A 55727-nucleotide genomic window follows, 5' to 3' on the forward strand; every position below is an offset into this window, starting at 1 on the left:
CCCCAATACCGACAATACGGAGACACCCATCCCATGAATTCGCGCGAAACCCGAGGCATGCTGCTCGGCCTCATCGGCGTCATGATCTTCAGCCTGACGCTGCCGATGACGCGGATCGTCGTCTCCGAACTCCATCCGCTGCTCAACGGGCTCGGCCGCGCGCTCGCCGCCGCGGTACCGGCCGGCCTGCTGCTGTGGTGGCGCCGCGAGCCGCTGCCGACCCGCGCGCAACTGAAAAGCCTCGCGATCACGTCGGCGGGCGTGATCATCGCGTATCCGGTGTTCTCCGCATGGGCGATGAAATCGGTACCGGCGTCGCACGGCGCGGTGGTCAACGGCCTCCAGCCGCTGTTCGTCGCGCTGTACGCGGCATGGCTGTCGCACGAGCGGCCGTCGAAGGCGTTCTGGGCCAGCGCAGTGGCCGGCAGCGCACTCGTGATCGCGTTCGCGCTGCGCGACGGCGGCGGCACAGTGCAGGCCGGCGACGCGCTGATGCTCGTCGCGGTCGGCATCGGCGCGCTCGGCTATGCGGAAGGCGCGCGCCTCGCGCGCCAGATCGGCGGCTGGCAGGTGATCTGCTGGGCGCTCGTCGTGTCCGCGCCGTTCCTCGTGCTGCCGGTCGGCTGGCTCGCATGGATGCAGCATGCCGCGCATCCGGGCCCGCTCGCCCTGCGCACGTGGCTCGCCTTCGGCTACGTGACCCTCTTTTCGCAATTCATCGGCTTTTTCGCGTGGTACGCGGGGCTCGCGATGGGCGGCATCGCGCGCGTGGGCCAGGTGCAACTGCTGCAGATTTTCTTCACGATCGCCTTTTCCGCGCTGCTGTTCGGCGAAACGGTCACGTCGTCCACGTGGCTGTTCGCGGCCGCGGTGATCGCCACCGTGGTGCTCGGGCGCCGCTCGGCAGTCGCCACGGCCGCGCAACCGGCTCGCGCCGGCTGAACAGGTGCGCCATAATGGACGTTTTGCCTGATCGGTTTTGCCCACCCGGCCGCGAAGGCTCGATCGCGCTCGCGCATACCCACCCGGCAGCGTCGAAGCGATTTGCCCGAACGACCTTTCTTGACTGACCACGATATCCGAACGAGGAGACTATGAATCCGAGCGACCTGCATCCGCCGCACTGGCAGCTTTCCGAACGCGCCCGCAAGCTGACGAGCTCTGCGATCCGCGAAATCCTGAAGGTCACGGAACGCCCCGAGGTCATCTCGTTCGCCGGCGGCCTGCCCGCCCCCGCGACGTTCCCGGCCGAACGCATGCGCGCCGCCGCCGATCGCGTGCTGCGCGACGCGCCGGCCGCCGCGCTCCAGTACAGCGCGACCGAAGGCTACCTGCCGCTGCGCGAATGGATCGCCGAGCGCTACAGCGTGCGCGTGTCGCAGGTGCTGATCACGACCGGCTCGCAGCAGGCGCTCGACCTGCTCGGCAAGGCGCTCGTCGATCCGGGCAGCCCGATCCTCGTCGAAACCCCGACCTACCTCGGCGCACTGCAGTCGTTCTCGCTGTACGAGCCGCGCTACGTGCAGGTGCCGACCGACGAGCAGGGCCTGCTGCCGGAAGGCCTCACGCCGGAGCTCACGCAAGGCGCGCGCCTGCTGTACGCGCAGCCGAACTTCCAGAACCCGACCGGCCGCCGCCTGCCCGTCGAGCGCCGCCGCGCGCTCGCCGCGTTCGCGCAGTCGAGCCCGTTCCCGGTGCTGGAAGACGATCCGTACGGCGCGCTGAACTACCGCGGCGAGCCGCTGCCGACGATGCTGTCGATGGCGCCCGATCATATCGTGCACCTCGGCACGTTCTCGAAGGTGCTCGCGCCGGGCCTGCGGATCGGCTACATCATTGCGCCCGAGGAACTCCACTTCAAGCTCGTGCAGGCCAAGCAGGCCACCGACCTGCACACGCCGACGCTCACGCAGCGCATCGCGCACGAAGTGATCAAGGACGGTTTCCTCGACGAGCACATCCCGACGATCCGCGAACTGTACAGCGCGCAGTGCGACGCGATGCTCGGCTCGCTCGAGCGCCACATGCCGGAAGGCGTCACGTGGAACCGGCCGGAAGGCGGGATGTTCATCTGGGTGAACCTGCCCGCGCAGATCGACAGCATGAAGCTGCTCGCCGCGGCCGTCGACAACCACGTCGCCTTCGTGCCGGGCGCGCCGTTCTTCGCGGACAACGCGCAGCAGAACACGCTGCGCCTGTCGTTCGTGACGGTGCCGCCCGAGAAGATCGAGGAAGGCGTCGCTCGCCTCGGCAAGCTGCTGCGCGAGCGCCTCTGATCCCCTTTTTCCTGTCACGACTCTCTACGAGGAATCGAATCCATGGCTAACGTCTACGACAAGCTGAAGTCGCTCGGCATCGAGCTCCCGACCGCCGGCGCACCGGCCGCCGCCTACGTGATGAGCGCGCAAAGCGGCAATACGGTCTACCTGTCGGGCCACATCGCGAAGAAGGACGGCAAGGTCTGGGCCGGCAAGCTCGGCGCGGATCTTCAGACGGAAGACGGCAAGGCGGCCGCGCGCTCGATCGCGATCGACCTGCTCGCGACGCTGCACGCGCACACCGGCGACCTGAACAAGGTCACGCGCATCGTCAAGCTGATGAGCCTCGTCAACTCGACGCTCGACTTCACCGAACAGCACGTCGTGACGAACGGCGCGTCGGAACTGATCGCCGAAGTGTTCGGCGACGCGGGCAAGCACGCACGCTCGGCTTTCGGCGTCGCGCAGATCCCGCTCGGCGCGTGCGTCGAGATCGAGCTGATCGCCGAAGTTGCGTAACGGGCGCAACACAGTGCCCGGCCGTCTCGTCCGCTTCAAGCAGGTCGACGTGTTCACGTCGGTGCCGTTCAAGGGCAACGCGCTCGCCGTGGTGTTCGACGCCGATTCGCTCGGCGACGACGCCATGCTCGAGATCGCCCGCTGGACGAACCTGTCGGAAACCACGTTCGTCTGCACGCCGACCGATCCGGAAGCCGACTACCGCGTCCGGATCTTCACGACGGCCGGTGAACTGCCATTCGCCGGCCACCCGACGCTCGGCACCGCGCATGCGTTCCTCGAAAGCGGCGCGCGGCCGCGTACGCCGGGCCGGCTGATCCAGCAGTGCGGGGTCGGCCTGGTTGCGCTGCGCGAGCAGGCCGACGGCTGGGCGTTCGCCGCGCCGCCGGCCCGCGTCACGCCGCTCGACCGTTCGGACTACGCGGCGCTGGCGGCCGCGCTGCGCAGCGACGCGATCGACCTGGAAGCCGAGCCGTGCGCGGTCGACAACGGCGCTCCGTGGCTGGTCGTGCGGCTGAAGTCGGCCGACGCGTGCATCGGCCTGTCGCCCGATCCGGCCGCGCTGGAGGCGCTCACGCACCGTTACGGCATGGACGGCCTCGCCGTCTACGCCCCGCACGCCGAAGGCGGCCCCGCGACGTTCGAAATCCGCTGCCTGATGACGGGCGGCAACTTCGGCTTCGGCGAGGACCCCGTCACCGGCAGCGCAAACGCCGCGCTGGCCGGGCTGCTGACACGGCAGGAGCGCCGCCCCGGCCCGTCGTATACGGCCCGCCAGGGTACGGCGATCGGCCGCGACGGCCGCATCTTCGTCAGCTATGCCGAAGACGGCACCACCTGGATCGGCGGCCATGTCGTCACGGTCGTCGACGGCACCTTCCTGTCACCCGTGTGACATTTCGCGATGTGCGATGGCGCCGGCCCGCCCGGCGCCCCCTACGCTTCGCCCAACTATCGCAAAAACGTTCCAGCCAGTAATATCGGGCCTAATCCGTTGTTTCGGAGGTCTGTCCATGGTTGCGTGTCCCGCGAACGAACAGACGTCGGGACAACCCGAACCATAGCCAGCCATCCTGACGGATGGCGCACGCGCGCAGGACGCCACCCTCTTCGATGAGTTCCGCCCGGCCCAACCACACGCCGCCGACCCGGCCGCTTCGCGCGCCGCGCAAATCGCGCCGGCGGGCGCTGTTTGCGATCCCGCTGCTCGGGATGCTGGCGCTTGCGCTGCTGTGGGCCGTGATCATCGCGCGTCTCTCGGTGGAAAAGGACAGCGCATACAAGGAGGCGGCGGCTTCCGCGGCGATCCTGTCCTCCGCGCTCGAGCAGCATACGGTCAAGGCGATCCACCAGGTCGACCAGATCACCCGCTTCGTCAAGTTCGAATTCGAGAAGTCCCCCGCGCGCTTCAACCTCGCGAGCGCCGTCGAGAAAGGCGTCGTGCCGAGCGACACGCTGATCCAGGTATCGCTCGTCAACGCGAAGGGCATCCTGTTCGCGAACACGGCCGAGCTGCATCCGCAGCCGATCAACCTGTCCGACCGCGAGCACTTCAAGGTCCACCTCGCGCACAACGACGACCGCCTCTTCATCAGCAAGCCCGTGCTCGGCCGCGTATCGAGCCACTGGACGCTGCAGATGACACGCCGCCTGAACAACCCGGACGGCAGCTTCGCGGGCATCGTCGTCGTGTCGGAAGACCCGAGCTACTTCACGAACGACTTCTACAACAACGCGGCGATCGGCAAGGAAGGCGTGATCGCGGTCGTGTCCGATACGGGCGGCGTGCTCGCGCGGCGCACGGGCTCGGTCAGCAACGCGCCGGGCGCGTTTTCGGCGTCGGGCGTCTACCCGATCGCCGAGCGCGTGACGGGCACGATCATCGACCCGATCGATGGCGTGACGCGCATCGTGTCGTACCGCCACCTCGACGGCTACCCGCTCGCGGTGATGGTCGGGCTGTCGCAGACCGAGGAGTACGCGGACTACTACCACACGCGCAACGTCTACCTGCTGATGACGAGCTTCATCACGCTCGCGATGCTCGCGTTCTTCGGCGTCGCGACGGGGCTGATCGGCAAGCTGCTCGGCCGCGAGCGGGAAATGACGCAGCTCGCCGAATACGACCTGCTCACCGGCCTCGCGAACCGCTATGCGACGCTGCGCGGGCTGCGCAACGACGTGTCGATGCCGACGAGCCTGTCGCGGCTCGGGCTGCTGTTCATCGACCTCGACAACTTCAAGACCGTCAACGACACGCTCGGCCACAACGCCGGCGACATCGTGCTGCAGATGACCGCGTCGCGCCTGGCCGATGCGGTCGGCGACGAAGGCTCGCTCGCGCGGATCGGCGGCGACGAGTTCGTCGTCGTGATGAAGGGCGACGACGTCGAGCGGCGCGCGGTGCGGCTCGCGGAAGCGATCATCCGGATGTTCAGCGAACCGTTCGACGTGCGCGGCAGCTCGTTCGTGCTGCACGCGAGCATCGGCATCGCGCTGCACACGGTCGCGAACGAAAGCGAGATCGACCTGCTGAAGAAGGCCGATCTCGCGATGTACAGCGCGAAGGACGCCGGCAAGAACTGCTACCAGTTCTACGCGCCGCACCTGTCGCACCGCGCCGACCACCTGATGCGCTGGGAACAGCAACTCCGCGTCGCGCTCGCCGAGGGGCAGCTGTTCCTCGCGTACCAGCCGAAGATCGACCTCACGCACCGCCACATCACCGGCTTCGAGGCGCTCGCGCGCTGGGATCACCCCGAGCACGGGATCATCTCCGCGAACGAATTCATTTCGATTGCCGAATCGACCGGCCTGATCGTGCCGATCGGCGACTTCGTGATCCGCACCGCGTGCGAGCAGATCGCGCGCTGGCGCGACGAGGGCCACGATACGCTGACGCTCGCGGTCAACATCTCGCCGGTGCAGTTCTGGCGCGGCGACCTGATCGAGACGATCTCGAGCACGCTGCAGGAAACCGGCATCGACGCGAACCGGCTCGAAATCGAGATCACCGAAACCGCGATGATGGAATATCCGGAGCTCGTGTCCGAGAAGATCGTCGCACTGAAGAAACTCGGCATCCGGATCGCACTCGACGATTTCGGCACCGGCTATTCGTCGCTGTCGTACCTGCACCGCTTCTCCGTCGACACGCTGAAGGTCGACCGCTCGTTCGTGCAGGCGATCCCGAACGATCGCAGCGTGTGCGTGATGGTGTCGTCGATCGTGCATCTCGCGCGCTCGCTCGGGCTGACCGTCGTCGTCGAGGGCACGGAAACCGAGGAGCAGATCACGTGGCTGTCCGCACTCGGCGAAATCGAGGCGCAGGGCTTCCTGTTCTCGCGGCCGGTGCCGGCCGACGCGATTCCCGCGCTGATCGCACGCTTCGGCGTGCGCAGCGATTCACCGAACGTGATCGCACACCGCGCGACGGGCAGCACGGGCGCGTAAGCGCACCGTAGCCGTGGCGGGCGTTGCGTGCACCGTCATCGTTTCGTTTTCCGATCCAATTGTTTAGTTCATGAACTAGCGTTTTCGCTCATGGCCGTGTCACGATACGCGGCGGACAATCGGGAGGGGCAACGTGTCGGCGGGCCGCCGGCATGGCCATACGCGAGAGATCGGGCCCCGAGCCCACACCACCAAGATGACAACCGTCGAAATCGAAGCGACCGCTGATGTCGAACAGGCACAGGCTTCCCTGTGGGACCTGTTCAAGGTCGTTGCCAGCATTTCGGCGGTCTCGTGGGGCGGGCTTTCCATGATGGCGCAGCTCGAACGCCACTACGTGGAGCGGCTGCGGCGCATCGAGCCTCACGTATTCGGCGATCTCGTCGCGCTGGCCTGGCTCGTGCCGGGCCCCGTCGGCTGCAACGTGGCGATACAGGTCGGCCAGATACTGCATGGCCGCGTCGGCGCATGGGTTGCCGGCATCGCGAGCGTGCTGCCCTTCTCCATCCTGATGACGCTGTTCGCGATCTTCTATCGCACGCCGTTCGTGCGCTCGCTGGCGGCGCCGATGCTGATCAATCACTTCGGGATGGTGCTCGCCGCGCTGATCGGCGTCACCTGGGTCAAGCAGCTGCGCTCGCTCGCGCGCACACGGCGCGAACAGCTGATCGCCGCGCTGTCGACGATTCTGCTTGCTTTCGCGCATAATCCGGCCGCTTTCGTCGGGATTCTTTTCGCCGCGTTCGCGGCGGGCTGGCTGACCGGGCCGCCGCAGCGCGACGCGGTCGATTTCACGCTGTCGGCCCGCGACCGCAACCTGCTCGTGCTGCTTGGCGTGCTCGTCACGCTGTTCGCGGTGCCGCTGCCCGGCGATTACCAGGCGACGCTGCTGTGGCCGCGCCTCGCCGGCGCCGGCATGACGCTGTTCGGCGGCGGCTTTTCCGCGCTGCCCGTGCTCAAGACGCTGTTCGTCACGCCGGCAACGGGCATCTCCGATCACGACTTCACGCTTGCGTTCGCGCTGTCGCCCGTCGCGCCCGGGCCGCTGCTGAACGTCGTACCGTTTCTCGGCTACCTGACCGACGGCTGGGTGGGCGCGCTGCTCGCGACGGCCGCGCTGTTCATTCCGTCGGGCTGCCTCGTCGTGTTTGCGCAGAACCATCTGTCCCGGCTCAAGCGCCATTCGCGTTTCGAGCACGGGATGCGCCTGCTGCGCGCGGCGACCACGGGTTTTCTCGTCGTCGCCGTCGTGAGGATCCTGCACCGCGAACCGGCCGACCCCGTTTACTGGCTGACGGGCGCCTTCGCGACGCTTTGCTTCGCGCGCTTCAAGGTGCCCGTCTATGCCGTGTACGGCACGGTCGCGGTTGCGTGCGGCGTGTGGCTGTGGGCCGCCGCGCGCTGACGGGCGGCAGCCGCCGCTCCGTCGGCCTCGACCGGCATTCGCCCGCCCTCACCCTGCCTGCACCGCGACCCGGCGTGCCATCCAGCGGGCGCGCAGCGCGTCGTACGCAAGGTTGAAGCCGAACGTGTAAGGCAGGAAGAACAGCACGATACCGAGGTCGAGCAGCAGCGCCTCGACGAGGCTCACGTTCAGCCACCACGCGGCGACCGGCACCACCAGTACGACGAGGCCGAGCTCGAACAAGGCCGCATGCGCGATCCGCATGCCGAGCGTGCGCGACAGCCCCGCGCGTCGCTCGATGCGGTCGAACAGCGTATTGAACGCCATGTTCCACGCCATCGCGATCAGCGACACCATCACCGTCAGCACACCGACGTGCGACACCGGCATGTCGAGCAGCCACGCGCCGAGCGGCGCGCACAGCGCGATCGCGACCAGTTCGAACGTCAGTGCATGCAGCAACCGTTCCGTCACCGTTTTGTTGACCTGTTTCATGATTCCCTCCGATTCGTCCGCTTCGTTGATGGCCGCCATTTTGATCGGCACAACCGTATGAATCCAGTTTGATATCATCGGTTTTACCGATATAACGCCATCAGGAGCGCCGCATGCGCCACGCCCCCGAAGCCCTGCTCGCATTCGCCGAAGCCGCGCTGCTCGGCTCGTTCACCGCCGCCGCGCGCAAGCTCGGCAAGCGCCAGTCGACCGTGTCGGAGGCGATCGCGAACCTCGAGATCGATCTCGGCGTGCAGTTGTTCGACCGCTCGACGCGCGCGCCGACGCTGACCGACGCCGGGCGGGCACTGCTACCGCAGGTGCAGCGCGCACTCGAGGCCGGCGCGGCAATCGACCGCACGGCCGCGCGGCTCGCGCGCGGCGAGGAAGCGCGGCTGACGCTCGTCGTGTCCGATACGTACCAGTCGAAGCGCTACGAGGAAACGTTGACGGCGCTCGAGCGGCGCTTTCCCGCGCTCGAGTTCGAATGCCAGATCGCCGAGCACGACGACGTGCTCGACCTGATCCAGCAAGGACGCGCGCAGCTCGGGCTGATGGCCGCGCGCGCGGCCTACCCGGCCGACATCGGCGCGGCGACGATCGCGGAGGAATCGGAGATCGGGCTGTTCGTCGGCCGCATGCACGCGCTCGCCGAATACGGCGACGCCGACGTGCCGCACGCCGCGCTGCGCGACGTGCGCGAACTGCGCCTCAATACCTATGTGAAAACGGAAGGCCGCGGCACCGGCGACCGGATCGTCGTCGGCACGCACCACTGGCTGGCACCGAGCTACCTGATGCTGCTGGAGATGGCCGTGCAGGGGTTCGGCTGGGCCGAGCTGCCGCGCTGGATGGTCGACCACTTCGCGCGCGATCGCCTGTGCGAACTGCGTGCGCGCGGCTGGCCGCGCCGCGTGCGAGTCGATGCGGTCTGGTCGCGCAACCGGCCGCTCGGCCCGGTCGGCTCATGGCTGCTCGATGCGATGCTGGCCGCGTAGCGACGCAGGCCGATGCGCCGGCGGCCGCATGCCGGCCGGCACCGGCAGGTCAGAAGCCGCGCGACAACACCGCCGCGCCGATCGTCACGACGCCGAGCACGAGGTTCACGAGGACGAGCAGGCGCACCGTATTCACCGCGCGCGCGCCGTCCGGCCACTTCTGTGCCTGCACCGCACGACGGATGCGCGGGAACAGCGCGAACCGGATATGCCCGAAGATCAGCATCATCACGACGCCGAGCCCGGCCATTGCATGCAGCGACCACGTTGCGTGCGCGCCGCCGAATTCCACGAGCAGGAAGCCGCCGGACAGCAGGATCACGATCACGGCACCCGACACCCAGTTGAAGAAGCGGCCGAACACGCCTTCGATCAGCGGCAACCGAAGCTGCGGCGACAGGTCGGACAGCGCCGGACGCAGGCAGAAGTTGGCGAAGACCATCCCGCCCACCCACACGGCGACGGCCAGCAGATGAAGAAACAGCGCGACGGAGACAGCATGGGACATGACGGCAATCCTGTGAGGAGTGGGGTACGGCGAACGGCCGCGTCGCACGCGGCATCGAGCGACGTTCGACCGGATTGTCGCCGCCCGGTTCAGACCCCAGGCGCGATTTCACACTATTTTGCAAGTTCCGCGTGACAGCGCCACGCTTGCTTACCCGAATCCCCGCTCAAAAAGAACAGGCCGCACGCCCGCCGAAGCGGAGGTGCGGCCTTCGATCACGGCCGAACCGGCCGATCGATCGCGCGTCGCGTCAGCCGAGCAGCGGACGCAACTCGTTGACGACCTTGAGCTTCGTCTCCGGTGCGCGGCCCTTGCGTGCGCGCTTGCCGACGTGCGGCGCCAGCCCCGCATACGACAGCGTCTCGTCCTGCGCCTTGCCGCCGCGGCCGGTACCGATCAGCACGACGCCGGCCGGATCGATCGCGAGCGCCTGAACGAGCGTTTCCTTGTCGTCGAGCGCCATCAGGATCACGCCGCGACCGCCGCCCGACAGCGTCTTCATCTCGTCCATCCCGAACACCAGCAGGCGGCCGCCGCTCGACAGGCACGCGACCTGCGTCGCGTTCGGCAGCACCGGCATCGGCGCGAGCGGCACCGCGCCCGCATCGATGGTCATGAACGACTTGCCGGCCTTCACGCGGCTCACCATGTCGCCGACCTTCGCGAGGAAGCCGAATCCGTTGCTCGACGCGAGCAGCAGTTGCTGGTCGGCCGGCGCCGCGTAGTAGTGCATCAGGTGCGAGCCCGATTCGAGCTCGATCAGCGACGTGACCGGCACGCCGTCACCACGCCCGCCCGGCAGCACCGACACGTCGACCGAGTACACGCGGCCGCTGCTGCCCCACGCGATCAGGCGGTCCGGCGTGCGGCACTGGAACGCCGCGTACAGATGGTCGCCGGCCTTGAACGTGAAACCGGCCGGGTCGAGCCCGTGGCCCTTCAGCGCGCGCACCCAGCCCTTCTGCGACACGACCACCGTCACCGGTTCGTCGACCACCTTCGCCTCGAACGTCGCGCGCTTTTCCTGCTGGATCAGCGTGCGGCGATCGTCGCCGTACTGCTTCGCGTCGGCCTCGATCTCCTTGATCATCAGCCGCTTCATCGCGTTTTCGTTCGCGAGCAGCTCCTCGAGCTTCGCCTTCTCGTCGCGCAGCGCTTCGAGTTCCTTCTCGATCTTGATCTTCTCGAGCCGCGCGAGCTGGCGCAGCCGGATTTCGAGAATGTCTTCCGCCTGCCGTTCGCTGAGGCCGAACGCGCTCATCAGCGCGGCCTTCGGCTCGTCCGACTCGCGGATGATGCGGATCACCTCGTCGATGTTCAGGAAGACGATCATCCGCCCTTCGAGGATGTGGATGCGGTCGTCGACCTTCGCGAGACGATGGCGGCAACGGCGCGTCATCGTCAGCTGGCGGAACTTCACCCATTCGTCGAGGATCGTCAGCAGGCCCTTCTGGCCCGGCCGGCCATCGGCGCCGATCATCACCAGGTTCAGCGTCGCGTTCGACTCGAGGCTCGTGTATGCGAGCAGCGTGTTCACGAATTCCGTCTGGTCGATCGTGCGCGACTTCGGCTCGAACACGAGCCGCACCGCCGCTTCCTTGCCCGACTCGTCACGCACCGCGTCGAGCAGGTCGAGCATCGCTTTCTTCGTGTTGAGCTGCTCGGGCGTGAGCGTCTTCTTGCCGAGCTTGAGCTTCGGGTTCGTCAGCTCCTCGATTTCCTCGAGCACCTTCTGGCCCGACGTGTTCGGCGGCAGCTCGGTGACGACCAGTTGCCACTGGCCGCGCGCGAGATCCTCGATCTTCCAGCGCGCGCGCACCTTCAGGCTGCCACGGCCGGTTTCATAGGCCGCCGCGATTTCCGTGTCGCTCGAGATGATCTGGCCGCCGCCCGGGAAATCCGGGCCGGGGATCAGGTTCATCAGCTCCGCGTGCGAGAGCTTCGGATTGCGGATCAACGCGACCGCCGCCGCCGCGACCTCGCGCAGGTTGTGCGACGGGATTTCGGTGGCGAGGCCGACCGCGATACCCGACGCGCCGTTCAGCAGCACGAACGGCATGCGGCTCGGCAGCGTCTTCGGCTCCTCGAACGAGCCGTCGTAGTTCGGCATGAAGTCGACCGTGCCCTGGTCGATCTCGTCGAGCAGCAGCTTCGAGATCGGCGTGAGCCGCGCTTCGGTGTATCGCATCGCCGCCGCGCCGTCGCCGTCGCGCGAGCCGAAGTTGCCCTGCCCGTCGATCAGCGGGTAGCGCAGCGAGAAATCCTGCGCGAGACGCACGAGCGCGTCGTACGCCGACTGGTCGCCGTGCGGGTGGTATTTACCGAGCACGTCGCCCACGACGCGCGCCGACTTCACCGGCTTCGCGTCCGGGCCGAGGCCCATTTCGTTCATCGCGAACAGGATCCGGCGCTGCACCGGCTTCTGGCCGTCGCACACGTCGGGCAGCGCGCGGCTCTTCACGACGCTGACCGCATAGCTGAGATACGCCTGCTCCGCGTAGTTGCCGAGCGTCAGCGCATCGCTCTCCGGCGCGCCGGAGTCGGCAAAGAGATCGGAGGTGTTGTCGTCCATCTGAATTCCGTATTCGTAAGTGGCGTGAGGCCGGGCCGGGCGTCATGCCCGGCCGCGCGGATTCCCGGCTTAAATGTCCGCTTCGACGTCGTTGCCCTTTTCCTCGAGCCAGCCGCGCCGCGCGGCTGCCTCGCCCTTGCCCATCAGCATCGTCATGCGCGCGACGGTCGCCTCGTAGTCGAGTTCGCCGAGCTTCACCGGCATCAGGCGGCGCGTGTCGGGGTTCATCGTGGTATCCCACAGCTGCTCGGCGCTCATTTCGCCGAGCCCCTTGAAGCGGCTGATGCTCCATTGCGTCTCGCGCACGCCGTCCTTGCGGAGCTTGTCGAGAATCGCTTCCAGTTCCCCCTCGTCGAGCGCATAGAGCTTCTGCGCCGCCTTCTTGCCGCGCGCCGGCGCATCGACGCGGAACAGCGGCGGCCGCGCGACGCACACGTGGCCGCGCTCGATCAGTTGCGGAAAATGCTTGAAGAACAGCGTGAGCAGCAGCACCTGGATGTGCGAGCCGTCGACGTCCGCGTCCGACAGGATGCAGATCTTGCCGTAGCGCAGGTTCGACAGGTCGACGCTTTCATCGGGGCTGTGCGGATCGACGCCGATCGCCACCGAGATGTCGTGCACCTCGTTGTTCGCGAACAGGCGGTCGCGCTCGGTTTCCCAGGTATTCAGCACCTTGCCGCGCAGCGGCAGGATCGCCTGGTATTCCTTGTCGCGGCCCATCTTCGCGGAACCGCCCGCCGAGTCGCCCTCGACGAGGAACAGCTCGTTGCGCGTAATGTCCTCGGTCTCGCAGTCGGTCAGCTTGCCGGGCAGCACCGCGACGCCCGAGCTCTTGCGCTTCTCGACCTTCTGGCCCGCGCGCGTGCGCGCCTGGGCCTGCTTGATCACGAGTTCGGCGAGCTTCTTGCCGTGCTCGACGTGCTGGTTCAGCCACAGCTCCAGCGCCGGACGCGAGAACGACGACACGAGCTTCACCGCGTCGCGGCTGTTCAGGCGTTCCTTGATCTGCCCCTGGAACTGCGGATCGAGCACCTTCGCCGACAGCACGAACGACACGCGCGCGAAGACGTCTTCCGCGAGCAGCTTCACGCCCTTCGGCTGCAGGTTGTGCAGTTCGACGAAGCTTTTCACCGCCTGGTAGAGACCGTCGCGCAGGCCGGATTCATGCGTGCCGCCGGCCGGCGTCGGGATCAGGTTCACGTACGACTCGCGCACGAGCGAACCTTCCTCGCTCCAGGCGACGACCCACGATGCGCCCTCGCCTTCGGCGAAGGTATCGTCGCCCGAACGCGAATCGGCGAAACGCTCGCCTTCGAACAACGGGATCAGCAACTCGCTGCCGTTCATTTCGTCGAGCAGGTAGCCGCGCAGGCCGTCTTCATATTTCCACGTCTGGCGCTCGCCGCTCTTTTCGTTGACGAGCACGACCTCGACGCCCGGCAGCAGCACGGCCTTCGAGCGCAGCAGGCGCTGCAGCTCGCCGAGCGGCAGGTTCGGCGAATCGAAGTACTTCGGATTCGGCCACACCTGCACGCGCGTGCCGGACTTCTTTTCGCCGCGGCCCGCGCCCTGCGTCGTGAGCGGCTTCACCACATCGCCTTCGGCGAAGCCGAGTTCCGCGATCTTGCCGTCGCGCCAGACGGTGACGTCGAGGCGCGTCGCGAGCGCGTTCGTCACCGACACGCCGACACCGTGCAGGCCGCCCGAGAACGTATAGGCGCCGCCTGCGGCCTTGTCGAACTTGCCGCCTGCGTGCAGGCGCGTGAATACGATCTCGACGACCGGCACCCCCTCTTCCGGGTGCATGCCGAACGGGATGCCGCGGCCGTCGTCCTCGACCGAGACCGACTGGTCGGCGTGCAGCGTGACCGTGATCTGCTTGCCGTAGCCGCCGAGCGCCTCGTCGGACGCGTTGTCGATGACTTCCTGGATGATGTGCAGCGGATTCTCGGTACGGGTGTACATGCCGGGGCGCTGCTTGACCGGCTCGAGACCCTTGAGCACCTTGATCGATGCTTCGCTATAGGCCGCGCTGGGTTTCTTCGTTGACATAGGCGCTGAATTTCGTCATTCATCGGGACGTTGTCCACACCTCGTGTGGATAACGTCGTGGACAAAACGTTGAGTTCCGTAAAAAAGCGAATCGAAACAACGGTGTGCTTGGACTGCTCCGAAAGCGGGCGCGCGGCGTTGGCTGCGCTGCCCGGGACGCGCGGTATTTTACTGGTTCCGCGTGGCACGCCAATCGCGCAATCGCGCGCGGCGGCCGCCGGCCGCGCGACGCGTCATGCGGATTACGCCGGCTTGCGCTTCGCCTCGAGCGTTTCCCACCGTTCGAGCGCCGCGAGCAATTCGTCGTCGATCGCCGCGAACCGCTCGGTCAGGCGCGTGCCTTCCTGCGGATCCTTCGCGAAGATCGAACCGTCTTCGAGCCGGGCATTGATCGTCCTCTGCTCCTCCTCGAGCGCGGCGATCTTCTCCGGCAGCGAATCGAGCTCGCGCTGCTCGTTGAACGACAGCTTCACCGTGCGCTGCGCATTGCGGCCCGCGGCGCTTTTTGCCGGCTCGTCCTTGACGGGCGCCGCTTCCTTCACCGCACGCTTCGCGGCTTCCTGCTGCGCGAGCTGATCCGCGCGCGCGCTCTGGATCTGCCAGTCGGTGAAGCCGCCGACATATTCACGCCACTTGCCGTCGCCCTCGGACGCGATCACCGACGTCACGACGTTGTCGAGGAACGCGCGATCGTGGCTGACGAGCAGCACCGTGCCGTCGTAGTCGGCCAGCAGCTCCTCGAGCAGTTCGAGCGTCGGGATGTCGAGGTCGTTGGTCGGTTCGTCGAGCACCAGCACGTTGGCCGGACGCGCGAACAGGCGTGCAAGCAGCAGCCGGTTGCGCTCACCGCCCGACAGCGACTTCACCGGCGAACGCGCGCGCTCCGGCGCGAACAGGAAATCACCGAGATAGCTCATCACGTGCTTGCGCACGCCGCCGATCTCGACCCATTCGCTGCCGGGGCTGATGGTATCCGCGAGGCTCTTTTCCTGGTCGAGCTGCGCGCGCATCTGGTCGAAATACGCGACCTGCAGGTTCGTGCCGGTGCGCACCGTGCCTTCGTCGGGCTTCAGTTCGCCGAGAATCAGCTTGAGCAGCGTCGTCTTGCCGGCGCCGTTCGGGCCGATGAAGCCGATCTTGTCGCCGCGCATCACCGTCGTCGAGAAGCGATCGACGACCGTGCGGCCGCCGTAGCGCTTCGTCACGTCGGTCAGCTCCGCGACGATCTTGCCGGACTTCTCGCCCTGCGCGACGTCGAGCTTCACGTTGCCCTGCGAATTGCGGCGCTCCGCGCGCTCGTTGCGCATCTGCACGAGCCGCGCGATGCGGCCGACGCTGCGCGTGCGGCGCGCTTCGACCCCCTTGCGGATCCACACTTCCTCCTGCGCGAGCAGCTTGTCGAACTTCTCGTTTTCCACGCGCTCGACTTCGAGCTGCTGCGCCTTGCGCGTCTGGTACGCCGAGAAATTGCCCGGGTACGACAACAGCCGGCCGCGGTCGAGATCGACGATGCGCGTCGCGACGCGGTCGAGGAACGCGCGATCGTGCGTGATGAACAGCAGGCCCGCGCGCTGCGCGACGAGCAGCTCCTCCAGCCAGCGGATGCCGTCGAAGTCGAGGTGGTTGGTCGGTTCGTCGAGCAGCAGCACGTCAGGCTGCAGCACCAGCGCGCGCGCCAGCGCGACCCGCTTCTGCATCCCGCCCGACAGCGCGTCGACGCGCGCGTCGACGTCCGCCAGGCCGATCTGCGCGAGCGTCATCGACACGCGCGTGCGCCAGTTCCACGCGTCGTGCGCGTCGAGCGACGACTGCAGCGCGTTCATTCGCGCGAGCAACGCATCGTGTTCGGCGCCTTCGGGCGTATCCGCGAGGCGGTGCGCGATCGAATCGTATTCTTCGAGCACTTCACGCGTGTGCGCGAGCCCCGACGCGACCGCATCGAACACCGTCGCACCCGGCTCGAACTCGGGCTCCTGCGGCACATAGACGGTCACGAGCTCCTGCTGGCGCGTGACCAGCCCGTCGTCGGGCTTCGCGAGCCCGGCGACGATCTTCAGCAGCGACGACTTGCCCGCGCCGTTGCGGCCGATCAGGCCGACGCGCTCGCCGGCTTCCAGCGAGAAATCCGCGTGATCGAGCAACGCGACGTGACCGAACGCGAGCTGCGCGCCGGTAATGGAATAGAGCGACATGGGGAGACGGCGAAGAGAGAAATCGGAAGCGCCCATTGTACCGGTCGCGGGCGCCGGCACCGGTATGGCCGGACGGATAAGGTGCAGGACCGCTCGCGCGGGCCGGTTGCCGGAGGTCGAGTGCCTCGCGTGCGGCGGGCACCCGCGCCCGCAGGCGCGGGCTCACTCCGTCACGAGGACGGCCCGGCCGCCCTCGCGGATATGCGTGCTTACTTGACGTTCACGGAGATCGTCGAGCTCATTTCGGGGCCGTACGAGCGGTGCGCGCCGTCGCCAAACTGCAGCGTCAGCGTGTGCTGGCCGGGCGGCAGCCTGAGCTCGGTTTCGGTCTGCGCCTTGCCGAAGTGCAGCGAACGCTCGCCTGCGGGAATCACGTCGCCCTTCGGAATCGGCCGGCCGTCGATCAGCAGGTGATGATGGCCGGTATCCGGCGTCATGTCGCCGGCGGGCCGAAGCGCCATCCCTTCGAGCCCGAACTTCACGAGCACCGGATTCGACACCGTCGCGCCGTCTCTCGGCGCTTCGAAAAACACGCGCGCCTCGGCCCGCGCGACCGTCGACACGGCCATCGCCGCCACGCATACCGCACTCGCGATCCACTTTTTGTTCAGCATCGCATTCTCCTTATGGTTGGACAGCCCGGGAAGCATACACCGCACGTACGGCATGCGTGTTCCGGTTGCGTTGTTCGCGATGCGTACGTTTAAAACGACGTTGCGGAGCCGTTCGGCGAAATTCCGGTACCATTGCGCCTTTCGTCCGCCGGCCAGGCCGCGGACGGCATCACCGGATTTCCATTTTTACCGAGCGCCACATGAGCGAAGTAACCGAATACCAGAGCTGGGTCTGCCTGATTTGCGGGTGGGTCTACAACGAAGCGGAAGGGCTGCCCGACGAAGGCATCGCACCCGGCACCCGTTTCGCCGACATTCCCGCCGACTGGCGCTGCCCGCTGTGCGACGTGGGCAAGGAAGATTTTGTTGTCGTCGATTTCTGATTCGACGATGTTCTGATCGCGGCTGATTGCGCGATCGCGCGCGTCGGCGTGCATTCCGCCCCGCCGACGCGCCGCGCGTTTGCTATACTCTGCGCGCTGTCCACACTGCCGTCCGGTTCGCGTTTTTTGTGCGAGCACCCGGACATGGCGCTCCCCGTAGTTCAATGGATAGAACAAGCGCCTCCTAAGCGCTAGATACAGGTTCGATTCCTGTCGGGGGGACCAGTCATGCCCCAAACCTCCCCCAAGATTCACAAGAAATCGCCCGCTCAAGCCCGTCTGGCGGCCTTCTCGCGCCCATCGTTACCCAACGTTGCTCAGTGACAGCCGGAGAAAGTGTTGGTATTTTTGTTGGTATCAGCAGATACCAACAACACAGATACCAACAATGCCTCTCACTGACATACAGGTACGGAACGCAAAGGCCAGCGCCGCACCGTACAAACTCACGGACGGCAACGGGATGTTCTTGCTCGTCCAACCGAACGGCGCGAAGTATTGGCGCTTGTCCTACCGCTTCCTTGGCAAGCAGAAGACGCTCGCCCTCGGCGTCTACCCGGCCGTGACGCTTGCGACGGCACGGAAGAAGCGTGACGATGCCCGCGAGCAGATCGCGGCCGGCATCGATCCGGGCGAGGCGAAGAAGGACGCAAGACGGGCCGCCGAGATCGCGGCGGCCAACTCATTCGAAGCGGTAGCCCGCGAGTGGTTCGACTCCCAGCGCCCAGGCTGGAGCGACGGCTACGCAGAGAAGGTGCTGAATTCGCTTGAGGTCGACGTGTTCCCGAAGATCGGCCCTCGCCCGATCACTGAGATCGACTCGCCGCAGATGCTCAGCATCGTTCGCGAGGTCGAGGCACGCGGGGTGCGCGAGACGGCGAAGCGAATCCTCCAACGCTCGCGCGCAGTCTTCCAGTACGGAATCATGACCGGGCGATGCACCAGGAATCCGGCGGCCGACATCGACGCGCAGACGGTCTTAAAGAAAGGTCCGGGCGTACAGCACATGGCACGCGTGAAGGCGACGGAGATCCCGCAGCTCATGCGCGACATTGACGCCTACCAAGGCGACCTAGTTACCCGGCTCGCGCTCCGCCTGATGGCGCTGACCTTCGTGCGGACGACGGAAATGATCCGTGCGGAATGGTCGGAGTTTGACGAAGCCGCCGCAGAATGGCGCGTGCCTCCAGAGCGCATGAAGATGCGCGACCCGCACATCGTGCCTCTATCGCGACAGGCGCTCGACGTGCTCGTCCAGCTCCGCGCGCTCAACGGCCAGCATCGATTCGTGTTCTATAGCGTGCAAGGCCGGAGCCACATTTCGAACAACACCATGCTCTACGCACTCTACCGCATGGGCTACAAGTCACGAATGACGGGGCACGGGTTTCGCGGGCTGGCGGCTACTGCTCTGCGTGAACTCGGCTTCGGGCGGGACGTTGTAGAGCGCCAGATGGCACACGCTGAACGGAATCAGGTGACTGCCGCCTACGTTCACGCTGAATACCTACCGGAACGCAGGCGAATGATGCAGGTATGGGGCGATCACCTTGACCAGCTCAAGGCAGGTGCGGAAGTCATCCGCATTGTGTCAGCGCGTTAACCAGCGGAGACCATCCCCGTCGCTTGTCAACGTGCGGACCACTCTCGCCGAGCGAAGCGCCCCGTGTCTTCGAGAGAAACGGATGCACGGGTGCGCAACGCGATCCACGTGATGGCAAGCACACAGCTAGTGTGCGGGATGAGTTGCCAACCATTGATTCGTGCGGACGAAAAGCGCACCTACGACCTCGGTTATCCACCGGTCACGCTCCTTCAACTTAGCTGCGTAGTCACACACGGCCCTAGCGTGAGCCTCAAGGACTGCATCCCGATTAGGCTGGAAATATAGAAGCGATAGCTGCTTGTGTTCAGCCAGCAGTGAGTTGTTAAGCTGGAAAGTCGAAATCAAGCCTCTGGCCAGTGAGTAGGTCTTGACAATGATGCGGCGCAATTCGGGATCGTCTATCTTCCCCACCATCGACGCTCCGTTTTGGTATATGGGGAATGTCTCAGTCGAGACAGGGTAGACAACATTAAACGGCTGTCCGTCAGGCAATGCCAATAGCGCTGGATGTATCTCAGCGTTATAGCCATCCCATGCCGCCTGAACCTCTTCGCGAATCGCTTCCACGAACGCCCGCGTTTCGTTTGCGTCGTCGGCCTGTTTATCCTTGTATTGCTTGGTATAAATGCCAATCGCCGCAATGATCGCGAGTAGTGAACCGACGCCCTGCACCCACGCCGCTATGTCTGCCGCGCTTTGCATTGGTTTGGCGCCGAACGCCGCGAAGAAGACCACAACGACCAATACGGCCAATGGGGCTTGCCAACCACCTTTCATAGTGTTTCTCCTCTACCCGCCGACGCGATTATCAGCGGCGAGTGATGGTCCCACAAGCAGCACAAAACACTAGAACGGAACATTTCGACTAGCGTGATCTTTGGGCGATGTTCCGCGTCGACCTACGGCATTGCTATGCCCCCCTTGCCACGCATCCTCCACCGATTTTTCGGAATTGCCACCGCACTGTCGAACCCCTGCATTTGGGTATGAATATGACCCCCCTTAGGCGCGCCGGGAGTAGGAAAAACACGCGGGTGTGAGCCCCCGCGTCTTTGCCCTAGACGCAGGGTCCCCCGCTTTCCGGCCACCCCGACACTTGCGGCCGGCGCAACAATGCCCGATCGGGGCGCGTCGCGAACACCCCCTCGAAAACACGTCATTGACCCGCGTCGAATCCCGGATAGCCGTGCCCCGTCTGGCTTCGCGGTCGATACAGTTGGTCGACGCCTGTCCGCTCAGTGCAAAACGAGTTGGAGATTTGGAGATAAACGCCTGAATCGGCCGCAAAGCCTTGTGGGGTAAGGCTTCGCGTGTCTCCAAGCGATTTGGAGAACGCTGGAGATACTGGAGATAAACCAGCCCGGATTGTTGCGGTGACGGCAAGATTCGCGGCAACCGCCCGCCCGGTTCCATCTGGAGCGGATCGCTCAAAGTAACTTTGACGCGCAGGCCAAAAATGCCGCGCAAAGGAATGCCCGCCACCGCCCTCCCGGACGGCGGCGGTGCATTTCACAGCTCAAGCGTGAAGATGGACGGCAGCACACGGTAGACCATGGCCGGGCCATGTCCCGGAATGTGCTCACGTCGGTACGGATAGCCGTCGGTGCGGGGCCTCAGCACACCACGCTTTATCAGCGCGTTCGCGACCATCTTGTGATCGAAGCCGGCGCACACATCCTTACGGAACACGGTCGACTCGATCAGATATTCCGTCTCGACGCACTCCGCATCTTCGGCGCTCATCTTGTCGCCGAACTCCGCGTAATAGGCTTGATTCGACTCAATCGCGATGCTGTTCTTGTCCTGTTTCACGAGTCGTTTCCAGCCTGCGCGGTGCGGTGCGTTTGGCCGATGATCGTCCTGCGCCCGGTTCATCCACACGAAACGGTTGTCGCCGTGTGCGACGAGGAAGTGCAGCACCTGCCGCACCGCATCCGCTTCGTCCGAATTGCCCGTGCCGCCGCGCAGTTCGAGCCAGCCTTCGAAGCAGCGACGCGCGGCCTCCACCGATTCGCCCTGCGGCCAGCCGGTCAGGCCGTGCGCCGTCGCCAGCTCGCCGGCCACCGCAACGAGGCAGAACCGCTTGGCGACACGCGCGACCTGCGAATGCGAGCCGTCCGGCACCCATTGCCCGACCAGCTCGTCGACGCGCACACGCAGATGCTCGGCCAGCTCGCCGGCCTGCGACGATGCCCACTCGATGAACGCGGGGCCGGCCGTGCCGTAGTGCATGCCGGCGTGCCGCTCTAGATGCTCGATCAGCGCGGCCGGCGTCGGGAAGCCGTGCAGCTTCTCCACAACGCCCATTTCGCCGACCTCGGCCGGGATCGCGGGCAAGCGCACCTCGATACCGCCTTTCATGGGCTTGTTGCCTTCGGCCATCAGCGCGGACACGCTCTTTTCGCCGTTCGACAGGAACAGCAGCCGCCACGTGAGCACGGGTTTGGCCGAGCCGCTACGCGACGCGCGGGCCTTGCCCGACTCGTTCGCGAGCATGTAAATCACATCGCCGACCAGACGCGGCTCGACCTGCCCGATTTCATCAAGGATCAGCAGCGCATCGCTATGCTGCGTGGCGACGGCTTCGAGCGCGTTGTCGGTCGCCTTCCAGCTCCGCACGTAATCGGGCGAGCCGAACACGGACGCGGCGATGACGCCGCCCGTCGACTTGCCCTTGGACGTCGTGCCGAGCAGGTGAAACCCGCCCGACTGGAGCCCGGAGAAGTGCAGCAGCGGACCAGCGAAGGCGGTAGCGACGCAGAACAGCAGCCGGCTATTGCCGACGCAGTAGGCCGCGACCTCGCGTTGCCAGTCGTCCAGCGTGCCGCGCTCCTTGAACTGGCTCTGGATCGGCGTATCGGCCTGATAGATCAATGCCTCTTTGCCGGTCCCGATCACGCGATCGGGCAGCACGAACGCGCCGTGATGCCAGCCGACGCGCGGCACGCAACGCACGCGCTCGTCCGGCTGCGCCATCTGCACATAGTTCGCGATCTGCGTGCGGGCGATCTGCGTCACGCCGAGCTTCACGCCCATATCGAGCAGCATGCGGCGCAGCTCCGTGCCGTCGCCGGCAAACAACCCGGCCGGCACCGCCCATCGTTTCAGGATGCCGTCACGGTCCGTGAATTCGAGCAGGTAACCCCACTCGCTATTCATCTCGTTCCGGGTCTCGGCAATCACGTCGATCCGCGTGCTGACCCAATGCGGCGGAAGCGGGTCGCCCTGATTGTTGAAGCCGTGAAACCACACGCCCTTGTCGTCGACGACGAACCGCGACTTGCCGTCCTGCGCGCGGGCCGTTTTCGGGCGCTTGGCGGGCTTCGCGACGGCTGGCGCGACCTTGGGCTTGCCCGCATCCGCCGCGCCGGCCGGCGCGAGCGCGGCGCGCACGGCGGCGGCCACCGCATCCGGGCCGAGGTGGACAGCCAGGTCGTTGAAGTCGGTGCCGGCCGCTGGGCGATTCGGACCGAAGTCGGGCACCGCGACGATGCCGGCGACGGCCTCGGCCGCCGCGCGAGCCTTCGTCACGCCCGGATTGCCCTTCGTCGCGTGGTCGTCGTCGGCGCACACGACGATGCTGGCGTCCGGATACTGGCCGCGCAGCGCCGTCGCAACCGCGTGCAGGTTGCCTGCGTCGAACGCGACGGCGGCCGGATAGCCGGTCGCGGCCGCGAGCGTCGCGCACGTGGCGTAACCCTCGCCGATCAGCACCGTCGACGGCGCGGAAGATAGCGGGCCGCCGATCAGCGAGAAGCAGCCCGCCTTGCGGCCGTTCGGCAGATAGCGTTTCTGGCCGTCCGTCAGGACGAACTCCAGCGTCCACAGCTTGCCGTCCGCGTCATGGGCCGGGATGACGAGTGCGCCGTTGCATGCGGCCGTGCCGATGCACAAGCCGCCGCGATAGACGCGCAGCGCGTCGACCGGAATGCGCTTGCGAACGAGGTACGGGTGATCGGCCGGCGCGGGCTCGGCCGCCGACCAGATCGATTCGGCGAGCGCTGACGCGGTTTGCTGTTTCTCGGTCAGCTCGGCCAGCTCGGCCGCTTCGCGGGCCGTGCGCTCGGCCTTCTGCCGCTCGCGCTCCACTGGATCGACCGGCTTCGCCCGATGCGCGCGCGGATCGAAGCCGCCTTGCTTGGCGAGGTGAAACAGCGTGTTGATGGTGATCTTGCCGCCCTTGAACGACTTCCACACATCCCGCGCGTCCTTGCCGTTGTAGTTCTGCGCGCCTTGGCTCCATTCGTTCCAGAGGGCGAAGCCCTCCTCGCCAAACTCGGCCTTGAGCGCCATCCCCACCTGACTCCACGTGTCGCGGTCGTCAGGCGGGACATAGCCGAGCGCGACTCTCGCCCGCTCGAATTCGGACATGGGTGCGTTACTCATAGGTTCCCACTGGACGCGCGTCGGTCGGCTTCCGATTAGTAGTCCATATCGGAAAAGCAGCTACCCGACGCGCGAAGAATTGAATGATGCGACGATGCCTAGCGGCGGAGCGTTAGCCGGCCGCGCGAGGCACCGACAGAACCGCCCCGCCGGCCGTGACGTCGTTGCTGTAGACGTAGCGGCCGAGCCGCGACTCGCCAAGGGCGTCGTTGGCCGCCTCCAGCGCTGCGCCGATCGACGGCAGTGACGCGCGGAACAGGCTCAGCACAAGCCAGTAGTCATCGTCGGACATGGCCTTGTCGGCCGCCCAATGCAGGCTGTCCAGCAGCTCCATTGCATCGCTGATCCGGGTGCCGATGCGGTTGTGATCGGGGCGATTCACCTCGGCCACGAAGTCCGACGCGAGCGGTTGTACGGCATTCTTGTTCGTCTTTGCCATGACCGCCCCTCAGTGCGTCGTGCGCGGTTCGCGCGTGACGAGGCCGAGCGCCGCGAACAGATGCTGCTGCACGCGCCCCATCAGGCCGGCCGCGAACGCTTGACGGCTGATCGTCACGCGGTGCGCGTCGACGTCGCCCGCGTCCTGCATGGCGGATTCCATGCCGCGTGCGAACGCAGCGGCTTGATGCGCCGCGTAGTCGTGCAGCCGTACGTCGCCTTTCAGGTCGAGCCATGCGTCGGCGCAGATCGCGCCCAGGTCGACGGCGAATTGCAGCTCGATCGGAGCGCCGGTATCGAGCGGCGGCGCATTATCGAAGCCATTGATAACCGCGGTTCGGATGCGCTGATCAGTCATGGCACGCCTCCGGCTGCGCAGTACGGCGCATTTCGGCCGAATAGCGGCTCGCGACGCTTTGCCCCATGTCGACGAGCGCTCGCTCGTAGGTGCCCTCCGCAAGATGTGAGCGGACAGCATCGAACAAGGCTTCGAGCTGGGCGAACTGATGGGCCGCGCACATGGCGATCATCGTGACTTCGTTCGGCAGGCGGTATTTAGACATGGCGCACCTCCAGAATCGACGCGAGGAGCTGTCCGACGTCGATCGCGCAATCCAGCTCCGCTTCGCCGCGAATCGGCGTGAGATTCCAGTCATAGACTGCCGCGTGCGTGAAGTCGCCAGACCGGCGACCGCAGACGCTACGCCCCGAGACAGGGCCGCCCAAGATCCGCACGCGCCAATCGTGATCGGGCGTCGGGCGAGCCGATGCCACCTCAACCAGCATGCCGATACGCGAGCGTGCATCGCATTGCGTGACGATCGCCAGATCGCCAATCTTGCAGCGCAGCTCAGCCATGACGCACCTCCGCACGAACGAGCGCAGCAATTGCTGCCAGTGCCGCGCCGGTTGCGTCGAGCGCGTCTTGATACGTGCTCGCGGTTGCCGCGTCGCGCAAGGCTGCACGGACGATGGATTGAATGAGGTGGGATTGCTGCCCGGTATGGGCGTGCGGCAACTGGCGCATTGGGTGCGACCTCCTTGGACGGGTTGACGAACCCGGTCCCCGCTGTCAATCGGGGTGGCCGGGCACATGGCAGGGTTGACAGACCGGCGTCCAAGGGAACCGGCGTGCGCGAACGCACCCCCACCAAGGCCCGACCATAGAAGGCGCAAGGTGTACGGACGTAAAAAAACCGCGCGAAGGCGGTTGTCCGCCTTGGAACTATTCCGGCTGTCACCCCGGGCCGCTGTTGTCTCAGCGACATTCACAGGATACTGCGCACCGCCTCGATGCGCAAATCGCTGAAGGGACGGACCTGTGACAGGGTCGTCATGCAACCGACGTGCCGTGCCTTCCAAAGCGGCAAAGTGACTTTGATGAGACATCATGCCGGGGCCTTCGGATCGAGCATGAAAACCGCATGCTTGAGGAGTTCGACCGCGCGCTTAGCACGCGACGGCATACGTTCGGCGTCGCGCTCGAATACCGTGGCCGCCGCCGCGATCCAACAAGCCGCCTCGCGTCGACCTTCGTCCACGCAACGCACGTGCGCTTCGGCGAATCGCTCGCGCTGGCGCTCCAACTCGCTGTCGTAGAATGCCGTATCGGCGTCTCGTTTGGCTTCTCGCGCTGCCACGCGCGCGCTCGTCACATTCACGCTATTCGTCATCACGCGCCCTCCTTCACTTCGCACGCAGCATCGGCAGTGCGATAAGTCAACGGGTTGGCCATCCAGCGGTGAATCTCTCGATTCGACCAGACGGTGCAGCGCTGCGTCAAACGACTTGCACGCGGGAAGCGCCCTTCCAACTCGCGCTGTCGGACCGTCTCGCGGGACAACGGGATGAAGGGCCGCAGATCACTCCAACGCGAAAAGCCGTCAAGCGGCAATCCGACCGGGGCCTGTGACGCGAATGTTTTGCTTGCAGACATTTGTGCTCCCTTAGCGTAGCTGTGCCACCATCGGCACAACCGGGAGCTTGAAGCACCAAACGCGACCGACGTATCGACAATCGCGTTTAGCACTATGCAAAACAAGACTATCGTTGCGTCAATCTCGTTTTATCAATTCACGTCGCAAGCCAAGCCCGTTTCAGCTTGCGCACGTGATCAGCCGTGACGCCGAAGCGAGCCGCAATATCTGAGCAAACATTGCGCCCCTGAAAGTCCTCGCCACTACGCCGACGCCTGTTAAATTCCTCGACGATCTTTGTATTCTTTGCACCAGCAAGCCGTGCAGCCTGAGCCGGCTTGATGGCCTTTTGCCTCTCGCGCATGGCCTGATCTTGCCGCTCTCGTTGTTCAGCTTGGAGCTGCGCCAAATACGCTTGCGACATGTCGCGCTCTTCAGCGTGCTCGGCAAGCTGACCATGCAAAGCATTAATTCGTTCGAGCAGTGCGGATTCCGTTTCACGCCGCGCGTATAGCACCACTCCTTCCAACGTACGGCTATTAAACAACTCATGCTTCATCAGCTCTTGCGCCGTGCGCAGATCATCCTCGTCAATGCACTTGACGAGCAGGCCGGCGAGCAAGGCCATAGCCTCCCCAACCGGCACATCGCGTGGAATGATGTCTTGCATCCGCCCGAATGGACTTTCACCGTCCTCCGCAGCAAAAGGCTGGGACGCTCGGTGTTTTGCGTCTATGGCGGCGAAAGAGAGAATGCTTCTTCTGGCACATTGCCTCGAACGCCGTGTGCGAAAACCGGCGCGTGATTTGTGCTTGAGAGCGGAACTAGGTGTCTTTGTACGTAGCAATAGCGCACCCTTCTGTGCGGCCTTCACGAAGAACGCCGAGCCAGCCGGTGAAGGTGTCCGGTTTTCAGGTGGCCGCCCTAGGCTCGACGGACAACATTTTCTCACGAGAATTCGAAGACTGGCCCCCTCCACACACCGCCAGCATGTGGCCCGCCAGCACGAATCGAGCAAATCGGTTTAGTCCCTTGAGCCAGATGCCCGCCGCGCCATCCCTTGTTCAAAAAGTTCAATTGTCCTTCGATCGTCTCCGCTCAAATCTGTTCGCTCGCGAATAGTGGCAATGCGAGACATGAAGTCGGGAGACGTTACGTCAATGAAGGCTGCAAGATCACTGGGCCGAATCGATTCCACGCGTCGAGAAAACGCGTCCGAAATTTGCTGTACTGTCGAAACGCGTATTGCCCCCTTGAGAAGAAGTAGCAACCCAGCGTCGCTATCGGTAACCCCGCGTACCCAAACACGCACTTCGTCGGAGTCCCCCCATTCGCTCCATCTATGCAGAAAAAACAAGAGATCCGGATGGGTGAGAAGACTTCTGTCATATGCGGCGTCGCGAATTCGACCGAGAGCAAGGCGCACGATTTCATTCACAGTGATCGATGAGAATCCCTGAAATGCCGACTCTCGCCGATCAGCATCGGGACGATTCATGGCATCGATACTCGTGGCGAGGTGGCATAGCCAGGTCACCGACGAAGATCCGCGTACTACCTCCAAAAATTCATCCTCGCGAGCTGCTTCCGGCAGACGTGCTACAAGGTGATTGGCGAGCCAATAAAGTCTCACTTCCGGTGGCACGCCAAAGAACCCTTGCGGCCGGTTAGCCAAGTCAACAAGAAATGCGTCGCCCAGCCGAAATATTGCTTCAAGGCAGCTTCTCGCGAAGGCGGCATCGAGATCGTCCCGCTCCACAAGCGCGTCAATTAAGTCGTGCGCCTTTGTTGTCTCATCTTCGCGCCGCTCCATCATCGCAGCGCGCCAGCGACTTTCAAGAGCGTCGACATCAGCTCCAAGCGCGATAAATGCGCGAAGCTCGGCACGACTGAGAGTATGGTCTGGCACGTTGAATTCAAAGTACTTTGGATAGTGATCCGGAGCCGCAACCCTTGCATCTGCACTCCATCGACGCACCTCTGACGCGTCGAAGTGAACGTTGCTCCAAAGAGACTGTAGACGCGGAAAAAGTCGTTGTACTACGTTGCGGACCGCATCATGCTGTTCATGGGATACCGTGTTTAGCCACCCATCGTGAAACGCTCCTTCGGCCCCGCGAGCATCATTCCCCGAGAGCCCGACAAACATTCCTTCATTTTCCTTGATTGCAAGGTGAACAGTCGGCGCAAAAACACGCAAGAACTCTAGAGCGATGAAGTCGACAACATTCACCTCGCCCAGCAAGGGGGGCACTGTGACGGACAGCGCATTGATGATCCGGACAATGTCGCGCGGCCTCCTGACAAGCCTGTCCAATCCTTCATGGAATGCGTTTACCCAACGATCATTGTCGAACTCGTCCACCCCGATCCGGGCAAGCAACTCATCGAGATCAGAAGACAGCTTTCGCAATAGCTTTGCCCGGGACACGGCGGGTAATGAAAACTGGGCCTGCACGATCTTTTCCATGTACGCTCGACCATCACGAATCCCCATCGAACTCTCAAGGGATTGAGAAACAACGCTACCGTCATAGGCCAAGAGATAGACAACATTCGGAAAATCGGCGATAGCTTTGATCACCCGGAATACTTCATTTACTTCGAGCGGCCGAAGGCGATCGATGTCATCGACGACTACCGCGAATCGCTTCCCTGCGGAGTCCAACGACCGGGAAATTGAACGTTTCAGAGCGGCAACATCCTTCTCACGCGGCGCAAGTTTGCGCAACAGTCCTCCGACAATCTTTTGAACCATTGGCCACTTGGTGCCTGTCTTTAGCGCGATCCCCCAACTCGCGGCCTCCCCAATCGCGTCCGCATAACCCGCAATCGCAGATTTGACGGCATCAAGGCGGGTGTCCTTGTCCACTGGTAGTTGCGCGGCAAACTGCTGCAGAAACTGCCGCGCCAACTGCTCCCCATCGGCAAACCACCACGGATTGAAATCGATCAGTATCAACTGGCCGCCGGTACCGTCTGCCGCGTCGGCTTCAACAAGGTAGTGCTTGACGAAGTTCAGCAGGGTCGTTTTCCCTGCCCCCCAAGGGCCATCTATTGCCATGACGAGACCCGCCGGACTCGGAGTCGTACGGACTGCACCTGCGATTGCTCGGGCGAACGATGCGTACCCGAAAGCATCTCTACGCGGATGAACTTCTGCCAAGTCGCTTCCGAGAGGCGTGCCCAACGAAGGATCTGTCGGATCGGCAGACACAAAATTATTGTTCATGATTTCCCCGAATGGTCTTTTTGTACCAAGCAATCCGCAATGCACTACGCCGATTATCGCCGTTGGACGGCGCCCATGCTGACGTCGATGTTTTAACCGTGCACCTCTGCAACGGCGACGACGCAACGAAACGATAGCGCCAAATCGAGCTGGTGCCCTCGCCCCCACTCAGCACCAATAGACTTCAATCTTTGCCCTGTCCGAAACCGAACCCTTTCGGACATGTACATGACAGAATGTCCGAAAATAAGGGTTTTCAATTTACGTACATAGGATATGATTCGGACATCCTTTTCGAACACGCTAAGAACTCGACATGTCCCGAACCTTTGCATACGCCCGCGTCAGTACGACCGACCAGACGGCAGCCAATCAACTCCGCGAGATCGAGGCGGCCGGCTTCAACGTGGACAAGCGCAGGGTCGTTACTGAAAGCATCTCCGGAAGCGTATGCGCGGATCAGCGGCCGGGTTTCGCTGAGTTGCTGCTGAAGATGGAAGAAGGCGACGTGCTGATTGTGACCAAGCTCGACCGGCTGGGTCGGAACGCGATGGACGTGCGCGCAACCGTGGAAGCTCTCGCGGATCGTGGCATTCGAATTCATTGTCTTGCGCTCGGCGGCGTTGACCTCACCAGCGCGGCGGGCCGAATGACAATGCAAGTTCTAAACGCCGTTGCAGAATTTGAGCGTGACCTGCTGATCGAGCGAACACAAGCCGGTATTGCGCGAGCAAAGGCTGAAGGGAAGGCAATGGGCCGTCCCTCCGCACTAACAAAGCAGCAGCAAAACGAAGTTCGCCAGAACCTGAGGGAAGGGGCAAGTGTGGCAGGTCTCGCCAAGCTGTACGGTACGAGCCGCCAGACGATCATGCGAGTTCGCGATTCCGTACAATAGGCCGCCCAAAGTCACTTTCCGGTAAGTGCACTCTTGTCCAAAATACCGCTTTCGACGAGCGCAGCTCGCGCTCGCATAGTGGCAATTCCCGGCCGCAACCACTCTTTGATCAGTTGGTCACTCAAACCGATTTCGCGCAAGAGCGTCATGTGATAGAAAAATCCCAGTGCAACACTTTTTCGGGACAGCTCCAGCAGAAAGTCTGCCGATCTCTCGCGCGTTCGCTGACCGCCAAAATGAGCCAGATCGTTGCGAATATCGGCACACGATTTAGCGAATAATCGGAGGCGATTTCCGTCAATATCCAGCGGAAGCGTCACGAATATCTCGTTCAACCGCTCTTCGAGTGACGGTTCGGCAGCATGTCGCAGCCTCCCAGCAAGCCATTTCCTGTCCTTTGTCGACTCAACTCCGTCGAGAATCCGTGTAATTTTCTCCAGTAGCGGGCCATCCGGCTGTACGGATCCGTACTTTGTCCGATGAAAATATTCCAGCCCTTGCACCAGATTCGCAAAGTGATTTTCAACGTACAGATTAACATCTCTTTTAGTTGACAGATAAGAGTAAAATCCAGCACCAAACTCATCTCTCTTAATTCTCCACGCCTCGTACAACCCCCCAAAACTCCCCTGCAACTGAACAAAGTTTATTGGCAGCTCATGCAATTCAGGCGGCGAAGCGGAACTTCCAATTCGGCGAAAGTAAAAATTGAAGAATTTCTTTGTTCGAGAGATCCTTACTACCGGCCACGCTAACGCGTAGTGTGAATTAGTCAACAAAGTCATGAGGTCTTGCATCGCACCAAACTCGTCTCGGACTTGATCGGGAGCGAGCGCCTTCTTATGCTGGAACGTGAGCGTCATGTACTCCCTGACTTTGGCCTCAAACCGGTGCAGCCCGTTTGGCTCAACGACTTCAGTATGCTTTTCAAACGTGAGCCGTCCGACAGACGTGTTAAATACAACGTCGCGAACCACCTCACTTTTTAACGTCATTGTGCGTCTGGTATTTTTTACATCCAGCGTCCCCAAATGAAGCCAGTTCTCAAAACCAGTTAAATCAACCTCAACAGCAGAGAAGCGAGGAACGTCTGCCTTCCTCGGCAGATCAATGTCGCCAACCAGACACATTGTTGCGATGTATTTTTCGAACGAAAATCGATTCGAGTTGAATTGACCACCCACACCCACCGCATCGATCAAAAGTACCCTTTTCCCTGTCTTTTTAGTAATACCCTGTATCGAACGGAATGGCAGCTTCCTCGAAAGGTTGTCCGTTATTTGCTCAAGAGGATGTTTGCCAGTCGGCAGAACCCCATCCAGCTCAAGACGTATCTCACCATTCCCGGAGATCTTCAGCCATCCAGTAACGTGTTGCTCCGGGGCAAACTGAGCGCTTGGATATTTCTCGTCGCGCCACCAAAAATACCCCTGCTCGTCCACGATATTGGCTTTGTCCATTCTCTAGACTCCTTTGTCGCCCCTTACCCTGCAAATCCGCCGGCAGTCGAAGCTTGCATCCGCTTCTTTGCTCTCATACCCCGTGACCGAATGCCAACGTTCACCCCTGAGCTTACCCGATCGGAAGCATGTAAGCCGTGCGGCGAATAAGGCGTTGCAGCTAGATAGAGTCACGCAACAACGGACCTCACAATCGCGGCTTGGCCGATTTCGTACCATCGCCGGGACAGCGGCGGCGTGGCGAAATTCTTTGCGCGCAGCGTTCCAGATAGCGGGGGATGACACGCAACGCTCGCCGGCTGGCCACTACCCCCGACCGTATATCTCCAGAATTGTCTCCAAAGAAATGAGTGTTTTGGAGATACACTTGGAGACAATCGGACCCTTGCCAGACATAGCTGACAAGCCGAAATTGAGGTTTATCTCCAAATCTCCAAATATTTTTGCTTCCGGCTGCACAACAAGTTCCGTGCGGCCGATCCCCCGGCCAATAACGCGTAGGCCAATGCCTCTGTTGGTATTTTTGTTGGTATCTGCGGATCATTAGCGTTGAGACGCCGCCCCCAGCCTAGAGATATGAATTCTGTCGGGGACCAGCCAAGCTCTCAGCCATCCCCCGGATTCACAAGAATCTCCCCGCTTCGCCCCCGTCTGGCGCCACTCTACCGCCCAGCCGTACCCGAGACTCTTGCGATTTTCGTTGGTATCAGCAGATACCAACAATACCTCTCACGGACGCGCAGATATCGCATCAGCTCGCTAACGCATCAACACTGGTCGCGCCCCAACTCGCCCTTTCCGCCCCACCGCCGGCGACGGTCGAGGCGCGACGATGTTGGACTGCCGCCAGCTTACTCGTCGAACGGCCCGGCTTCGAACGTCGCCACTCCGTCGGCATACTCTCGCACCCATATATCGCGGTGATCCTCGCCAGAGCCCTTTACCGCGAACGACGCGTTCGGCAGGCATGAAGCCAACTTGTCGAACAGCATGACGATCGCCATGCTGTTCAGAAAGAAGAGAGTTGACGTTGGTAGAGCCGAACCACATGCTTCGGTGAGGTTGGTCAATACGTCGTGGCTTAGCGAATATTCGTCAAGAAACCTCAAGAGTTCCTCACGGACACTGGCAACATTCAACGGCTCACCATCGAACGGATGAACCGAAACCTGAGTGTGAAAGCTCATTCGAACCTACTCCATTATTTTTTCATTCAAACACGGCTCTTCACGGTGTGCGGAGCGAATCGTGATTTTTGACGATCTACCGACCGTTGTCGATCGGCCAAGTTTGGCCTTTCGTGAGCAGGTCACCCTTCTGTGCGACCTTCACGATGCGTGCCGAGCCTGCCGGTAAACCGCAGGTTCCATGCGACGCAAATCAAAGATCGTTTGACTCTCGGCATCAGCCCACGTACACTTCGCGCCGCGGGGTGGAGCAGTCTGGCAGCTCGTCGGGCTCATAACCCGAAGGTCGTAGGTTCAAATCCTACCCCCGCAACCAATACCGAAGCCCGCTTTGCGAAAGCAAGCGGGCTTTTTGCTTTCCGCATGCACTGCTGCGTGTGCACCGCCTGGCAGGCATCGCAGCCAAATCGCGGAACATTCAGCCGCCGGCACCGCCTGCGACACGCGATCGCATCCTGCCCGATCGCCGCAGCCCCACGTCAGACATTGCGTAGAATTCCGAACCTTCTTCAGCATCCGGACTTCCGCAATGATTCGAACGATCGCGGCGCTCGCCGCACTTTCCGCGATTACCGGCACGGCGAACGCCGCCGACACCGTCACCGCGCCCGCGAAGCAGCGCTATGTCAGCCCCGGCATCGCCAACATCGCGAACGCAGCGGCACCGCGCCCGGATAACCCCTCCCCCGACTCACGGTGCCGTGAACTATCCGCCGGCATCGACGCCGTGACGCACACCCCCGACCGCGGCCAGAAGGTCGTGCGCGGGATGGGCCCGGACGGCAAGCCGCGCAACGAACTGCGCGCTTACGACAAGCGCGCCGATCTCGAAGCCGAGCATCAACGGCTCGGCTGCCGATAACGAACGCCACGCCGCCCGGTCCACTAACACCGGGCGTCCGCCATCACGCGATCACGCGTTCGCGCCGCCGTCGATCGTCAATCCCGTCCCGTTGATCGACCGCCCCTCCGGCCCGACCACGAACGCAACGAGCGCCGCGACGTCGTCGGCCTTGCCGTACTGCGGGATCGCCATCCGCGAACGCTGCGCGCCGGCGTGTTCGCCGTCGGCCGGGTTCATGTCGGTATCCGTCGACCCCGGATGCACGATATTGACCGTGATGCCGCGCGGGCCCAGATCGCGCGCGAGCCCCTGAGTCCAGCCGATCAGCGCGGCCTTGCTCGCCGCATAGAGGCTCATCCCCGCATCGGGCACGCGCGTGGCGAGGCAACTGCCGGTCGACACGATGCGCCCGCCCTCGCCGAGATGCCGCGCCGCCGCCTGCGACGCGACGATCACCGCGCGCACGTTCACGTTCAGCGTCGCGTCGATATCGTCGAGCGTGAGATCATCCAGCCCGCCGGCCCGGAAAATCCCCGCGTTGTTGACGAGGATGTCGAGACCGCCGAACGCCTCCGCGGCACGATCCACTGCGTCGCGCACGGCCACCGGATCGGCGCTGTCGGCCTGGATCGCGACGGCGCGCCGGCCCAGCGCTTCGATGCCGGCAACGATGGCCTGCGCCCGCTCGGCCGATTTCTCGTAGGTAATCGCGACGTCCGCGCCGTCGGCCGCCAGCCGTTTCGCGATCGCCGCACCGATACCGCGGCTGCCGCCCGTGATGAGTGCACGCTTGCCCTGAAGTCGATTCATGTCGGTTCCTTTCCTCATTTATGTAACGACCGGCACAGAATGTGGCAAGTTGCGCGGCACAGTCAATTGATTTATTTTATCGATCGATACAGATATCGACGAAGGAACGGACGCAATGGCTGAACGGGGCCGACCGAGGAGCTTCGACAAGGAAGCGGCGCTGGAACGCGCCATGGAGGTGTTCTGGCGCCTCGGCTACGAGGGCGCGTCGATGACCGACCTGACGGCCGCGATGGGCATCGCATCGCCGAGCCTGTATGCGGCGTTCGGCAGCAAGGAAGCATTGTTCCGGCAGGCGCTCGATCACTACCGCGCAACGGAGGGAAAAGAAATCTGGGGGGGCGTCGAGGAGGCCGGCAGCGCACACGACGCCGTGCGGAACTACCTGATGGATACCGCACGCGTGTTCACGCGGCGATCGAAGCCGGCTGGCTGCCTGGTCGTGCTGTCGGCGCTGCATCCGGCCGAGCGCTCGGATACGGTTCGGCAAACGCTGATCGCGATGCGCGAGGGCACGGTCGAGAGTCTGCGCGAACGCCTCAGGCAAGGTGTCGCGACCGGCGAGATCTCGGCGCACGCGAACCTCGACGCGATCGCGCGGTACTACGTAACCGTCCAGCAGGGGATGTCGATCCAGGCGCGCGATGGTGCGAGCCGTCGCGATCTCGAGGCTGTCGCGATGGCTGCGCTGGCCGCGTGGCCAGCGCTCGTCGGTATGGGCGGCGCGTAGCGGCAGGACGCCGCCGCACACGGCCGCCCCGCGCGTTACTGCCTTTCAGCGTGCTGCACGTCCTTCGACGCATGCCACACGCGATACCGCACCTCGAAACCGTCCGGCACATAGACGACGAGCGGCAGGCGGCTGTTGTAGCGCAGCAGCTGGCCATCGCCGCGCACCTGCACGAACCGCTGCTGCGGCGCCTGGCCCGGGCACGCCATCAGCGTCGACGCCGGGCCCTTCACGTCGGTGAGCTGGTAGTACGTATAACCCCAGCCTTTCACGTCCTCGGCGGTTAGCTCGCCGCCGAACCACTGCTGGTTGCAGTCGGTCTGCAACGTCTTGCCGATCATCAGCTCGACGCGCGCATCGCCTTCGTTCTCGAGCGCGGGCAGCGCGATCACGACGCGCTGCTGGCCGGCCGCTGCCTGCGGAAACATCTTGATCGACTCGGCCGGCACGGCGGGCGCCGATGCAGGCGCGGCCACGCAGGCGGCGGCAGTCGTCACGCACAAGGCGGCCAGCGCGGCCCGGATCGCGAATTTCATCGAGGTACTCCTGAAAAACAAATGAGCTCCGGATGCTAACACTTTCGTCGCATGACCTTACGGCGCCGTAATTTGACGACACAATTGCAAACAGCTGGCAATCCCCTTGCGCGGTACTTATAGGGGAACCAACGGAGAACATCATGCTGAAGCTCATTGCTGCCGCCGGCGTCGCGACCTTGCTGGCCGGCTGCGTCGTCGCCCCGGACGCCGGATACGGCTACGGCCAGCCCTACTATTCCGATCCGGGCTACGCATACGCGCCGTCCCCCGTGTACGGCACGGTCAACATCTGGGGCGGTGGCGGCGGACGCGACTGGGATCGCGGCCGGCGCGACTACCATCGCTGGGACGGCGATCGCGGCAACCGCGGTAACGGCTGGGGGCACGGCGGCGGACGCCGCGGCGACTGGAACGATGGCGGCGGAGGCGGCGGCCATCGCCACTGACGCACAATTGCAACCGTTTGTATCCGCGCACGGCCCGCCAATGGGCGGTCGTGCCGGTCTTGCCGGTCTTGTGTTACGCAGACGAACGGACTCCCGCGAAAAAACAAAGGCCCTCGCACGAAGCGAGGGCCTTTTGTCGTCCGGTGCGGCGAAGCGAACGTCGGCGGCGCAGGCCGCCCGGCACCGGCCGTTCACGCGTCACGCATCCGCCCGCTTACCACCCGGCCGGCTGCGCGTAGCCGCCCCGCACCGGCGCGCCGCACACGTATGCACGCTGGTAGCGGTCGTAGCAATAGTTCGGGCCGTCGTCCTGGTACTGCGCCTGCTGGTAGGTCGGATAGGCAGGCTGCTGGTACGCGGGTGCCTGGTAGTACGTCGGCGGCTGATAGGCCGGTGCCTGGTACACGGGCGCCTGATACGCGACGGGCGGATTCATCGCGGACGTCACGATCGCGCCCAGCACCGCGCCGCCGATCAATGCGCCGATGACGGCGCCGCCGTCGCGGCCATGCGCGGACGCCGGCCCCGCCACGGCAAGCGAACCGGCGAGGACACACACTGCGGCAATTTTTTTCATGATGGGCTCCCACGCGAAGTGGTACTGGATGCGATGCATTGTGGCGGCAGGCGGCCGTAATAGATGCAGCAAGTGGTAACGCGCGATTACCGCTGTCACGCACACCGAAATGCGGCGCCGCCATGCTAGGATTTTCGGCATACAGGAGACGCCTTCATGCAGCCCGAAACCGCCCGCCGTTTCGATACAGAATTCGCCCCGCGCATCGCACAGGCGATCGCCGCCTTCTTCGCCGATCACGTGCTGACCGACGTCGTCCCGTATGGCGGCCACGGGCACCCGACGCGTGTGCAGATCCGCAGCACACCGCATGAGCATGTCAGCGGCTTCGAGCATCCGCTGAATCTCGAACTGACCTGGGACACCGACGAAATCGAGCGGCTGATGGAACCGGACGGCCCGCGGCGCTTCGAGCACTACCTGGCCGCCCTCCCGAAAAAGCTGGGCGCATGGGAAGGCGCGCGCGACATCGATCTCCTGTCGCGCACGCAGGCCGACCCGCTCGTGCGGCTCGGCGGCCTCGACTTCGAAGGCTGAGTGCCGGCGTCGCGCAATGCGGCCCGGTGATACACTCGGCCGGCCCCGCCTCGGCGCAGTTGCGCCGGCCGGGCCGCTCATCGCCGCCTCCACCCTCCCGCATGGTTGCGCACGCAACCGGCAGCCGGGCGCGCGGACAACCACGCATCTGCTCCCGCCATGAACGCCGATACCGGCCTGCCGCTTCCGCAACGCTACTGGGCGATCCTCTGCGTCGCACTGGGCATCACGCTCGCCGTGCTCGACGGCGCCATCGCAAACGTCGCGCTGCCGACGATCGCACGCGACCTGCACGCGTCCGACGCCGCATCGATCTGGATCGTCAACGCATACCAGCTCGCGGTCACGATCACGCTGCTGCCGCTCGCCTCGCTCGGCGAGCGCATCGGCTATCGCCGCATCTACGTCGCGGGGCTCGCGCTGTTCACCGCGGCGTCGCTCGGCTGCGCGCTCGCCAGCTCGCTGCCGATGCTGGCCGTGATGCGCGTGATCCAGGGTTTCGGCGCGGCCGGCATCATGAGCGTCAACGCGGCGCTCGTGCGGATGATCTACCCGTCGTCGATGCTCGGGCGCGGGCTGTCAATCAACGCGATGGTCGTGGCGCTGTCGTCGGCGATTGGGCCGACGGTCGCGTCCGCGATCCTGTCGTTCGCATCGTGGCCGTGGCTCTTCGCGGTCAACGTGCCGATCGGCATCGCCGCGGTGATCGGCAGCCTGCGCGCGCTGCCGTCCAACCCGCTGCACGATGCGCCGTACGATTTCCCGAGCGCGCTGATGAACGCGTGCGTGTTCGGTCTGCTGATCACGGCGGTCGACGGGCTCGGCCACGGCGAAGGCCATGCGTACGTCGCGGCCGAGCTGGCCGTCGCGTTCGTCGTCGGCTACTTCTTCGTGAAGCGCCAGCTGTCGCAGCCGGCGCCGCTGCTGCCCGTCGACCTGATGCGCATTCCGATGTTCGCGCTGTCGATCTATACGTCGATGGCGTCGTTCACGTCGCAGATGCTCGCGTTCGTCGCGCTGCCGTTCTGGCTGCAGCACTCGCTCGGCTTCTCGCAGGTCGAGACGGGCCTCTACATGACGCCTTGGCCGCTCGTGATCGTGTTCGCCGCACCGCTCGCGGGCGTGCTGTCGGATCGTTATTCGGCGGGCATCCTCGGCGGGATCGGGCTCGCCCTGTTCGCGGCCGGGCTGCTGTCGCTCGCGACGATCGGCGCGCACCCGGGCACCGTCGACATCGTGTGGCGGATGGCGCTGTGCGGTGCAGGCTTCGGGTTGTTCCAGTCGCCGAACAACCGCGCGATGCTGTCGTCGGCGCCGCGCGAGCGCAGCGGTGGCGCGGGCGGCATGCTGAGCACCGCGCGGCTGACCGGTCAGACGCTCGGCGCCGCGCTCGTCGCATTGATTTTCGGGCTCGTCCCCGATCGCGGGCCGACGATCGCGCTCTATGTCGCCGCGGCATTCGCGGCGGTGGCCGCGCTCGTCAGCATGCTGCGCATCGCGTCGCCGCGACCGGACGCGGCAACCTGATACCGTCGCGCGCCGCCCCGCGCGTCATTCGGCGTCGAGCGCGTCCATCACGAAACGCACGCGCGCCTGCACGCTCTCGCGCGGCAGTTCGATCAGCCGATAGCCGTACGACGTATAGCACTCGACCATCGCGTCGTAGGTGCGCACGGCTTCCGCGAAATCCTGCCGGCGCTCGGTGTCCTGCGCATAGATGTCCGGCCACGGCGGCGCGATGAACACGCGCGGGTGATAGCGGAAACGGTTGGCCGCGGCCTCCGCATGCGTGGGCACGGCCAGCCCCGTCAGCCGCAGATAGCCGATCACGTCCGGCACGCCGCGATCGAAGAACACGGGCCCGCGCGCATGCCGCGCGAGATCGTACGAGCGCATCTCCCAGCTCAGCATCAGCTCGGCAAACGCGGCCGGGTCGCGCCACGGCAACGCGTGACCGTCGATCGCCATCTGGTCGCGGATCACGCCCCGCCCGGCTTCCTGCGAGCGCGCGCAACCGGCGCGCTCGAGCGCATCGAGCAGCGTGCTCTTGCCCGAACCCGGGCCACCGGTCACGACGAAAAAGCGGCGGGTGGCGTCGTCGCTCGTGTCGTCGACGGCGCCGGGCCCCTGTGCGACCTCACGCATGCACGACCCGCCGGCCCGCGCGCCGCGTGACCGACGCGGCGGCCGCGACACTGCGCAAGTCGGCGACGAACGTATCGCGCCAGACCGACAGGTCGTTTCCGCGCAGCCGCGCGAGGTTCTCCTCGTGGCGCGCCTGCCGCTCCGCGAGCGGCATCGACAGCGCGCGCTCGAGCGCCTCGGCCATCTGCGACAGGTCGTACGGATTGACGAGGAGCGCGCCGGTCAGTTCGGCCGCCGCACCCGCGAACTCCGACAGCACGAGCACGCCCGGGTCGGCCGGATCCTGCGATGCCACGTACTCCTTCGCGACGAGGTTCATCCCGTCGCGCAACGGCGTCACGTAGCCGACCTGCGACATCCGGAAGAACGCCATCAGCAGGTTGCGCTCGTACTTGCGATTCAGGTACTGGATCGGCGTCCAGTCGAGCTGCGAGAAGCGGCCGTTGATGCGGCCGGCCTCGCCTTCCAGCGTTTCGCGAATGTGCTGATAGGTCTGCACGTCGGAACGCGTCGGCGGCGCGATCTGCAGCAGCGACACGCGCCCCTGCCAGCCCGGCGCGTTCGCGAGCATCCGCTCGAACGCCTGGAAGCGCTCGACGAGCCCCTTCGAATAATCGAGGCGGTCGACGCTCATCACCAGCTTGCGGCCGTCGAGCGCCTCGCGCAGCATCTTCACCGGCTTGCGCGCGCCGTACTGGACGGCCGCCTGCGCGATCGCGTCGGGATAAACGCCGATCGGATAGGCGGCGACCTTCACGACACGCCCGTGCGCATGCAGCATCCCGTCGTCGCTCGCCGCACCGATGCCGCGCCGCTCGATGTAGTCGGTGAACGCCTGCTTGTCGGCCTCGGTCTGGAAGCCCGCGACGTCGTATGCGCACATGAACTTCACGAGTTCCTCGTGCGGCGGCACGAGACGCAGCATGTCGGGCGACGGAAACGGGATGTGCAGGAAGAAGCCGATCGGGTTCTTCACGCCGAGCTCGCGCAGGTAATGCGCGAACGGCAGCAGGTGATAGTCGTGCACCCAGATCAGGTCGTCGGGGCGCAGCAGCGCGGCGAGCTGCTTCGCCAGCATCGCGTTCACGCGCAGATAGCCCGCGTACTCCTGGCGGTCGAAGCGCGCGAGATCGCCGCGGTAATGGAACACCGGCCACAGCGTCGCGTTCGAGAAGCCGCGGTAGTACTGGTCGTAGTCGCGCCGGGTCAGCCCGACCGTCGCATAGGTCACGTTGCCGTCTCGCTGGATCGCGGGCTCGGCATCCGGCGCATCGACGATCTCGCCGTTCCAGCCGAACCAGACGCCGCCCGTTTCCTTCAGCGCGTCCATCACGCCGACGGCCAGGCCACCGGCGCTCGGGCGCGTGTCCTCGCCGGCGGCGACACGGTTCGATACCACGATCAATCTGCTCATGCGGCTTTCCCTCCTCGATTCGATGGGCTGGCGCGCGGCGCGCGCCAAGGCTGGCACGGCTGCCCGAAGGCGGCCGTGCGGCGATTCAGACGTGAGAAATGCAGGTGTGAAAGGCAGCGGCGGAATACGACGGCAACGACATCAGGCGTCCTGCTCCTGACCGAGATCCCGCTGATAGTCGAGCCCTTCCGGGCGGGCACCGCCCTGGTTGTGATCGCCGTCGGACGGCGTCTCGCCGGGCGCGCCGGCAGGCGGTGCCGATGGCGCGTCGGTCTGCGAATGCGGGCGGACCGCCCCTGCGTCGGGCGGCCGGGGCGAAAACCGTTTCGAACGTCGCATGGCCGGGTGTCTCATGTGCGGCGCGGCCCGAGGCCGTCGTAGAAACATTCCATAACTGAAAAGTCTAGGTCGCTTCCTTGCACCCCAAAGTAACAATTACCTTCAATTTGTAACGTTTCGACCCCTCACGATCCACCTGTCCGACAATAACGCCGCGCGTACGCGCGCGGGATGCCGTCCGGCGATTTGTCAAAGCTTTGCATTTTTCCTATGACAATTGCGAAACAATGACGCGGCATGAGGGCGCGCACGCGTTGCCGCTCACCCAGACAGGACTTGCACTCAGGGATGAACATTCGTTTCGAATCGCCGCGCCGGGCCATTCCGGCGCGCGTCGTGCTGGCCGCGATCGCCACGGCCGCACTGCTGTCCGGCTGCAACTCGCTGTACAGCGAGGGCGCGACAGCCGGCGCCGGTATCGCGGGTGCCGCGATCGCCTCCAAGGTCACCAACAACGCCGCGGTCGCGACCGGCATCGGCCTCGGCGCCGTCGCCGGTGCGCGTGCGGGCGTCCAGTACTCGCAGCGCGTCGCACACCGTTACACACAGGAACAGATCGCGAAGGCGGCCGGCCCGCTCGACGTGGGCGGCGTCGCGCCGTGGTCGACGCACCACTCGTTCCCGATCGAGGACGACGAACAGGGCCGCGTGACGGTCAGCCGGATGATCAGCATCGGCCCGCTCGACTGCAAGGAAATCGTGTTCGCGGTCGACACGCCAGCGAAAGCCGACAAGGCCGCGCAATCGGCGTTCTACGTCGCCACGATCTGCCGCGACGGCCCCGTGTGGAAATGGGCGTCGGCGGAACCGGCAACCGAACGCTGGGGCTCGCTGCAATGAGCGTCGCGATCCGTATCGCGGCCATCGGCGCGCTGTGCGCGGCGGCGGCCACGCTGTCGGGCTGCGGGTCGGTCGGCGCGGCGAGCGGCGCGCTTGCCGGTGCGGCGACGGGCCTCGTCACCGCGAACCCGGCGGTCGGCGTCGGCGTCGGGATCGCCGTGCAGGCCGCGACCGACGAAGCCGTGAACCGCACGATGAAGCAGCTCCATCAGAATCAGCAGGACGCGATCGCGAAGACGGCCGGCAGTCTCGCCGTCGGCGACGTGAAGCCGTGGAAGGTAAAGAACACGCTGCCGCTCGAAAACGGCGAAGGCGAAGTGCGGGTCACGCGCGCGTACTCGTCGGCGCTCGCGCTGTGCAAGGAATTCGCGTTCTCGGTGAAGGACGGCGACAAGGCCGACTGGTATTTCGCGAATGCGTGCCAGCAAGGCACGCACTGGAAGTGGGCGTCGGCGGAGCCGGCCGTCGATCGGTGGGGGAATTTGCAGTAGCGGAGGCACCGCGTGCCGGCGACTGGCCCGGACATCGACTGCCCTGCGACGGCTCCAACCGCGCCGGCGCGAATCATTGCGCATGAATCGCGCGCTCGGCTCAGCGCGCCGACTTTCCGATCAAGTCCATCAGGTAATGCTCCAGCACACCGAGCCTGACGATCGACGCATTCCGCATGGTCGGATGCGGACGCGTCGCGGCCTTCACGGCCCCCGGCAGATCGTCCCTCAACCACAACTCGGGAATATGCAGCCTGGCGTACGATTCCCCGTCCATATCCTCCAGCACCATGTGTCCGCGCCACGGATATTCGTGGAGCATGCCGGCCTGCACTCTCACGAACATGAGGGCGCACTCCCCGGCCTGAAGCGGCACATTGCCCCAGGTCGGCGGACCGCCGCAGAACTCGATCACCTCCCCGAGGCGATCCGGCGTGATGCTCTTGCCGCTGGAATAGATGCGCTCGACCTTCGCCCGAAAGATCTGTGGACCCGGGGAGTCGATAACGGATACGAGCACCAGGTCAAACGTTTCCACCGCGACGGCGTACAGATTCCCTTTTTCAGTCATAGGTCATGGAATTCGCGCCGTGTCCGCCGGATGCTGTCGAGACCTGGCCAGCTTCAGCTCTCGACGTCCTCGAGACTGAAAATCTCCGTCTGGTCGTTGTACGAGAAGATCTCGCCGTAACGCCCCCAGTCGATCACCGCGTCGAGCGTCTCCTCGGCGGCACCGTCCGACAGGAAATCCTCCAGCTCCTGCTCGAAGCGCACGCGCGGCGCGCGATGGCCGGGACGCTCGTTCAGCACCTTCTTGATCCGCGCGGCCAGCGGCACGTGCTTCAGCAGGTGATCCGCGAACATCAGCTTGCGCTCCTGCGTGCCGAATTCCGCGAACACGCGCCCCGGCGGCGTCAGGAACACGTCCCCTTCCCGCACGTCCGCGAAGCCGAGGTATTGCAGCACTTCGGCGATCGGGAACAGGTCGTCGACCTCGAGGTGCAGCGTACGCGCGATTTCCGGCATGTCGGCGCGACCGTGGTACGGCGCCATCGCGAGCGTCTCGATCAGGCCGGCCATCAGGTTGGTCGACACCTGCGGCAGCCAGCTGCCGAGCTCGAGCCCCTTCTTCGTCGCTTCGCCGGTCTGCCGCGCCGTCATCTTCGCGTAGATGTCGTCGACCAGCTTGCGGAACGCCGGGTCGAGCCGGTTGCGCGGATGCTTGAACGGCACCTTGATCTCGGCGATCACGCGGCCCGGGTTCGACGACAGCACCAGAATCCGGTCGCACATGAACACCGCTTCCTCGATGTTGTGCGTGACGATCAGCACCGACTTGATCGGCATGCGGCCTTGCGTCCACAGATCGAGCAGGTCGGTACGCAGCGTCTCGGCGGTCAGCACGTCGAGCGCGGAGAACGGCTCGTCCATCAGCAGGATCGTCGGATCGACGACGAGCGCGCGCGCAAAGCCCACGCGCTGGCGCATGCCGCCCGACAGCTCGCGCGGGTACGCGTTCTCGAAACCGTCGAGACCGATCAGGTCGATCGCCGCAAGCGCACGCTCGCGCCGCTCGCGCGCGCCGACGCCGAGCGCTTCCAGCCCGGCTTCCACGTTCTGCAGCACGGTGAGCCACGGGAACAGCGCGAAGGTCTGGAACACCATCGCGACGCCTTCGGCCGGGCCACGCAGCGGCTTGCCGAGGTAGGTCACCTCGCCGCCGGTCGGCTCGATCAGCCCGGCGATGATGCGCAGCAGCGTCGACTTGCCCGAGCCGGAACGGCCGAGCAGGCCGACGATCTCGCCTTCGCGCAGCGACAGGTTCGCATCGTCGAGCACGAGCAGTTCGCCCTGCGTCTTGTTGAAGCCGCGACAGACGTGATCGACGCGCAGGATTTCCTCACCGAGGCGCGGCGGCTGGTTCGTCTGGACGGGGGCGTTTACAGCATTCGGATTGTGCATCGCGTTTCGCTCTCAATCGGTCTCAGTCGAGCCGCAGCTTCGCTTCGGCGAAGGCATACAGCGGACGCCACAGCAGGCGGTTGAACAGGGTAACGAACAGGGACATCACGGCGATGCCCAGGATGATCTTCGGAAAATCGCCGGCGGCGGTGGTCTGCGCGATATAGGCACCGAGGCCGTGCGCCTCGATCCTGGTATTGCCCCACTGCACGGCTTCCGACACGATGCTCGCGTTCCACGCGCCGCCCGATGCGGTGATCGCGCCGGTCACGTAGTACGGGAAGATGCCGGGCAGGATCGCCTGCCGCCACCATTGCCAGCCGCGGATGCGGAAGTTCGTCGCCGCTTCGCGATAGTCGTTCGGGTAGGACGTCGCACCGGCGATCACGTTGAACAGGATATACCACTGCGTGCCGAGCACGATCAGCGGCGACAGCCAGATATCGGCGTTCAGGTGGAAGCGCGCGATCACGATCACGAACACCGGGAACAGCAGGTTCGCCGGGAACGCGGCGAGGAACTGCGCGAGCGGCTGCAGCTTCTCGGCGAGCCGCGGACGCAGCCCGATCCACACGCCGATCGGCACCCAGATGACCGATGCGATCGCGATCAGCACGACCACGCGCAGCAGCGTGATGAGCCCGAGCATGACCACATGGCCGACCTCGGCCATCGTCACGCCGGTCGACACGAAGCTGATGACGCGCCACACGATATAGGCCGTGCCGAGCAGCACGAGCGCGGCCCATGCGATGTCGACCGTGCGCGACGCCTTCTTCTCGACTTTCGGCAGCGTGAAGCGCATCGCGCCCGACAGCGGCAGGCGCAGCGGAATCCGCGCGGCCTTCGCGAAGAACCAGCCGGCCGGCACGAGCAGCTGATGAATCAGGCGCGTGCGGCGGACGAGGTCGAGCAGCCAGGATTGCGGCGCGTCGCCCGACGCGGTGTTTTCCATCCGGAACTTGTCGGCCCACGCGATCAGCGGGCGGAACAGGAACTGGTCGTACGCGAGGATCACGACGGTCATCGTGAGGATCACCCAGCCGATCGCACCGAAGTTCTTGTCCGAGATCGCCTGCGCGAGGTACGCGCCGATGCCCGGCAGCGTGATGGTCTGGTTGCCGACGGTGATCGCCTCCGACGCGACGACGAAGAACCAGCCGCCCGACATCGACATCATCATGTTCCAGATCAGGCCGGGCATCGAGAACGGCACTTCGAGCTTCCAGAAGCGCTGCCAGGACGTCAGGTGGAAGCCGCGCGACACTTCGTCGAGGTCGCGCGGCACCGTGCGCAGCGACTGGTAGAAGCTGAACGTCATGTTCCACGCCTGGCTCGTGAAGATCGCGAAGATCGCCGCGAGCTCGGCGCCGAGCACGCGGCTCGGGAACAGCGCGAGGAAGAACGTGACGGTGAACGAGATGAAGCCGAGCACCGGCACCGACTGCAGGATGTCGAGGATCGGGATCAGCACCATGCCGGCACGGCGGCTCTTGGCCGCGAGCGTGCCGTAGACGAGCGTGAACGCGAGCGATGCGACCATCGCGGCGAGCATCCGCAGCGTGGTGCGCAACGCGTATTCGGGCAGGTTCGACGGGTCGAGCGAGATCTTCTGCGTCTGCAGGGTGCCGATCGGCGCCATCGTTTCGTGGAAACCGACGACCGCCATCGCGATCAGGCAGATGATCAGCGGAAACGCGATGAAATCCCACCGGTTCGGCAGAACACGCCATGCGGACGCGTTGGCGGTCCGGTTCGGATTGAAGAATCCGACGTTCATCAGGCGCCCTCCCCGGTAAGGCCGAACGAAGCCGGCAGTCGATGTTGATTCATGGCAAAGCGCACGGGTGCGGTAATTCGATTGACTGACGATCGCGCGCGAGCGCGGTGCGCCGTGCGTGCACGCGCTGCCGCGCGCCGGACGTGCCGGCCCGCGACGGCACGACACTACACCAACCTGTATTTCAGGTACAACCGTCCGGGAACGGCGCAGGCGGCGCACGGATCGTGCCTGGCGCGCGGGCGAATGACGGGTGCGCGGTACAAGCAGCCCGGCCGCACTCCTTCGGCCGGCACGCAGGCCCGAATTATGCCGTGATCCGGCCCGGCCGGGAACCCGCCCGCCGCACGCACGCGCAAACCATGTCGGGCGTCATCGGCCCGATACGACTAAGCGGGTATGATCGGGGCTGGCCCCTGGGGGGCGGTGGCGGCCGTACCGATGGCAACGCATGCGCGTTCCCGGTGTCCGCCGGCCCTGGGGATCGATCGACGAGCGGGAGGAAAGGGAATGGCAGGAAACTTGGTGATCGTCTGCCGCGATCAGGATGCCGACGCGTTCTACGAATTGATGCAGGAATACGGGTCGTTCCAGACGCGGCTGTCGTCGACGGCATGGTACCTGAACATGAACGTCGTGCCTGAATCGCTGCAGGAAGAAATCCTGGAGCGCCTCGGCCGGTATACGACCGTCTACATCTTCGAGGCCACCAGCGTGACCTACAACACCATCGACAGCAACGCGGCCGAGACGCTCGGCACGCTGTTCGGCGAATGATGCCATGCGGCGCCAGCCCGGCCGGGCCGGCGCCGCAGCCGCTCATGCGGCCTGTGCGTGGGGTTCGTCCTTCGGCACGGCCTCGAACGGGAACGTCATCGCGACACGCAGGCCGCCTTCGGGGCGGTTGCCGATGTCGCACGCCCCGCCCAGCCTGAGTACGAGCCGCTCGACGATCGCGAGCCCGAGCCCGCTGTGGCCGTTCCCGCCGCGTGCGGGATCGAGCCGCACGAACGGCCGTGTCGCCGCCGCGAGATCGCGCGGAGCGATCCCGCCGCCGCTGTCGCTGACCGACAGCACATAACCGGCCGGCGTGCGTGCCGTCTCGACGAGCACGGGCGGCGCACCGTACGCATGCGCGTTGTCCAGCAGGTTCGACAGGATCCGGTCGAGCGTCGCCGTCGGCAGGCGGAAGCCCGGATCGGCGTCGAGCCGGGTCTGGACCGTCGGCGCGTTCGGCGCGACCGCGCGATAGCTGCGTGCGATCCGCTCGCACGCCTGATCGACCGGCACCGGCTCGCTGCGATCGGACCCGCCGTGGGCAAACACCAGAAACTGGTCGACGATGTGCGACATCGAATCGACGTCGCGCACGACGCCGTCGCGCAGCCGGACGTCGTCCATCATTTCCGCCCGCAGCCGCATCCGCGCAAGCGGCGTGCGCAGGTCGTGCGCCACGCCCGCCAGCATCACCGCACGGTCGCTTTCGGCCTGCGACACCTGTTCCACCATCTGGTTGAAACCGTGCGTGAGCTGGCGCAGCTCGCGCGGGCCGCGCTCGCGCAACGGCGGCACCGGCTGGCCGCGGCCGAAGCGCGCGACCGCGCGCGCAAGCGAACGCAACGGCTGCTGCAGCTGCCAGGCCGCGAACAGCGCGGCAATCACGCCGGCCGAGAAGATCGTGCCGAGCCACAGCAGCATCCGGTCGAGCGAGCGCGGCGGCCGCAGCGGCTGCACCGGCACCACGATCCAGTTGCGGTCGGTCGGCTCCTTCACCCACAGCACCGGCGGATGGCCGGGCGCGCCGAGCTCGACGCGCGTGCCGGGCGGCATCCGCTCGCTCACGTCGTCGCGGAACCGCCGGAGCGCCGCCGGCAGGTTCGACGGATCGCCGTTCGGCACGTCGGCGCTGTCCGGCGCCACGAGCCGCACACGCGACGGCAACGGCTGGTCGGGCGTACGCTCGACGTGCTGGCGTACCGCGTCGACCAGGAACGCGGCCTCTTCGACCGCGTAGCGCGTCTGCATCTGGCTGCGCTCGAGCCGCATCGCGAAAAACCACGCGAAGTGCGACAGGAGCAGGACACCAACGACGAGCAGCGCCAGCCGCCCGAACAGTGAATCAATGGGTTTGCGCATGGGCCTCGCCGTCGGGCACGAACACGTAGCCGCGCCCGCGCACCGTCTGGATGAAGCGCGGCGTCGACGGATCCGTTTCGAGAATGCGGCGCAGGCGCCACACCTGGACGTCGATGCCGCGGTCGGTGCCGTCGTACTCGGGCCCGTGCAGCAGCTCGAGCAGCCGCTCGCGCGTGAGCGTGCGCAGCGCATGGTTCACGAAGATCTTCAGCAGCGCGAATTCGCTGCTCGACAGCGTGGCCGGCTTGCCGTCGACCGACAGCGTACGCGCCTGGAAGTCGAGCACGAAGCGGCCGAATCCGAACGGCTCGCGCTGCTCGGGCGCCGCCGCCGACGGCGTCGCGCGGCGGCGGCGCAGCACGGCCTGCACGCGCGCGAGCAGCTCGCGCGGGTTGAACGGCTTGCCGAGGTAATCGTCCGCGCCGAGCTCGAGCCCGACGATGCGGTCGACGTCGTCCGCCCGCGCGGTCAGCATGATCACGGGGATGTCGTCGCCGGCCGCGCGCAACTGGCGCAGCGCGGTCAGGCCGTCGACGCCCGGCATCATCAGGTCCAGCACGATCAGGTCGGGCCGCTCGCGCTCGAGGCGTTTCTCGAGCGTCGCCGCGTCGTGCAGCACGGACACTTCCATCCCCTGGCGCACGAGATAGTCGCGCAGCAGGTCTCGGAGTTCTTGGTCGTCGTCGACGATGAGGATCTGGGTAGTCATGGCTCGAAGTTTACCGCGCGAGGGCGGAGTCGAAGAACGAAACAAAGGGACGAAAGGGTTACTGCGGGTTACCGCGCAAGGGAACTGTAATGCGCGGTAACCGGGCCGCCGCCCCACGTAACACCGGCCGGAGCCTGCATCGCTAACCTGCGTCTTACCGGATGCGGTACCCGACTTTCCCGGCACCGCATCGCCGGACCCTTTGGATACAAGGAGTTTCTGAAATGTATAAGAAGACTTCCCGCGTGGCCATCGCGGCCGCCACCGTGCTCGCTCTCGCATTCGGCACCGCGCACGCCGCGCAACCCGGCGACATGCCGCCTCCGGGCGGCCCCGGCGCCCACCAGATGCACGGCGGGCACGACGGCGGCCCGTTCGGCGTGATCATGAAACTGCACGACCAGCTTAAGCTCAACGCATCGCAGGAACAGCAGTGGCAGGCCGCCGTCAACACGATGAAGCAGAACCATGACGCGATGCGCAAGAGCCACGAGCAGATGCGCGAACAGTTCAAGGCGCAGCAGAACCAGCCGATCCTCGACCTGAGCGCGATGCACGCCGCGCGCCAGCAGGCCGAGCAGCAGAACGCGCAACTGCGCGAGCAGACGTCCGCCGCGTGGCTCGCGTTCTACAACGGCCTGAACGACCAGCAGAAGACCACGGTCAGCACGGCGCTCAAGCAGCAGTTCGCGAAGATGGAACAGCGCCACGAGAAGATGAAGGAGCGCTGGCAGCAGCATCGCGCGGCCAAGGCCGCGTCGGCACCGGCGCAGTAAGCCGGCGGGGCCGCTCCACGGAGCGGCATCCTCGAAGGGGACGCGGGCACCGCCCTGCGTCCCCTTTTGCGTTTCAGGCGACGTCGAACAGCAGCACCTCGGCCGCCCGGCCGCGTGCGAACGCCACCGCGTCCACGCCGCCGATCCGCGCGCCGTCACCCGCGGCCAGCGCGCGGCCGTTCACCGCGACGTCGCCGCGAACCACGTGCACATAGGCACGGCGCCCGGCCCGCAGGTCGAACGCCGCCGCCTCGTCGCCGTCGATCAGTCCCGCAAAGATGCGTGCGTCCGCATCCAACGGCAGCGCGCCGCCGCCACCGTCCGGCGCCGCGACGAGCCGCAGCCGCCCGCGCTTCTCGTCGTCGGCAAAGCGCGTCTGCGCGTAGCCGGGCCGGCCGGCCGCCCCGGCCGGCGCGAGCCAGATCCGCAGCAGGCGCAACGGCTGGTCGCACGACGCGTTGGCTTCGCTGAGCATGACGCCGGTGCCGGCACTCATGCGCTGCACGCCGCCCGCACGCACGATTGCCCCGTTGCCGAGGCTGTCGCGGTGCGCGAGCGCGCCGTCGAGCACGTAGGTGACGATTTCCGCATCCCGGTACGGCCGCATCCCGTAGCCGCGGGTCGGCGCGATGCACTCCTCGTTCAGTTCGCGCAACGCGCCGAAGACCGGCGGCCCGCCCCGGCCGGACGCGCAAGGAAAGCTGTGAAGGAATTCGTGCCAGCCATGGCTGCGCTGGTCGCGATCGGCGGCGCGGCGGATCTGGAACATGGGGCGGACACTCCGTGAGAGGCGTTGTTCTGGTATGCCGACACTGTATGAGTGTGCCAATCGCGCCACAATCCACCGCTCGCGCACTGCATCGTTGCATCCGCGGATGCAATTGACCCAATGCCCGCTGAGAATACGACGATTATCGCAACAGCCGGATCAATGCCTCGAGGAATCGATCGGTCGGCCCGGATTGCCGGTTTCCGGGTATCGCGTTCGGGTAAAATACCGCCCTTTTGGCGTTCGCCGTTCCGGCGGCCGCCATCGCCAGAACGCCGATCGGCGAATTTTGGCCGTCTAGAATACGCCGCGGCGCCCGGTTCGACCGGCCGCGAGCGCCCCCGGAAAGTCAGCAACAGAAGGATCGAAATGAAGAAGGCCGCCCTGTGCGCCGCCCTCGCCCTCGTGGCGGGCAGCGCCTTCGCGAAGGAGTGGAAGACCGTGCGGATCGGCGTCGACGCCAGCTACCCGCCGTTCGAGTCGACCGCGCCGAGCGGCGAGATCGTCGGGTTCGACGTCGATCTCACCAAGGAAATCTGCAAGCGGATCAACGTGAAATGCGTGTGGGTGGCGCAGGATCTCGACGGGATCATCCCGGCGCTGAAGGCGAAGAAGTACGACGTCATCGTGTCGTCGCTGACCGTCACGGACAAGCGCCGCGAACAGATCGACTTCTCCGACAAGGTATACGACGCGCCGGCGCGGATGATCGCGAAGGCCGGTTCGCCGCTGCTGCCGACGATCGCATCGCTGAAGGGCAAGCGCGTGGGCGTCGAGCAGGGCTCGACGCAGGAAACCTACGCGAAGGCGTACTGGGAGCCGCAGGGCGTGACGATCATTCCTTACCAGAACCAGGACCAGGTCTATGCCGATCTCGGCTCGGGCCGCCTCGACGCGACGCTGCAGGACGAGCTGCAAGCCGACTACGGCTTCCTGCGCACGCCGCGCGGCAAGGGCTTCGCGTTCGCCGGGCCGGAAGTGAAGGATCCGAAGACGATCGGCGACGGCACCGCGATCGGCCTGCGCAAGGAAGATACGGACCTGAAGCTCAAGATCAACAAGGCACTGGCCGACATGCACAAGGACGGCACGTACGACCGGCTGTCGCACAAGTATTTCGCGTTCAGCGTCTATTCGGCTTCGGCCCGCTGAGCGTCGAAAAGAAGAGGCAACGGACGCGGGGGCGGCCCCGTGTCCGCGCAGTACAGGCAGTCGACCACGCGCCGCCCGCCCCCTCGCCCGCCGCTCGCGCGACGGGCTGGCCCGGCACCGATGCCGGGGCGGACGGTCATGATACGCACGGGGCGTTCCGCGCAGCTTGGCGGGCGCGTCTTTCGCGGCGCACCGCGTGCGCCCTACGGGACCACACTAGGGACCACCCCAGGGACCACATATGTTTCTACAAGGTTACGGCCCGCTGATCCTCGCTGGCACCTGGCAAACCGTCAAACTGGCGGTGCTTTCGCTCGCGCTGTCGTTTCTGCTGGGGCTGCTCGGCGCGGGCGCGAAGCTGTCGCGCAACCGCTTCACGAACGGCGTCGGCACCGTCTACACCACGCTGATCCGCGGCGTGCCCGACCTCGTGCTGATGCTGCTGCTGTTCTACAGCCTGCAGATCTGGCTGAACATGGCGACCGACGCGCTCGGCTGGGACCAGATCGACATCGACCCGTTCCTCGCCGGCGTGCTCGTGCTCGGCTTCATCTACGGCGCGTACTTCACCGAGACCTTCCGCGGGGCGTTCCTGTCGGTGCCGCGCGGCCAGCTCGAGGCCGGCAGCGCGTACGGGATGACGAACTGGCAGGTGTTCACGCGGATCATGTTCCCGCAGATGATGCGCTTCGCGCTGCCGGGCATCGGCAACAACTGGCAGGTGCTCGTGAAGTCGACCGCGCTCGTGTCGATCATCGGCCTGGCCGATGTCGTGAAGGCGTCGCAGGACGCCGGCAAGGGCACGCTGCGGTTCTTCTTCTTCACGCTGATCGCGGGTGCCGTCTACCTCGCGATCACGACGATCTCGAACTTCGTGCTGATGTGGCTCGAAAAGCGCTACTCGACCGGCGTCCGCAAGGCTGACCTATGATCGACCTCATCCAAGAATACTGGCGCAACTACCTCTACACCGACGGCTACCGCATCACCGGCGTCGCGATCACGCTGTGGCTGCTGGTCGTGTCGATCGGCCTCGGCTTCTGCCTGTCGGTGCCGCTCGCGGTCGCGCGCGTGTCGAAGAAGAAGTGGCTGTCGAGCGCCGTGTGGCTCTACACGTACGTGTTCCGCGGCACGCCGCTCTACGTGCAGCTGCTGCTCTGCTACACGGGCCTCTACAGCCTGCAGGCCGTGCGCGGCACGCCGATGCTCGACGCGTTCTTCCGCGACGGGATGCACTGCACGCTGCTCGCGTTCACGCTGAACACCTGCGCGTACACCACCGAGATCTTCGCGGGCGCGATCAAGGCGACGTCGTACGGCGAGATCGAAGCCGCGCGTGCCTACGGGATGTCCACGTTCACGATGTATCGCCGCGTGATCCTGCCGTCGGCACTGCGTCGCGCGCTGCCGCTGTACAGCAACGAAGTGATCCTGATGCTGCACGCGACCACCGTCGCCTTCACCGCGACCGTGCCGGACATCCTGAAGATCGCCCGCGACGTGAACTCGGCGACCTACATGTCGTTCCATGCGTTCGGCATCGCCGCCCTGCTCTATCTCGTGATCTCGTTCACGCTCGTGTGGCTGTTCCGCCAGGCCGAGCGTCGCTGGCTCGCGTATCTGCGCCCGCAAGGCAAGTAAGTTTTCGCAGGACTATTGATGAATTCCCAGACTCAGAAGCTTTTCGTCGACGATCTGCACAAGCGGTACGGCGACAACGAGGTGCTCAAGGGCGTGTCGCTGAAGGCGAACTCGGGCGACGTGATCAGCGTGATCGGCTCGTCCGGCTCCGGCAAGAGCACGATGCTCCGCTGCATCAACTTCCTCGAGCAGCCGAATGCAGGCCGCATCTTCGTCGACGGCGAGGAAGTGCGCACCGCGCTCGACAAGTCGGGCGCGCTGCGCGCGGCCGATACGAAACAGTTGCAGCGCGTGCGCACCAAGCTGTCGATGGTGTTCCAGCACTTCAACCTCTGGTCGCACATGAACGTGATCGAGAACGTAATGGAAGCGCCCGTGAACGTGCTCGGCATCCCGAAGAAGGAAGCCGAGGAGCGTGCGCGCACGTATCTCGAGAAAGTCGGCCTCGCGCCGCGCGTCGAGAAGCAGTATCCGTCGCACCTGTCGGGCGGCCAGCAGCAGCGTGTCGCGATTGCGCGCGCGCTGGCGATGCATCCGGACGTGATGCTGTTCGACGAACCGACGTCGGCGCTCGACCCGGAACTCGTGGGTGAAGTGCTGAAGGTGATGCAGAAGCTCGCCGAGGAAGGCCGCACGATGATCGTCGTCACGCACGAGATGGGCTTCGCGCGCAACGTGTCGAACCACGTGATGTTCCTGCACCAGGGCCGCGTCGAGGAAGAAGGCGTGCCGTCCGAGGTGTTTGCCAACCCGAAGAGCGAACGCCTGCGCGGGTTCCTGTCCGGCAGCCTCAAGTAACGCGCACGAAACGCACGACGTTCGAACGGGCGCCTCGCGGCGCCCGTTTTGCGTTTACGTGGCGTCTATGTGGCGTTCATGCGGCGCTCACCGGCGCGCTGTCGGCGAACGCGCGCAGTTCGTCGCCCGCGAGCCGGTAACGCACCCATTCGCTCTGCGGCGCCGCACCGACGCTCTCGTAGAAGCGGATCGCCGGCTCGTTCCAGTCGAGCACGCTCCACTCGAAACGCCCGCAACCCGACTCGACCGCGATCCGCGCGAGCGCCTTCAGCAGCCGCAGCCCGGCGCCCGCGCCGCGAAAACGCGGCGACACGTACAGGTCTTCGAGATACAGCCCCTGCCGGGCGAGCCACGTCGAATACGAGAAGAAATACACGGCGAAGCCGGCCGGCTCGCCGTCGACCTCGCAGATCAGCGCGCGCGCCGGCGATCCGTCGCCGAACAGGCTGCGCTCGAGCGACGCGGGCGTCGCGACCACTTCATGCTCCGCCTTCTCGTAGACGGCCAGTTCGGTAATGAAACGCAGGATCTGCGGCACGTCGGCGACGGTGGCGGAACGAATGTCGATTTGCACGGGATGAGCCCTCCTCCGGCCCGGACTTGAAACGGAAAGCGGCGCCGCGCAGCCGCGCTGGCACCAATCAGATCGTCATGCTACGTTCACGCAGCGCCTGCAGGAAGTGCAGGTTTTTCATCCTGACCTGAACATGATGCATCCCGATCTGCGCCGTCTCGACCTGAACCTGCTGCTCGTGTTCGACGCGCTGTACCGCCACCGGTCCGTCGCCGCGGCCGCGCACGAGCTCGCATTGAGCCCGTCCGCGCTGAGCCACGCGCTCGCGCGGCTGCGCGACGCGATCGGCGATGCCCTGTTCGTGCGCCTCGGCAACGAGATGCAGCCGACCGTACGCGCCGACGACATCGCCACCTGGGCCGGCGACGCGCTCGACGCGATGTCGAAGGGGCTTGCCCGCGCGCGCCGCTTCGATCCCGCGCAAAGCGACCGCACGTTCGTGTTCGCGGCGACCGACTACACGGCCTTCGCCGTGCTGCCGGCGTTTCTCGCGCGCATCCAGCATGTCGCGCCGCGGTTGCGGATCCGCATCGTGCATTCCGACCGGAAGATTTCCGTCGACGAACTCGCGGCCGGCCGCATCGATTTCGCGCTCGGCTACCACGAGGAATCGGCGGCCGACGCGCCGGGCATCGAGGACTTCGACTGGTTCTCCGACGACTACGTCGTCATCGCGAGCGCCGCGCATCCGGACATCCGCCGGCGGCTCACGCTCGACCAGTACCTGGCGGCACGCCACGTGGTCGTCACGCCGTGGAACGAGTCGCGCGGCGTCGTCGACCACGTGCTCGACCGGCTCGGCCTCGCGCGGCAAGTCGCCGTACAGTTGCCGACCGTACTGGCCGCACCGTTCGTGATTGCGGAATCCGCGCTGCTGATGACCGTGCCGAACCGCGCCGCGCAGGCGCTGCGGCACGCGGCGCCGATCCGCATCTTTCCGGCGCCGTTCGAGATCCCGCGCTACACCGTGAAGGTCTACTCGCACGCGAAGCACGCGCGCACCGATGCGCATCGCTGGATTCGCACGCAGTTGCTCGAAGCGAGGCCGGAGCCTGCCTGACCGGCGCGCGCCGGCGCACCGCGTCGCGCGTCGCCGTGCCAGCGCGACGGGCACGGGCCGGCGACGTCCGGTGGCCGCCCATTCATTAC

At 65.2% G+C, this 55727-nt stretch carries 56 protein-coding genes and 2 tRNA genes; 26 read left to right on the top strand and 32 right to left on the bottom strand.

Annotated elements, in window-relative coordinates:
* Positions 1 to 33: 33 nt before the first annotated feature.
* The 6 genes from DPV79_RS30835 to DPV79_RS30865 all read left to right on the top strand — a co-directional run bounded on the left by DPV79_RS30835 (position 34) and on the right by DPV79_RS30865 (position 7635).
* Positions 34 to 942, top strand: coding sequence for a DMT family transporter (locus DPV79_RS30835; protein WP_021158543.1), 909 nt, complete (start codon positions 34 to 36; stop codon positions 940 to 942).
* A 152-nt stretch (positions 943 to 1094) separates the two neighbouring features.
* Complete coding sequence (locus tag DPV79_RS30840; protein WP_021158541.1) at positions 1095 to 2276, top strand: aminotransferase-like domain-containing protein; 1182 nt, start codon at positions 1095 to 1097, stop codon at positions 2274 to 2276.
* A gap of 42 nt (positions 2277 to 2318) precedes the next feature.
* The gene (locus tag DPV79_RS30845) at positions 2319 to 2777 is read left to right on the top strand and encodes a RidA family protein (RefSeq protein ID WP_006478174.1); all 459 of its coding nucleotides are present in this window, start codon (positions 2319 to 2321) and stop codon (positions 2775 to 2777) included.
* 13 nt (positions 2778 to 2790) lie between these two features.
* Positions 2791 to 3672 (top strand): PhzF family phenazine biosynthesis protein, encoded by an 882-nt coding sequence (locus DPV79_RS30850; protein WP_059688839.1) that lies wholly within the window; start codon positions 2791 to 2793, stop codon positions 3670 to 3672.
* Positions 3673 to 3890: 218 nt separating this feature from the next.
* The gene (locus DPV79_RS30860) at positions 3891 to 6230 is read left to right on the top strand and encodes a bifunctional diguanylate cyclase/phosphodiesterase (RefSeq protein ID WP_021158538.1); all 2340 of its coding nucleotides are present in this window, start codon (positions 3891 to 3893) and stop codon (positions 6228 to 6230) included.
* A 196-nt stretch (positions 6231 to 6426) separates the two neighbouring features.
* Positions 6427 to 7635, top strand: coding sequence for a chromate transporter (locus DPV79_RS30865; protein WP_048025385.1), 1209 nt, complete (start codon positions 6427 to 6429; stop codon positions 7633 to 7635).
* A 48-nt stretch (positions 7636 to 7683) separates the two neighbouring features.
* On the opposite strand, the gene DPV79_RS30870 is transcribed toward DPV79_RS30865, so the two are convergent.
* Positions 7684 to 8130: a multidrug/biocide efflux PACE transporter gene (locus DPV79_RS30870; RefSeq protein ID WP_048025391.1), complete on the bottom strand. Its 447-nt coding sequence runs from the start codon at positions 8128 to 8130 to the stop codon at positions 7684 to 7686.
* A 113-nt stretch (positions 8131 to 8243) separates the two neighbouring features.
* On the opposite strand from DPV79_RS30870, the gene DPV79_RS30875 reads away from it, so the two are divergent.
* A complete protein-coding gene (locus DPV79_RS30875; protein ID WP_021158535.1) occupies positions 8244 to 9128 on the top strand; it encodes a LysR family transcriptional regulator in 885 nt (294 codons plus the stop codon).
* Between the two features lie 49 nt (positions 9129 to 9177).
* Here the strand turns inward: DPV79_RS30875 and DPV79_RS30880 are convergent, their stop codons facing one another.
* From DPV79_RS30880 to DPV79_RS30905, 5 genes are all read right to left on the bottom strand, one after another.
* Entirely contained in the window at positions 9178 to 9636 is a 459-nt protein-coding gene (locus tag DPV79_RS30880) for a CopD family protein (protein WP_021158534.1), read from the bottom strand.
* A gap of 250 nt (positions 9637 to 9886) precedes the next feature.
* Positions 9887 to 12208 (bottom strand): DNA topoisomerase IV subunit A, encoded by a 2322-nt coding sequence (parC, locus tag DPV79_RS30885; protein WP_021158533.1) that lies wholly within the window; start codon positions 12206 to 12208, stop codon positions 9887 to 9889.
* 69 nt (positions 12209 to 12277) lie between these two features.
* A complete protein-coding gene (gene parE / locus DPV79_RS30890; RefSeq protein ID WP_021158532.1) occupies positions 12278 to 14260 on the bottom strand; it encodes a DNA topoisomerase IV subunit B in 1983 nt (660 codons plus the stop codon).
* 242 nt (positions 14261 to 14502) lie between these two features.
* Positions 14503 to 16452 (bottom strand): ATP-binding cassette domain-containing protein, encoded by a 1950-nt coding sequence (locus DPV79_RS30895; RefSeq protein ID WP_048025384.1) that lies wholly within the window; start codon positions 16450 to 16452, stop codon positions 14503 to 14505.
* A 209-nt stretch (positions 16453 to 16661) separates the two neighbouring features.
* Positions 16662 to 17066, bottom strand: a complete 405-nt coding sequence (locus tag DPV79_RS30905) for a DUF4399 domain-containing protein (protein ID WP_027786782.1) — start codon at positions 17064 to 17066, stop codon at positions 16662 to 16664.
* Between the two features lie 200 nt (positions 17067 to 17266).
* Here DPV79_RS30905 and DPV79_RS30910 point away from each other — a divergent pair, with 200 nt between their 5' ends.
* The 3 genes from DPV79_RS30910 to DPV79_RS30920 all read left to right on the top strand — a co-directional run bounded on the left by DPV79_RS30910 (position 17267) and on the right by DPV79_RS30920 (position 19052).
* Complete coding sequence (locus DPV79_RS30910) at positions 17267 to 17449, top strand: rubredoxin (RefSeq protein ID WP_006398668.1); 183 nt, start codon at positions 17267 to 17269, stop codon at positions 17447 to 17449.
* Between the two features lie 150 nt (positions 17450 to 17599).
* A tRNA-Arg gene (locus DPV79_RS30915) sits at positions 17600 to 17674 on the top strand.
* A 163-nt stretch (positions 17675 to 17837) separates the two neighbouring features.
* Positions 17838 to 19052, top strand: coding sequence for a tyrosine-type recombinase/integrase (locus tag DPV79_RS30920; RefSeq protein ID WP_113047250.1), 1215 nt, complete (start codon positions 17838 to 17840; stop codon positions 19050 to 19052).
* Positions 19053 to 19178: 126 nt separating this feature from the next.
* Here the strand turns inward: DPV79_RS30920 and DPV79_RS30925 are convergent, their stop codons facing one another.
* The 11 genes from DPV79_RS30925 to DPV79_RS30980 all read right to left on the bottom strand — a co-directional run bounded on the left by DPV79_RS30925 (position 19179) and on the right by DPV79_RS30980 (position 29027).
* On the bottom strand, positions 19179 to 19832 hold the full coding sequence (locus tag DPV79_RS30925) for a hypothetical protein (RefSeq protein ID WP_113047251.1): 654 nt from the start codon (positions 19830 to 19832) through the stop codon (positions 19179 to 19181).
* A gap of 732 nt (positions 19833 to 20564) precedes the next feature.
* Positions 20565 to 23426, bottom strand: a complete 2862-nt coding sequence (locus DPV79_RS30930; protein ID WP_165843594.1) for a DUF927 domain-containing protein — start codon at positions 23424 to 23426, stop codon at positions 20565 to 20567.
* A 127-nt stretch (positions 23427 to 23553) separates the two neighbouring features.
* Positions 23554 to 23880 (bottom strand): hypothetical protein, encoded by a 327-nt coding sequence (locus DPV79_RS30935; RefSeq protein WP_060152677.1) that lies wholly within the window; start codon positions 23878 to 23880, stop codon positions 23554 to 23556.
* A gap of 9 nt (positions 23881 to 23889) precedes the next feature.
* Positions 23890 to 24237, bottom strand: coding sequence for a hypothetical protein (locus DPV79_RS30940; RefSeq protein ID WP_011545898.1), 348 nt, complete (start codon positions 24235 to 24237; stop codon positions 23890 to 23892).
* Positions 24230 to 24442 carry a hypothetical protein gene (locus DPV79_RS30945; protein WP_025404682.1) on the bottom strand — a complete coding sequence of 71 codons (213 nt, stop codon included), beginning with the start codon at positions 24440 to 24442 and terminating at the stop codon, positions 24230 to 24232. The genes DPV79_RS30940 and DPV79_RS30945 overlap by 8 nt, the downstream gene beginning before the upstream one ends.
* Entirely contained in the window at positions 24435 to 24737 is a 303-nt protein-coding gene (locus DPV79_RS30950) for a hypothetical protein (RefSeq protein WP_113047275.1), read from the bottom strand. The genes DPV79_RS30945 and DPV79_RS30950 overlap by 8 nt, the downstream gene beginning before the upstream one ends.
* The gene (locus DPV79_RS30955) at positions 24730 to 24906 is read right to left on the bottom strand and encodes a hypothetical protein (protein ID WP_113047253.1); all 177 of its coding nucleotides are present in this window, start codon (positions 24904 to 24906) and stop codon (positions 24730 to 24732) included. Before DPV79_RS30955 ends, DPV79_RS30950 begins: the two co-directional genes overlap by 8 nt.
* A gap of 361 nt (positions 24907 to 25267) precedes the next feature.
* Positions 25268 to 25552, bottom strand: a complete 285-nt coding sequence (locus tag DPV79_RS30965) for a hypothetical protein (protein ID WP_208866757.1) — start codon at positions 25550 to 25552, stop codon at positions 25268 to 25270.
* Entirely contained in the window at positions 25552 to 25815 is a 264-nt protein-coding gene (locus tag DPV79_RS42840; RefSeq protein ID WP_165843595.1) for a helix-turn-helix transcriptional regulator, read from the bottom strand. Before DPV79_RS42840 ends, DPV79_RS30965 begins: the two co-directional genes overlap by 1 nt.
* 137 nt (positions 25816 to 25952) lie before the next feature.
* Positions 25953 to 26465, bottom strand: coding sequence for a hypothetical protein (locus tag DPV79_RS30975; RefSeq protein ID WP_059497405.1), 513 nt, complete (start codon positions 26463 to 26465; stop codon positions 25953 to 25955).
* Between the two features lie 354 nt (positions 26466 to 26819).
* Complete coding sequence (locus DPV79_RS30980; RefSeq protein ID WP_113047255.1) at positions 26820 to 29027, bottom strand: P-loop NTPase fold protein; 2208 nt, start codon at positions 29025 to 29027, stop codon at positions 26820 to 26822.
* A 316-nt stretch (positions 29028 to 29343) separates the two neighbouring features.
* Here DPV79_RS30980 and DPV79_RS30985 point away from each other — a divergent pair, with 316 nt between their 5' ends.
* A complete protein-coding gene (locus tag DPV79_RS30985) occupies positions 29344 to 29922 on the top strand; it encodes a recombinase family protein (protein ID WP_113047256.1) in 579 nt (192 codons plus the stop codon).
* An 11-nt stretch (positions 29923 to 29933) separates the two neighbouring features.
* On the opposite strand, the gene DPV79_RS30990 is transcribed toward DPV79_RS30985, so the two are convergent.
* Together DPV79_RS30990 and DPV79_RS30995 are read right to left on the bottom strand one after the other, a co-directional pair.
* The gene (locus tag DPV79_RS30990) at positions 29934 to 31382 is read right to left on the bottom strand and encodes an ApeA N-terminal domain 1-containing protein (protein ID WP_113047257.1); all 1449 of its coding nucleotides are present in this window, start codon (positions 31380 to 31382) and stop codon (positions 29934 to 29936) included.
* Between the two features lie 851 nt (positions 31383 to 32233).
* Positions 32234 to 32569: a hypothetical protein gene (locus DPV79_RS30995; RefSeq protein WP_048025383.1), complete on the bottom strand. Its 336-nt coding sequence runs from the start codon at positions 32567 to 32569 to the stop codon at positions 32234 to 32236.
* Between the two features lie 239 nt (positions 32570 to 32808).
* Here DPV79_RS30995 and DPV79_RS31000 point away from each other — a divergent pair.
* Positions 32809 to 32885: transfer RNA gene (locus DPV79_RS31000), tRNA-Met, on the top strand.
* 213 nt (positions 32886 to 33098) lie between these two features.
* Positions 33099 to 33431, top strand: coding sequence for a hypothetical protein (locus DPV79_RS31005; protein WP_021158527.1), 333 nt, complete (start codon positions 33099 to 33101; stop codon positions 33429 to 33431).
* Positions 33432 to 33482: 51 nt separating this feature from the next.
* On the opposite strand, the gene DPV79_RS31010 is transcribed toward DPV79_RS31005, so the two are convergent.
* Complete coding sequence (locus DPV79_RS31010) at positions 33483 to 34223, bottom strand: SDR family NAD(P)-dependent oxidoreductase (protein WP_059498171.1); 741 nt, start codon at positions 34221 to 34223, stop codon at positions 33483 to 33485.
* A 115-nt stretch (positions 34224 to 34338) separates the two neighbouring features.
* Here DPV79_RS31010 and DPV79_RS31015 point away from each other — a divergent pair, with 115 nt between their 5' ends.
* On the top strand, positions 34339 to 34953 hold the full coding sequence (locus DPV79_RS31015; RefSeq protein ID WP_059498173.1) for a TetR/AcrR family transcriptional regulator: 615 nt from the start codon (positions 34339 to 34341) through the stop codon (positions 34951 to 34953).
* Between the two features lie 35 nt (positions 34954 to 34988).
* Here DPV79_RS31015 and eco read toward each other — a convergent pair whose 3' ends face one another.
* A complete protein-coding gene (gene eco, locus DPV79_RS31020; RefSeq protein ID WP_021158524.1) occupies positions 34989 to 35489 on the bottom strand; it encodes a serine protease inhibitor ecotin in 501 nt (166 codons plus the stop codon).
* Between the two features lie 143 nt (positions 35490 to 35632).
* Between eco and DPV79_RS31025 the strand changes: the two genes are divergently transcribed.
* Positions 35633 to 35938: a hypothetical protein gene (locus DPV79_RS31025; RefSeq protein ID WP_021158523.1), complete on the top strand. Its 306-nt coding sequence runs from the start codon at positions 35633 to 35635 to the stop codon at positions 35936 to 35938.
* 214 nt (positions 35939 to 36152) lie between these two features.
* Here the strand turns inward: DPV79_RS31025 and DPV79_RS31030 are convergent, their stop codons facing one another.
* The gene (locus DPV79_RS31030; RefSeq protein WP_021158522.1) at positions 36153 to 36554 is read right to left on the bottom strand and encodes a hypothetical protein; all 402 of its coding nucleotides are present in this window, start codon (positions 36552 to 36554) and stop codon (positions 36153 to 36155) included.
* A 117-nt stretch (positions 36555 to 36671) separates the two neighbouring features.
* Between DPV79_RS31030 and DPV79_RS31035 the strand changes: the two genes are divergently transcribed.
* Both DPV79_RS31035 and DPV79_RS31040 read left to right on the top strand, forming a co-directional pair.
* A complete protein-coding gene (locus tag DPV79_RS31035) occupies positions 36672 to 37052 on the top strand; it encodes a DUF5594 family protein (protein WP_048025380.1) in 381 nt (126 codons plus the stop codon).
* Between the two features lie 159 nt (positions 37053 to 37211).
* On the top strand, positions 37212 to 38579 hold the full coding sequence (locus DPV79_RS31040; RefSeq protein ID WP_113047258.1) for an MFS transporter: 1368 nt from the start codon (positions 37212 to 37214) through the stop codon (positions 38577 to 38579).
* 24 nt (positions 38580 to 38603) lie between these two features.
* Here DPV79_RS31040 and DPV79_RS31045 read toward each other — a convergent pair whose 3' ends face one another.
* From DPV79_RS31045 to DPV79_RS31055, 3 genes are all read right to left on the bottom strand, one after another.
* Positions 38604 to 39197, bottom strand: coding sequence for an AAA family ATPase (locus DPV79_RS31045; protein ID WP_113047276.1), 594 nt, complete (start codon positions 39195 to 39197; stop codon positions 38604 to 38606).
* On the bottom strand, positions 39190 to 40611 hold the full coding sequence (gene otsA, locus DPV79_RS31050; RefSeq protein ID WP_113047259.1) for an alpha,alpha-trehalose-phosphate synthase (UDP-forming): 1422 nt from the start codon (positions 40609 to 40611) through the stop codon (positions 39190 to 39192). The genes DPV79_RS31045 and otsA overlap by 8 nt, the downstream gene beginning before the upstream one ends.
* Before the next feature lie 141 nt (positions 40612 to 40752).
* Positions 40753 to 40950, bottom strand: a complete 198-nt coding sequence (locus tag DPV79_RS31055; protein WP_060063454.1) for a hypothetical protein — start codon at positions 40948 to 40950, stop codon at positions 40753 to 40755.
* Between the two features lie 288 nt (positions 40951 to 41238).
* Here DPV79_RS31055 and DPV79_RS31060 point away from each other — a divergent pair, with 288 nt between their 5' ends.
* Entirely contained in the window at positions 41239 to 41790 is a 552-nt protein-coding gene (locus tag DPV79_RS31060; protein WP_027786774.1) for a hypothetical protein, read from the top strand.
* A complete protein-coding gene (locus DPV79_RS31065; protein WP_113047260.1) occupies positions 41787 to 42281 on the top strand; it encodes a hypothetical protein in 495 nt (164 codons plus the stop codon). Before DPV79_RS31060 ends, DPV79_RS31065 begins: the two co-directional genes overlap by 4 nt.
* Positions 42282 to 42381: 100 nt before the next feature.
* Here DPV79_RS31065 and DPV79_RS31070 read toward each other — a convergent pair whose 3' ends face one another.
* From DPV79_RS31070 to DPV79_RS31080, 3 genes are read right to left on the bottom strand one after another with little or no spacing between them, the layout of a single operon-like run.
* A complete protein-coding gene (locus tag DPV79_RS31070) occupies positions 42382 to 42852 on the bottom strand; it encodes a hypothetical protein (RefSeq protein WP_113047261.1) in 471 nt (156 codons plus the stop codon).
* 53 nt (positions 42853 to 42905) lie between these two features.
* The gene (locus tag DPV79_RS31075) at positions 42906 to 44243 is read right to left on the bottom strand and encodes an ABC transporter ATP-binding protein (RefSeq protein WP_021158501.1); all 1338 of its coding nucleotides are present in this window, start codon (positions 44241 to 44243) and stop codon (positions 42906 to 42908) included.
* Between the two features lie 22 nt (positions 44244 to 44265).
* Positions 44266 to 46023, bottom strand: a complete 1758-nt coding sequence (locus DPV79_RS31080) for an ABC transporter permease (RefSeq protein WP_059686637.1) — start codon at positions 46021 to 46023, stop codon at positions 44266 to 44268.
* Between the two features lie 510 nt (positions 46024 to 46533).
* Between DPV79_RS31080 and DPV79_RS31085 the strand changes: the two genes are divergently transcribed.
* A complete protein-coding gene (locus DPV79_RS31085) occupies positions 46534 to 46800 on the top strand; it encodes a double-stranded DNA-specific endonuclease (RefSeq protein WP_027786765.1) in 267 nt (88 codons plus the stop codon).
* A 42-nt stretch (positions 46801 to 46842) separates the two neighbouring features.
* Here DPV79_RS31085 and DPV79_RS31090 read toward each other — a convergent pair whose 3' ends face one another.
* A complete protein-coding gene (locus DPV79_RS31090) occupies positions 46843 to 48159 on the bottom strand; it encodes an ATP-binding protein (RefSeq protein ID WP_060062600.1) in 1317 nt (438 codons plus the stop codon).
* Positions 48143 to 48868, bottom strand: a complete 726-nt coding sequence (locus tag DPV79_RS31095; protein WP_021158495.1) for a response regulator — start codon at positions 48866 to 48868, stop codon at positions 48143 to 48145. The genes DPV79_RS31090 and DPV79_RS31095 overlap by 17 nt, the downstream gene beginning before the upstream one ends.
* A gap of 224 nt (positions 48869 to 49092) precedes the next feature.
* On the opposite strand from DPV79_RS31095, the gene DPV79_RS31100 reads away from it, so the two are divergent.
* Positions 49093 to 49644, top strand: a complete 552-nt coding sequence (locus DPV79_RS31100; protein WP_027786763.1) for a Spy/CpxP family protein refolding chaperone — start codon at positions 49093 to 49095, stop codon at positions 49642 to 49644.
* 73 nt (positions 49645 to 49717) lie between these two features.
* Here DPV79_RS31100 and DPV79_RS31105 read toward each other — a convergent pair whose 3' ends face one another.
* Positions 49718 to 50413 (bottom strand): pirin family protein, encoded by a 696-nt coding sequence (locus DPV79_RS31105; protein ID WP_059816343.1) that lies wholly within the window; start codon positions 50411 to 50413, stop codon positions 49718 to 49720.
* 369 nt (positions 50414 to 50782) lie between these two features.
* On the opposite strand from DPV79_RS31105, the gene DPV79_RS31110 reads away from it, so the two are divergent.
* The 4 genes from DPV79_RS31110 (at position 50783) to DPV79_RS31125 (ending at position 54004) form a co-directional block, all read left to right on the top strand.
* Positions 50783 to 51565, top strand: a complete 783-nt coding sequence (locus DPV79_RS31110) for an ABC transporter substrate-binding protein (protein ID WP_021158492.1) — start codon at positions 50783 to 50785, stop codon at positions 51563 to 51565.
* A 241-nt stretch (positions 51566 to 51806) separates the two neighbouring features.
* Positions 51807 to 52496: an ABC transporter permease gene (locus DPV79_RS31115; RefSeq protein WP_021158491.1), complete on the top strand. Its 690-nt coding sequence runs from the start codon at positions 51807 to 51809 to the stop codon at positions 52494 to 52496.
* A complete protein-coding gene (locus tag DPV79_RS31120; RefSeq protein ID WP_059686631.1) occupies positions 52493 to 53206 on the top strand; it encodes an ABC transporter permease in 714 nt (237 codons plus the stop codon). Before DPV79_RS31115 ends, DPV79_RS31120 begins: the two co-directional genes overlap by 4 nt.
* Before the next feature lie 18 nt (positions 53207 to 53224).
* Entirely contained in the window at positions 53225 to 54004 is a 780-nt protein-coding gene (locus tag DPV79_RS31125) for an ABC transporter ATP-binding protein (protein ID WP_042974078.1), read from the top strand.
* A 76-nt stretch (positions 54005 to 54080) separates the two neighbouring features.
* On the opposite strand, the gene DPV79_RS31130 is transcribed toward DPV79_RS31125, so the two are convergent.
* Complete coding sequence (locus DPV79_RS31130; protein WP_021158490.1) at positions 54081 to 54578, bottom strand: GNAT family N-acetyltransferase; 498 nt, start codon at positions 54576 to 54578, stop codon at positions 54081 to 54083.
* A gap of 133 nt (positions 54579 to 54711) precedes the next feature.
* On the opposite strand from DPV79_RS31130, the gene DPV79_RS31135 reads away from it, so the two are divergent.
* On the top strand, positions 54712 to 55638 hold the full coding sequence (locus tag DPV79_RS31135; protein WP_059676490.1) for a LysR family transcriptional regulator: 927 nt from the start codon (positions 54712 to 54714) through the stop codon (positions 55636 to 55638).
* Positions 55639 to 55727: the final 89 nt, after the last annotated feature.

This window comes from Burkholderia reimsis (assembly GCF_003294055.1).
Taxonomy (GTDB): domain Bacteria; phylum Pseudomonadota; class Gammaproteobacteria; order Burkholderiales; family Burkholderiaceae; genus Burkholderia; species Burkholderia cepacia.

Coding starts and splice junctions, on each gene's coding strand:
- DPV79_RS30835 (WP_021158543.1), top strand. CDS start 34: ATGAATTCGCGCGAAACCCGAGGCATGCTGCTCGGCCTCATCGGCGTC.
- DPV79_RS30840 (WP_021158541.1), top strand. CDS start 1,095: ATGAATCCGAGCGACCTGCATCCGCCGCACTGGCAGCTTTCCGAACGC.
- DPV79_RS30845 (WP_006478174.1), top strand. CDS start 2,319: ATGGCTAACGTCTACGACAAGCTGAAGTCGCTCGGCATCGAGCTCCCG.
- DPV79_RS30860 (WP_021158538.1), top strand. CDS start 3,891: ATGAGTTCCGCCCGGCCCAACCACACGCCGCCGACCCGGCCGCTTCGC.
- DPV79_RS30865 (WP_048025385.1), top strand. CDS start 6,427: ATGACAACCGTCGAAATCGAAGCGACCGCTGATGTCGAACAGGCACAG.
- DPV79_RS30870 (WP_048025391.1), bottom strand. CDS start 8,130: ATGAAACAGGTCAACAAAACGGTGACGGAACGGTTGCTGCATGCACTG.
- DPV79_RS30875 (WP_021158535.1), top strand. CDS start 8,244: ATGCGCCACGCCCCCGAAGCCCTGCTCGCATTCGCCGAAGCCGCGCTG.
- DPV79_RS30880 (WP_021158534.1), bottom strand. CDS start 9,636: ATGTCCCATGCTGTCTCCGTCGCGCTGTTTCTTCATCTGCTGGCCGTC.
- parC (WP_021158533.1), bottom strand. CDS start 12,208: ATGGACGACAACACCTCCGATCTCTTTGCCGACTCCGGCGCGCCGGAG.
- parE (WP_021158532.1), bottom strand. CDS start 14,260: ATGTCAACGAAGAAACCCAGCGCGGCCTATAGCGAAGCATCGATCAAG.
- DPV79_RS30895 (WP_048025384.1), bottom strand. CDS start 16,452: ATGTCGCTCTATTCCATTACCGGCGCGCAGCTCGCGTTCGGTCACGTC.
- DPV79_RS30905 (WP_027786782.1), bottom strand. CDS start 17,066: ATGCTGAACAAAAAGTGGATCGCGAGTGCGGTATGCGTGGCGGCGATG.
- DPV79_RS30910 (WP_006398668.1), top strand. CDS start 17,267: ATGAGCGAAGTAACCGAATACCAGAGCTGGGTCTGCCTGATTTGCGGG.
- DPV79_RS30920 (WP_113047250.1), top strand. CDS start 17,838: ATGCCTCTCACTGACATACAGGTACGGAACGCAAAGGCCAGCGCCGCA.
- DPV79_RS30925 (WP_113047251.1), bottom strand. CDS start 19,832: ATGAAAGGTGGTTGGCAAGCCCCATTGGCCGTATTGGTCGTTGTGGTC.
- DPV79_RS30930 (WP_165843594.1), bottom strand. CDS start 23,426: ATGTCCGAATTCGAGCGGGCGAGAGTCGCGCTCGGCTATGTCCCGCCT.
- DPV79_RS30935 (WP_060152677.1), bottom strand. CDS start 23,880: ATGGCAAAGACGAACAAGAATGCCGTACAACCGCTCGCGTCGGACTTC.
- DPV79_RS30940 (WP_011545898.1), bottom strand. CDS start 24,237: ATGACTGATCAGCGCATCCGAACCGCGGTTATCAATGGCTTCGATAAT.
- DPV79_RS30945 (WP_025404682.1), bottom strand. CDS start 24,442: ATGTCTAAATACCGCCTGCCGAACGAAGTCACGATGATCGCCATGTGC.
- DPV79_RS30950 (WP_113047275.1), bottom strand. CDS start 24,737: ATGGCTGAGCTGCGCTGCAAGATTGGCGATCTGGCGATCGTCACGCAA.
- DPV79_RS30955 (WP_113047253.1), bottom strand. CDS start 24,906: ATGCGCCAGTTGCCGCACGCCCATACCGGGCAGCAATCCCACCTCATT.
- DPV79_RS30965 (WP_208866757.1), bottom strand. CDS start 25,552: ATGACGAATAGCGTGAATGTGACGAGCGCGCGCGTGGCAGCGCGAGAA.
- DPV79_RS42840 (WP_165843595.1), bottom strand. CDS start 25,815: ATGTCTGCAAGCAAAACATTCGCGTCACAGGCCCCGGTCGGATTGCCG.
- DPV79_RS30975 (WP_059497405.1), bottom strand. CDS start 26,465: ATGCAAGACATCATTCCACGCGATGTGCCGGTTGGGGAGGCTATGGCC.
- DPV79_RS30980 (WP_113047255.1), bottom strand. CDS start 29,027: ATGAACAATAATTTTGTGTCTGCCGATCCGACAGATCCTTCGTTGGGC.
- DPV79_RS30985 (WP_113047256.1), top strand. CDS start 29,344: ATGTCCCGAACCTTTGCATACGCCCGCGTCAGTACGACCGACCAGACG.
- DPV79_RS30990 (WP_113047257.1), bottom strand. CDS start 31,382: ATGGACAAAGCCAATATCGTGGACGAGCAGGGGTATTTTTGGTGGCGC.
- DPV79_RS30995 (WP_048025383.1), bottom strand. CDS start 32,569: ATGAGCTTTCACACTCAGGTTTCGGTTCATCCGTTCGATGGTGAGCCG.
- DPV79_RS31005 (WP_021158527.1), top strand. CDS start 33,099: ATGATTCGAACGATCGCGGCGCTCGCCGCACTTTCCGCGATTACCGGC.
- DPV79_RS31010 (WP_059498171.1), bottom strand. CDS start 34,223: ATGAATCGACTTCAGGGCAAGCGTGCACTCATCACGGGCGGCAGCCGC.
- DPV79_RS31015 (WP_059498173.1), top strand. CDS start 34,339: ATGGCTGAACGGGGCCGACCGAGGAGCTTCGACAAGGAAGCGGCGCTG.
- eco (WP_021158524.1), bottom strand. CDS start 35,489: ATGAAATTCGCGATCCGGGCCGCGCTGGCCGCCTTGTGCGTGACGACT.
- DPV79_RS31025 (WP_021158523.1), top strand. CDS start 35,633: ATGCTGAAGCTCATTGCTGCCGCCGGCGTCGCGACCTTGCTGGCCGGC.
- DPV79_RS31030 (WP_021158522.1), bottom strand. CDS start 36,554: ATGCATCGCATCCAGTACCACTTCGCGTGGGAGCCCATCATGAAAAAA.
- DPV79_RS31035 (WP_048025380.1), top strand. CDS start 36,672: ATGCAGCCCGAAACCGCCCGCCGTTTCGATACAGAATTCGCCCCGCGC.
- DPV79_RS31040 (WP_113047258.1), top strand. CDS start 37,212: ATGAACGCCGATACCGGCCTGCCGCTTCCGCAACGCTACTGGGCGATC.
- DPV79_RS31045 (WP_113047276.1), bottom strand. CDS start 39,197: ATGCGTGAGGTCGCACAGGGGCCCGGCGCCGTCGACGACACGAGCGAC.
- otsA (WP_113047259.1), bottom strand. CDS start 40,611: ATGAGCAGATTGATCGTGGTATCGAACCGTGTCGCCGCCGGCGAGGAC.
- DPV79_RS31055 (WP_060063454.1), bottom strand. CDS start 40,950: ATGCGACGTTCGAAACGGTTTTCGCCCCGGCCGCCCGACGCAGGGGCG.
- DPV79_RS31060 (WP_027786774.1), top strand. CDS start 41,239: ATGAACATTCGTTTCGAATCGCCGCGCCGGGCCATTCCGGCGCGCGTC.
- DPV79_RS31065 (WP_113047260.1), top strand. CDS start 41,787: ATGAGCGTCGCGATCCGTATCGCGGCCATCGGCGCGCTGTGCGCGGCG.
- DPV79_RS31070 (WP_113047261.1), bottom strand. CDS start 42,852: ATGACTGAAAAAGGGAATCTGTACGCCGTCGCGGTGGAAACGTTTGAC.
- DPV79_RS31075 (WP_021158501.1), bottom strand. CDS start 44,243: ATGCACAATCCGAATGCTGTAAACGCCCCCGTCCAGACGAACCAGCCG.
- DPV79_RS31080 (WP_059686637.1), bottom strand. CDS start 46,023: ATGAACGTCGGATTCTTCAATCCGAACCGGACCGCCAACGCGTCCGCA.
- DPV79_RS31085 (WP_027786765.1), top strand. CDS start 46,534: ATGGCAGGAAACTTGGTGATCGTCTGCCGCGATCAGGATGCCGACGCG.
- DPV79_RS31090 (WP_060062600.1), bottom strand. CDS start 48,159: ATGCGCAAACCCATTGATTCACTGTTCGGGCGGCTGGCGCTGCTCGTC.
- DPV79_RS31095 (WP_021158495.1), bottom strand. CDS start 48,868: ATGACTACCCAGATCCTCATCGTCGACGACGACCAAGAACTCCGAGAC.
- DPV79_RS31100 (WP_027786763.1), top strand. CDS start 49,093: ATGTATAAGAAGACTTCCCGCGTGGCCATCGCGGCCGCCACCGTGCTC.
- DPV79_RS31105 (WP_059816343.1), bottom strand. CDS start 50,413: ATGTTCCAGATCCGCCGCGCCGCCGATCGCGACCAGCGCAGCCATGGC.
- DPV79_RS31110 (WP_021158492.1), top strand. CDS start 50,783: ATGAAGAAGGCCGCCCTGTGCGCCGCCCTCGCCCTCGTGGCGGGCAGC.
- DPV79_RS31115 (WP_021158491.1), top strand. CDS start 51,807: ATGTTTCTACAAGGTTACGGCCCGCTGATCCTCGCTGGCACCTGGCAA.
- DPV79_RS31120 (WP_059686631.1), top strand. CDS start 52,493: ATGATCGACCTCATCCAAGAATACTGGCGCAACTACCTCTACACCGAC.
- DPV79_RS31125 (WP_042974078.1), top strand. CDS start 53,225: ATGAATTCCCAGACTCAGAAGCTTTTCGTCGACGATCTGCACAAGCGG.
- DPV79_RS31135 (WP_059676490.1), top strand. CDS start 54,712: ATGATGCATCCCGATCTGCGCCGTCTCGACCTGAACCTGCTGCTCGTG.